The following is a 56563-nucleotide window of genomic DNA, read 5'->3' as shown; positions in this document are numbered from 1 at the left end:
GCCACGGCTTCGTATTCAAACCAAAACCGGAGCTTCTCCTGATGATCGCCCCACTCCGCACCCTTGCCCTGACGTGCGCAGTCGCCCTTGCGTTGACCGCCTGCAAAAAGGAAGAGCAGCAGGCCCCGCCGCCGCCGGAGGTGGGCGTGATCGAGGCCAAGCCGCAGACCCTGCCGCTGCAGCGTGAGCTGGTCGGCCGTCTGTCGCCGTTCCGCAGCGCCGATGTGCGTGCCCGCGTGCCGGGCGTGCTGCTCAAGCGCGTCTATCAGGAAGGCTCGGATGTGAAGGAAGGCCAGGTGCTGTTCCTGATCGACCCCGCACCGTTGCGCGCAGCACTCAATGCCTCCCAGGCCGAACTGGTCTCGGCCCAGGCCACCGCCGCGAACGCCAAGGCCGCCGCCAACCGCGCCCGCTCGCTGGCCCCGCAGGCTTACGTTTCCAAGTCCGATCTGGACGCGGCCGAAGCCACCGAGCGCACCGCCGCGGCGGCCGTGCAGCAGGCGCAGGCCTCGCTGGCCAGCGCGAAGATCAACCTTGGCTATGCCGAAGTGCGCTCGCCGATCAGCGGCCGCGCTGGCAAGCAGCAGGTCACTGAAGGTGCGCTGGTCGGCCAGGGGGATGTGACCCTGCTGACCACCGTGGACCAGCTCGACCCGCTGTACGTGAACTTCTCGATGAGCGTGGATGAGCTGACCCAGATGCGCGCGGCGCAGGCCAAGGGCGCACTGGCCCTGAGCGGTGACGGCAAGTCCACCGTGCAGGTGAAGCTGGCTGACGGCACGGTCTACGACCAGCCGGGCACCCTGGATTTCTCCTCGACCACGGTTGACCCGGCCACCGGCGCAGTCTCGCTGCGTGCGGTGCTGCCGAACCCACAGCAGATCCTGCTGCCGGGCGCCTTCGTCAGCTTCCAGGCGACGCTGGGTGAGCGCAACAACGCCTACCTGGTCCCGCTGCAGGCACTGCAGCGCGACACCACCGGCGGCTACGTCCTGGTGGTGGGCAAGGACGGCAAGGTCGCCCGCAAGAATGTGAAGAGCGAAGGCCAGCAGGGCAGCAACTGGCTGGTCAGCGGCGGTCTGGATGCCGGCGATCAGGTCATCGTGGCCGGCGTACAGAAGGTCAAGGAAGGCGAACCGGCCAAGGCCGCCCCGTGGAACCCGGCCGCCGGCAACGGCAACGGCCAGGCCCCGACGGGTGCTGCTCCGGCAGGGGCCGCTCCGGCGGCTGCCGCCAAGCCTGATGCCGCGGCCGCCCCGGCCGATGCCGCCGCCGCAACGTCCGACGCCGCTCCGGCTGCCGAACCGAACAAGCAATAACGGGAATCCTCCGTCATGCCTAAATTTTTCATTGAACACCCGGTATTCGCCTGGGTGGTCGCGATCCTGATCTCGCTTGCGGGCGTGATCTCGATCCTGGGTCTGGGCGTGGAGTCCTACCCGAGCATCGCGCCTCCCCAGGTGACGGTGAGCGCCACCTACCCCGGCGCCAGCGCCGACACCGCCGAAAAGTCGGTCACCCAGGTGATCGAGCAGCAGCTGACCGGTATCGATCACCTGCTGTACTTCAGCTCCTCCTCGGCCTCCAACGGGCGCGTCACCATCACCCTGACCTTCGAAACCGGCACCGATGCCGATATCGCCCAGGTCCAGGTGCAGAACAAGGTCTCGCTGGCGACGCCTCGCCTGCCGACCGAAGTGACCCAGCAGGGCGTGGTGGTGGCCAAGGCCAACGCCGGCTTCCTGATGGTGGTGGCCCTGCAGTCCGACAGCGCCTCGATCGACCGCGATGCGCTGAACGACATCGTCGGCTCGCGCGTGCTCGACCAGATCTCGCGTATTCCAGGCGTGGGCAGCACCCAGCAGTTCGGCTCCGAGTACGCCATGAACATCTGGCTCAACCCGGAAAAGATGCAGGGCTACGGCCTGTCCGCCACCCAGGTGCTGGCCGCGATCAAGGACCAGAACGTGCAGTTCGCCGCCGGTTCGCTGGGCTCGGATCCCTCGCCGGAAGGTCACTACTTCACCGCGACGGTCTCGGCCGAAGGCCGCTTCAGCTCGCCGGAGGAGTTCGAGAACATCATCCTGCGCGCCAATTCCGACGGTTCGCGCGTGCTGCTCAAGGACATCGCCCGGATTGCCTTCGGTGCGAACAACTACGGCTTTGATACCCAGTACAACGGCAAGCCGACCGGTGCCTTCGCGATCCAGCTGCTGCCCGGCGCGAACGCGCTGAACGTGGCCAATGCGGTCACCTCGAAGATGGACGAGCTCAAGCCGAGTTTCCCGGCCGGTGTCAGCTGGTTCTCGCCGTACGACAGCACCACCTTCGTGAAGATCTCGATCGAGGAAGTGGTCAAGACCCTGATCGAAGCGGTCGTGCTGGTCTTCCTGGTAATGCTGATCTTCCTGCAGAACTTCCGCGCCACGCTGATCCCGACCCTGGTCATCCCGGTCGCGTTGCTGGGTACGTTCCTGGGCATGAGCATCATCGGCTTCACCATCAACCAGCTGACGCTGTTTGCGATGGTGCTGGCGATCGGCATCGTGGTCGATGACGCCATCGTGGTCATCGAGAACGTCGAGCGCATCATGACCGAGGAGAAGCTGCCGCCCAAGGCTGCTACCCAGAAGGCCATGACCCAGATCACCGGTGCAGTGGTGGCGATCACCGTCGTACTGGCCGCGGTGTTCATTCCGTCGGCCCTGCAGGGCGGCGCCGCCGGTGAGATCTACAAGCAGTTCGCACTGACCATCGCCATCGCGATGGCCTTCTCGGCGTTCCTGGCGCTGGGCTTCACCCCGGCGCTGTGCGCGACCTTCCTCAAGCCGACGCACAACGACAAGCCGAACATCGTCTACCGCACCTTCAACAAGTACTACGACAAGGTCAGCAACACCTACGTGGGCCACATCACCTCGGCCGTGAAGCATGCCCCGCGCTGGATGATCCTGTTCGTGGTGCTGACCGTGCTGTGCGGCTTCCTGTTCACGCGCATGCCCGGCAGCTTCCTGCCGGAAGAAGACCAGGGCTACGCGCTGGCGATCGTGCAGCTGCCGCCGGGCTCCACCAAGTCGCAGACCAACCACGCCTTCGCCCAGATGCGCGGCATCCTGGAAAAGCAGGATGGCTTTGAAGGCATGCTGCAGGTGGCCGGTTTCAGCTTCGTCGGTTCCGGTGAAAACGTGGGCATGGGCTTCATCCGCCTCAAGCCCTGGGCGGACCGCGACATCACGGTGCCCGAGTTCATCAACAACATGAACGGCGCGTTCTACGGCATCAAGGAAGCGCAGATCTTCGTGGTCAACCTGCCGACCGTGCAGGGTCTGGGCCAGTTCGGCGGCTTCGACATGTGGCTGCAGGACCGTGGCGGCGTGGGCTATGAGCAGCTGACGCAGGCCCGCAACATCCTGCTCGGCAAGGCAGCGCAGGAAAGCGATCTGCTGACCGGCGTGCGCCCCAACGGCCTGGAAAACGCCCCGCAGCTGCAGTTGCACGTGGACCGTGTGCAGGCGCAGACCATGGGCCTGTCGGTGTCGGACGTGTACAGCACCATCCAGCTGATGCTGGCCCCGGTGTACGTCAACGACTTCTTCTATGAAGGCCGCATCAAGCGCGTGACCCTGCAGGCCGATGGCCCGTACCGCACCGGCGCGGAGTCGTTGAACAGCTTCTACACGCCCAGCACGCTGCAGACCAATCCCGACGGTACGCAGGCGATGATCCCGCTGAGCACCGTGGTGAAGTCCGAGTGGGTGTCCGCACCGCCGTCGCTGAGCCGCTACAACGGCTACTCGGCGGTCAACATCGTCGGTTCGCAGGCGCCCGGGCGCAGCTCGGGCGAGGCGATGCAGGCGATGGAACGGATCGTCAACGACGACCTGCCGGCCGGCTTCGGCTACGACTGGTCCGGCATGTCCTACCAGGAAATCCTGGCGGGCAACGCGGCGACCCTGCTGCTGGTGCTGTCCATCGTGGTCGTGTTCCTCTGCCTGGCCGCGCTGTATGAAAGCTGGTCGATCCCGGTGGCGGTGCTGCTGGTGGTGCCGCTGGGCGTCCTGGGCGCCTTGGCCTTCTCGCTGGCACGTGGCCTGCCGAACGATCTGTACTTCAAGATCGGCCTGATCACGGTGATCGGCCTTGCGGCGAAGAACGCGATCCTGATCGTGGAGTTCGCGGTGGAACAGCGGGCTGCGGGCAAGAACCTGCGCGAGGCGACCATCGAAGCCTCCCGCCTGCGTTTCCGCCCGATCCTGATGACCTCGTTCGCGTTCATCATGGGCGTGGTGCCGATGGCCATCTCCACCGGTGCCGGCGCCAACGCGCGTCACGCGATCGGTACCGGCGTGATCGGCGGCATGGTGTTCGCCACCTTCCTGGGTCTGCTGATGATCCCGGTGTTCTTCGTGGTGGTCCGCCGCATGCTGGGTGACAAGCTGGACGAGCCGTCCAAGGAGTTCCTGGAACGCCAGGGCGAAGCCAATACCGCCCACCGTCCGGATCGTTGAGGGACAGGGGCAGCTCCGGCTGCCCTACCGGCAGGTGGCCACCGTGGGTGGTCACACTGAAATGAAAAAGCCCCGGCGCGAGCCGGGGCTTTTGTGTGTGCGATGCATGACGGGTAGAGCCACACCCTGTGAGGCTGACCGGAAGCGATCCCGGTAGTGCCGGCCGCTGGCCGGCTCCTCCCGGTACCAGCCGAAAGGACCGCCTGGTTGCCGGCCAGCGGCCGGCACTACCAAACGGCCTCAGCGCAGCAGTGATACTGCCGCGCACACCATCACGATCGCCAACGAGGGCCACTGCATCGGCATATAGAAGAAGTGATGGCGGGCATGCTCACCCGTCGCGCGCGGGCCGCGATTGAGCACGATGCCGAGCACGACATTGATCGCTGCGCCGATGCCGAATCCGATCAACAGCTGCGCCAGCGAGGTATTGCCTTTGGCAACAGCAGGGTCCGGCCAGAGCCACATCAACAACAGCAGGGCGGCGATGGGGGTGAGCAGGGTCAGGAACCCTGCGCCTCGATAAATAACCATGGGGTAACCTGCAGAACGGGACCGCACATTCTGCACTACCCCGCGCGCCGACCAACCGTCGGCACCCACCATGATGCGACGCTGTAGCGTCCGCAACGCATCGAGGCCGCTCAAAGGCCCGGACGGAGCAGCGGCGCCAAACTGGCGCCGCTGTCCTGGCGATCAGCGTAGGCCGGTCTCGTTGCGCGCGATCACCAGACGCTGGATTTCCGAGGTGCCCTCGTAGATCTCGGTGATCTTGGCATCACGGAAGTAACGCTCCAGCGGCATTTCCTTGGAATACCCCATGCCCCCGTGGATCTGCACGGCCTGGTGGGTGATCCACATCGCCGCTTCGGAGGCGGTCAGCTTGGCGATCGCCGCTTCATTGCTGAAACGCTTGCCCTGGCCTTTCACCCATGCCGCGCGCAGCGTCAGCAGCATCGCTGCGTCCAGCTTGCACTTCATGTCGGCGATCTTGGCCTGGGTCATCTGGAAGGTGCCGATCGCTGCGCCAAAGGCCTTGCGGTCCTTCACGTACTCGATCGTCGCTTCGTACGCCGCACGGGCGATGCCGATCGCCTGCGAGGCGATGCCGATACGGCCGGCGTCGAGCACACCCATGGCGATCTTGAAGCCCTCGCCTTCCTTGCCCAGCACGTCGTCGGCATCCGCCACGTAGTCCTGGAACTCGATTTCGCAGGTGGCCGAGGCACGGATGCCCAGCTTCGGCTCGGTCTTGCCGCGGTGGAAGCCGGCCTTGTCGGTGTCGATCATGAAGGCGGTGATGCCACGCGCACCCTGTTCCGGATCGGTCATCGCAAACAGCACGATGTACTTGGCCACCGGGCCGGAGGTGATCCAGCTCTTCTTGCCATTGATCACGTAGGTGCCGTCGGCCTGCTTGACCGCGCGGCATCGCATGGCCGTCGCATCGGAACCGGACTGCGGCTCGGTCAGCGCGAACGCGCCGATGGCCTCGCCCTCGGCGATGGCGCGCACGTACTTCTGCTTCTGCGCTTCGCTGCCGTGGGTCAGGATGCCGTTGCAGAACAGCGAGTTGTTGACCGACATGATCGTCGAATGCGCAGCGTCTCCGGCGGCGACCTCCACCATCGCCAGGACGTAGGCGATCGGGTCCATGCCCGCACCGCCGTAGGCTTCGGGCACTTCAATGCCCATCAGACCGTTCTCGCCCAGCAGGCGGATGTTCTCCAGCGGGAACTCGCCGGTACGGTCGTGGTGTTCGGCGCTGGGCGCGATTTTCTCCTGCGCGATACGGCGGGCAACGTCCTGCAGCATCAACTGCTCTTCGGTAAAGCTGAAATCCACAACACCCTCCCGGGTACAGAGTGATAAGGGCCGCAGTGCGCGCGACCCGGTCGGGCGATTGTACCGGGGGGCGGGGAAAGGACGCCTGACTTGACCGCAGCGCCACCAAAGGACGAAAATATCTCTATATCGCGATAGGTAGATATTTATGGATCTCGAGGACTGGTCCGTCCGGCTGAAAGTGTTCGCCGACGCCACCCGGGTGCGCCTGCTGGCGCTGCTGGAACAGGAAGAACTCACCGTGGCCGAGCTGTCGGCCATCACCACGCTGGCGCAGCCGCGGGTGTCCACCCACCTGGCCCGACTCAAGGAGGCCGGCCTGGTCCGTGACCGCCGCTCCGGCGTCTCGGCGTATTACCGCTTCGATGACGCTGCGCTGGATCCGGCGCAGCGCGCATTGTGGCATGCCCTGAGCACCGGCAGCGACGACCCGCTGCTGCGCCAGGATGCTGAACGCGTGGCCGCCGTCATGGCCAGCCGTGCGGCGGACCAGAACTGGGCCGACAGCGTTGCTGGCGACATGGAACGCCATTATTCCCCGGGCCGCACCTGGGAGGCGCTGGCACGCACCGCGCTGCCGCTGCTGGAAACCGGTGACGTGCTCGATATCGCCTCCGGTGACGGCGTATTGGCCGAGCTGGTCGCCCCGCATGCCAAACGCTACGTCTGCATCGACACCAGCGCGCGCGTGGTCGCCGCCGCGAGCGAGCGCCTGCGCCGGCTGGCCAACGTGGAAGTGCGCGAGGGCGACATGCATGCCCTGCCCTTCCCTGATCAGAGCTTCGATCTGGTGGTGCTGATGCACGCACTGACCTATGCGGCCAAGCCGGCCCAGGCCGTCGCCGAGGGTGCGCGCGTGCTGCGCCCGGGCGGTCGACTGCTGCTGTGCAGCCTGGCCCGTCACGAACACCGTGCGGCCGTGGATGCCTATGGCCACGTCAACCTGGGTTTCAGCGACAAGGAACTGCGCAAGTTCGTGGAGAAGGCCGGCCTGGTCGTCTCCAGCCTGGAAACCGTGACCCGCGAGAAGCGCCCGCCGCATTTCGAAGTCATTTCGCTGATTGCCAGCAAGCCCTGAGGTCTGCCCATGCCATCCCTGCCCTGGCTCTACCCCGACCGCGTGCATGCGCTGGAAACGGCGCTGGCCCAGCGCATCCTGATTATCGACGGCGCCATGGGCACGATGATCCAGCGGCATGGGCTGGAAGAGGACGATTACCGCGGCGCGCGCTTCGCCGGCGGTTACGACCACCAGCACGGGCCCGGCTGCGACCATGCCGCGCCCGGTGAGACGCCGCAGGGGCATGACCTCAAGGGCAACAACGACCTGCTGTTGCTGACCCGCCCGGAGGTGATCGGCGGCATCCACACCGCGTACCTGGAGGCCGGTGCCGATCTGGTCGAGACCAATACCTTCAACGCGACCTCGGTCAGCCAGGCCGACTATCACCTTGAGCACCTGGTCTACGAGCTCAACAAAGCCGGTGCCGCAGTGGCGCGCGCCTGCTGCGATGCGGTCGCAGCGACCACGCCGGACAAGCCGCGCTTCGTGATCGGCGTGCTCGGCCCGACCAGCCGCACCGCGTCGATAAGCCCGGACGTGAACGATCCCGGCTTCCGCAATACCAGCTTCGATGCGCTGCGCGAGACCTACCGCGAAGCCATCGATGGCCTGATCGACGGTGGCGCCGACACCCTGATGGTGGAAACCATCTTCGACACGCTCAACGCCAAGGCCGCGCTGTTCGCCATCGAAGAGGTCTTCGATGCCCGCGGCGGGCGGCTGCCGGTGATGATCTCCGGCACGATCACCGATGCCTCCGGCCGCACCCTCTCCGGGCAGACGGCAGAGGCGTTCTACGCCTCGGTCGCGCACGGCCGGCCGCTGTCGATCGGGCTGAACTGCGCGCTCGGCGCCAGCGACATGCGCCCCCACGTGGAGACGCTGTCGACCGTGGCGGAGTGCCTGGTCAGCGCGCATCCCAATGCCGGCCTGCCCAATGCGTTCGGCGAGTACGACGAAACCCCGGAAGAAATGGCCACCACGCTGCGCGAATTCGCCAGCGCCGGCCTGCTCAACCTGGTGGGCGGCTGCTGCGGCACCACCCCGGCCCACATCCGTGCCATCGCCGACGCGGTGGCGGACCTGCCGCCGCGTCGCCTGCCCACACCGCCGCTGGAAGACGCGGCATGACCACGTCCGCCCCACGCTCCCGTTGTCGTTGTCGTTGACCCTCCTCCGCCAGCCCGTGCCAGCCTGCCCATGACGTCTTCCCGCCACACCCGCCTGTCCGGCCTCGAGCCGCTGGTGATCACCCCGGACCTGCTGTTCGTCAACATCGGGGAGCGCACCAACGTCACCGGCAGCGCGCAGTTTCGCAAGCTGGTGAAGGAAGAGCGCTACGAAGAAGCGGTGGAAGTGGCGCGCCAGCAGGTCGCCAACGGCGCGCAGATCCTCGACGTCAACATGGATGAGGGCCTGATCGATTCCGAAAAGGCGATGACGCGCTACCTCAACCTGATCATGTCCGAGCCGGACATCGCCCGCATTCCGGTGATGGTCGACTCCTCCAAGTGGAGCGTGATCGAGGCAGGGCTGAAGTGCCTGCAGGGCAAGAGCGTGGTCAACTCGATCTCGCTCAAGGAAGGCGAAGCGCAGTTCATCGAACAGGCGCGCAAGGTGCTGCGTTACGGCGCGGCGGCAGTGGTGATGGCCTTCGACGAAGATGGCCAGGCCGATACCTGCGCGCGCAAGGTCGAGATCTGTACCCGCGCCTACCGGATCCTGACCGAACAGGTCGGCTTCCCGCCGCAGGACATCATCTTCGACCCGAACATCTTCGCCGTCGCCACCGGCATCGAAGAGCACGACAACTACGCGGTCGACTTCATCGAAGCCACCCGCATCATCAAGCGGACGTTGCCGCACTGCCATGTCTCCGGCGGCGTCTCCAACGTGTCGTTCTCGTTCCGCGGCAATGAAACCGTGCGCCAGGCGATCCACTCGGTGTTCCTGTTCCATGCCATCGGCGCAGGCATGGACATGGGCATCGTCAACGCGGGCGCGATGCCGATCTACGATGATCTGGACGCCGAGCTGCGCGAGCGCGTGGAGGATGTGATCCTCAACCGCCGCAGCGATGGCACCGAGCGCCTGCTGGAGATCGCCGAGCGCTACAAGGGCAAGAAGGGCGAAGTGCGCGGCGAGGACCTGGCCTGGCGCGAGAAGCCGGTCAATGATCGCCTCGCGCATGCGCTGGTGCATGGCATGGATGCGTGGGTCGAGCAGGACACCGAAGAAGCGCGTGCGCGCTCCACCCGTCCGCTGGATGTGATCGAAGGGCCGCTGATGGATGGCATGAACATCGTGGGTGACCTGTTCGGCGCCGGCAAGATGTTCCTGCCGCAGGTGGTCAAATCCGCACGCGTGATGAAGAAGGCGGTGGCCTACCTGTTGCCCTACATCGAGGCGGAGAAGGCCCGCAGCGGTGACACCGCCAAGAGCAATGGCAAGATCATCATGGCCACGGTCAAGGGTGACGTGCACGACATCGGCAAGAACATCGTCGGTGTGGTCCTGGCCTGCAACAACTTCGACGTGGTCGATCTGGGCGTGATGGTGCCGGCGCAGAAGATCCTGGATGCCGCGCGCGCGGAGAACGCGGACATCATCGGCCTGTCCGGCCTGATCACACCCTCGCTGGAAGAAATGAGTCATGTCGCCCGCGAAATGGAGCGCCAGGGCTTCACGATGCCACTGATGATCGGCGGTGCGACGACCTCCCGCGCGCACACCGCGCTGAAGATCGATCCGCACTACAAGGCACCCACGGTGTGGGTGAAGGACGCCTCGCGCGCAGTCGGCGTGGCGCAGTCGTTGATCTCGCGAGAGCTGCGCGATGCCTTCGTGGCCGCCAACGAGGCCGACTACGCCGACATCCGCCAGCGACACCGCAACCGCGGCGATGCCAAGCGACTGGTCACGCTGGCCAAGGCGCGCTCCCAGCGCTTCACCGGTGATTGGGCGAACTACACCCCTCCTGCGCCGCGCAAGCCGGGCCTGCATGTGCTCAATGATTACCCGCTGGCCGATCTGGTCGAGGTGATCGACTGGACGCCGTTCTTCCAGGCTTGGGAACTGGCCGGCAAGTTCCCGGCGATCCTGACCGATGAGATCGTCGGGCCGCAGGCGACCGATCTGTACAAGGACGCCCGCGCGATGCTCACCCGCATCGTCGAGGAGAAGTGGCTGACCGCCAAGGCCGTGTTCGGCCTGTGGCCAGCCAACAGCATCGGTGATGACGTGCACCTGCGCACCGACGACGGCCCGGCCGTGCTGCACTTCCTGCGCCAGCAGGTGGACAAGCCGGTCGAACGCCCGGATTTCTGCCTGGCCGATTTCATCGCCCCGGCCGACAGCGGCAAGCAGGACTGGATCGGTGCATTCGCGGTGACCGCGGGCATCGGCATCGATCCGCACGTGGCCCGTTTCGAGGCCGACCACGACGATTACAACGCGATCCTGCTCAAGGCCCTGGCCGATCGTCTCGCCGAAGCCCTGGCCGAGCGCCTGCACCAGCATGTGCGCATGGATTACTGGGGGTACCAGCCCGATGAGCAGCTGGACAACGAATCGCTGATCGCCGAGAAGTACGCCGGCATCCGCCCTGCGCCCGGCTACCCGGCCTGCCCGGAGCACAGCGAGAAAGCCACGCTGTTCCGCCTGCTCGATGCCGAACGCAACGCGGACATGCAGCTGACCGAGAGCTTTGCGATGCTTCCCACTGCGGCGGTGTCGGGCTACTACTTCAGCCACCCGCAGAGCCAGTATTTCGTCGTCGGCCGTGTCACCCGCGAACAGGTGGTGGACTATGCCAAACGCAAAGGCGTGGACCGCGTGCAGGCCGAGCGCTGGCTTGCCTCGAACCTGGATTACGATCCGGAATGAACGCGTCACCCCGCATGACCGCCCTCCCCCGCGACGCCGTACCGGCCGTCCGCCTGTCGTCGTTCTACCTGTTCTATTACGCCGCTCTGGGCGCGTTCACGCCGTACTGGTCGTTGTTCCTGACCTCGCGTGGCATGAGCGTCACCGCGATCAGCGTGATGATGGGCATCTGGTATGCCACGCGTATCGTGGCCCCCACTACCTGGACCTCCCTCGCTGCCGCCTCGCCACGACCGATCTTCTGGCTGCGGCTGGGGTGCGTGCTCACTCTGCTCACCTTCTGCGCGTTCCTGCTGCCGTTGCCGCAGCCGTGGCTGTACCCGGCGATGATCGCGTTCTGCTTCTTCTACAACGCGGTGATGCCGCAGTTTGAATCCATCACGCTCACCCACCTGGGCAGCGACAGCCACCGCTACGGGCTGATCCGGGTCTGGGGCTCGCTGGGCTTCATCGCCGTGGTGATGCTGTTCGGCTGGATCATCGAAGGCAATGGCGGCGCCGGCAATGCGCATCTGCTGCCGTGGCTGATGCTGCCCCTGTTCGGCCTGCTCACCGCCTCGGGCTTTGCCAACCACTACGCACGCAACCTGCAGCGCAGCGACGGCGACGCCAGCGGGTTCTGGGCAATCGTGCGCAAGCCGCAGGTGCTGGCGTTCTTCCTGGCCGCCTTCATGGAGCAGCTGTCGTTCGGGCCCTACTACACGTTCTTCTCGGTCTACATGGATCACCACGGCTATGCGACCTCCACGCTGGGCGTGCTGTGGACGGTCGGGGTGGTGTTCGAAGTGGGTGTGTTCTTCACTATCGGGCGCTTCTTCCGCCGCTATGACGCCAGCTGGATGCTGCTGATCGCCCTGCTCAGTTCCACCGTGCGCTGGGCGGTCACCGCGTTGTTCCCGGAAAACCTGCCGGTGATGCTCCTCGCCCAGACCGCGCATGCGCTCGGTTTTGCCGCCTTCTTCGCCGCAGCGATGCAGATGTTGGCGACCTACTTCCCCGGTCGCCTCAACGGCCACGGCCAGGGCCTGCTGTACGGCTTCTCCTCAGGCGTCGGCGGCGTGCTCGGCGCGCTGATCGCGGGCCAGCTGTGGCCGATCGACCAGGGCCGTACCGCGTTTCTGGCAGGCAGCGGTTTCGCGTTGGTCGGCGCCCTGCTGTGCTTCTTTGCGATCAGTCTGCCGCTGCTGCGGGCGCGCACGCGCTGATCGTCTGCTCCCGGTAATGCCGGCCACTGGCCGGCAACCCGATCCCCCGGATGGGGTAGGCTCAAGGCTCCCCCTGACTGGAGCCGCTGATGCGACCGACCCGCCTGTGGGCGTTGCTGCTTGCCGCCACCACCGCCCTGCCCGCCGCGGCAGCGCCGATCCTGTTCGAAAATGCGCGCGTCTTCGATGGCACCCGCGACCTCGGCATCACCCCCGTGCTGATCGACGGCGCGCGGATCGTGCATGTCGGCACGCCGCTGCCGGCGGCCGCCACCGGTGCCCGCCGCATCGATTACACCGGCAAGACCCTGTTGCCCGGCCTGATCAGCGACCATGCCCATGTTGGCAATACGCAGGGACTGGAGCACGGCGACCGTTTCTACACCCATGACAACGTGGTGCGCGACCTGCGCCAGTTCCAGCGCTACGGCATCACCACGGTGACCGCGCTGGGCATGAACGGCGCGGACTTTTTCGCCATCCGCAAAGCGGTGAACGCTGATCCCGGCCTGGGCGCACAGCTTTATGGCGCCGGCGGGGGTATCGGCGCCCCGGATGGCGCGCCGCCGGCCGACACCATGGGCCTGAGCCACGATCCGGTGGCGCGCCCGCACAACGCCGAAGAAGCACGCGCGGCCGTGGCCATCCAGCACGCCGATGGCGTGGACCTGATCAAGTTGTGGGTCGATGACCTGGGCGGCAAGCGCCCGATGATGACCCCGGAGGTGTACCGCGCCGCCATCGCCGAAGCGCATGCGCGCGGGCTCAAGGTCGCCGCGCACATCCACGATCTGGAGCAGGCCCGCGATCTGGTCGATGCCAAGGTGGACATCCTCGCCCACGGCATCCGTGACCGGGCGGTGGACCCGATGCTGGCGCGGAAGATGCGCGACCAGGGCACCTGGTACATCCCCACCATCGCCATCGACGAGGCCAACTACGGGTATGCCGAGCATCCGCTGGCACTGCAGCAGCCCTTCCTGCGCCAGGCGCTGCACGCCGATGTGCTGGCGCGCTGGTCGCAGCCGGAGTGGCAACGTGCGCAACTGGCCGGCAGTGGGGTGCCCGCCGCACGCAAGGCGGTCGCGACCAATCTGGACAACGTGCGTCGCCTGCATGCGGCCGGGGTGAAGCTTGGCTTCGGCACCGATGCCGGCGCGATGCCGCAGCGGGTGATCGGCGTGGCCGAACATCGCGAACTGCAGCTGCTGGTGAAGGCCGGGCTGACGCCCTCCGACGCCTTGCAGGTCGCCACCACGCAAGCGGCGGCCTTGCTGGGGCTGACCGACCGCGGCCGCATTGCGGCCGGCAAGCGCGCCGACCTGCTGGTGCTCGATGCCGATCCGCTGGTGGATATCGCCAACACGCAGCGCATTGGTGCGGTCTGGCAGGCGGGCGAAGAGGTTGCCGGGCCGATCACGGAGTAACGCCATCCGGGGGCGCTGCGATGCCAGCGCAGCGTCTTGCCATCGGCGGTGCTGTCAGTGCGGCGTTGCCGCCAGCGTTGCCTGCAACGAGGGCAGCAGCAGCCGATTGCCGTATCCGCTCAGATGGTCGCCATCGAAAAACAGCGGGTGTCCGTCGCGCTGGGCACGGCAGGCGTCGGCGTCACACAGGATCGGTAACGGGTCCCAGATCACCGCGCCGGGCAAGCCGGAGGCCACCTGCTGCAGCGCGACCAGCGCCGGGGCGCGATAGTCTTCCATCCAGTCGCGTTGCACTTGCAGACCATTGCGGCACACCGTGTTGTCGGCGTTGAACCGATCCGAGCAGCGGTATGGCGGGGCGGGCAGTACCGGCTTGGGCGCTTCCAGCACCACGCGCACCCCGGCGTCGGCGAGCGGGCGCCAGTTCGCAATTGCACGCTCAGCCTCGGCCGCACGCCCCGCGTATCCCTGCTCGCTGTGTTCGCTGTCGCGCTGCTCGCGCGCGTCGAACAGAATGAACTGATCGGACAAACGCGGCACCCGCAGCGAGGCGAGCAGGACCACGTCGCCGGGCGTTGCGTGGCGTGCGATATCGGCGCGCACCGCCGTGTCATAGCCTTGGCAGTCGGGCGCAGCCCAACGCCATTCCTGCAGGCCGAGCTGCGGGCAGCCGCCGCGGCCGTATTGCCACACCGTTGCGCCCGTCTCCAGCGCCAGGCGGCGCAGCAGTTCGTTGTAGGCCATCGCGTGCGAATCGCCGGCCACGAACACGTTGCGCGGCATGCCCGGAGGCACCGGGCGATCACACTCGCCGCGTGAGAACGTGCGTGCACGGCCGCCCTCGAAACGCGCCTTGCCCACCTGCAACTCGCAGCCGGGGTAGTCCGCGGCGACGGATTTACCGTCCGGGTACCACGCCAGTGGATGGCGGCTGACCGTACTCAGTGACAGCCGGGCCGACTGGGAGTACAGCAACGCCTGCAGGCCGCCGCCAAGCAACAAGGCTGCCACGCCCACCAGAACCCATCTGCGGGTGGTGAGGCGTTGCGACAACGGCCCGCGGAACGGTTGCTCTACCCAACGCCAGGACGCCCAGGCCAGCAGCGCCACCAGCAGCGTGGCGAACACGCGCTGGCCGAGGGTTTCCAGCCCGACCGTCCAGCGCATCAACACGAACACCGGCCAGTGCCACAGATACAGCGAGTAGGACAACAGGCCGATCCGGCGCAGCGGTGCGCTGGACAGCAGTCGGCCGATCAGCGCTTGCGGGTGGAAATGCAAGGCCAACAGCAGCCCGGCGCTGCCCAGGACCGCCCAGAGTCCATCCGGCCAGGGTGAATGCCCCGGCCGCGCCGACCACAGGTTCCAGCCCAGCGCACCGAGTGCGACCAAGGCCAACAGCGACCATGCCAGGCGCGAACGGCCGGGCGCGCGCGCCGCCCCGGGATCGCGCTCGCGCAGATGCAGCAACTGGAACAACAGCACGCCTGCACCGAGCTGCCAGAACCGGGTGGTGGTGGCATAGAACGCTCGCACTGCGTGTTCCGGATGGCTGGCTGCATGCACGGCATGCGCGATGGACAGCACGCTGGCCAGCGCGAACAGGCCCACGCTGATCGTGCGCCCGCGCCCTCCCCGGCTCCAGAACAGGAACAACAGCGGGAACAGCAGGTAGAACTGCTCTTCCACGCCCAGCGACCACGTATGGGTAAAGGGGTTGAACTCCGCGCGCGGCGCGAAATAATCGGTGCCTACGCCCACCAGTACCCAGTTGCTGAGGCCCACGAAGGCCATCAGACCGGTCATGTCACTGGCTTCGCTCAACCACGACTCGGGGATGAGCAGGACACTGGCCACACCGGTCAGCAGCAGGCAGCTCAGCAGCGCCGGCGCGATACGACGCAACCGACGCGAGTAGAAGCGCAGCAGCGACTGCCCCAACGGCAACGGCGAGAGCCGGTGCACCGAGGCACTGACCACAAAGCCGGAGATCACGAAGAACACGTCCACGCCGGTAAACCCACCGGGCAACCAGGCTGGGTCCAGGTGAAAGACGATCACCGCCAGCACCGCGATGGCACGCAGCCCGTCGATGTGCGGCACATAGCCGCGACTTGGATCAGCCGTCATGCGCATCCCTGCAAACGAAGGGCCGCCGAGCTGCGACCCTGTTGGAATTACCAGACCAGGTCGTCGGGCACCTGATACTGCGGGTCGGCGTACGGATCTTCGCCCGCCGGCGCATCCGGGTCGACCTTCAGCGCCACCGACGGTGCGAACACCGCTTCGGCCTCGGCCAGCACCGCAGCGGTCACCAGCACGTAGCGCCCGTTCTGCTGCAGTACGCCGAGCTCACCGGCATTGAGCGCCTTGAGCTGATCGGCGGTGACGTAGATACGCTTGATCTTGCCGCCGTACGGGAAGTGGCGCGCAATGTCGGCTGCTTCAGCATTGAGGGACTTGCCTTCCAGCAGGACCTCCAGTTTCGCCTTGGCTTCGCGACGGATGCGCGCTTCTTCCTGCTTCAGGCGCTCGGCCTCGATGCGGTCGTCTTTTTCTTTCTGCGCGCGGATCGCATAGGCCTTGGCGAGATCGATGTCCTCGCGCGAGCGCGGCTTGCCGGGCGCGCCTTGCGGCGGCCGGGCACCAGCGGGCCGGCCCTTGCCCTGCGGGCGGCGGTCGCCGTCGCGGGCGGGGCGCTGCCCCTCACCGGGCTTGCCGGCTGGGCGCGCGCCCTGTGGCTTGCCGGCCGGGCGGCCATCGCGGCGCGCATCGGGTCTACGATCCGGCTTGCGGTCGTTGGTTCGTTCGGGTTTGGGCGCGGCTTTGAAGCCAAGGCCCAGCAGCTGGTCGCGGAGAGTATCGCTCATGACGTCAGATCAGTAATGCGGAGGCGGCGGCTCTTCGGCCGAATCGGAATACAACGCGGTGCGGACCTTGCCGAGGTCTTCAAGCAGGATGCGGGTGAGGTCGGCATTGCGATTGCCTTCCATACGCGCATCGGCAAGTGCCTCGCTCAGTTCGGCCAGCGCCTGCTCCTGGAAGGAGACGCGCATTTCCAGCTCGATCAGGCGTGCTTCCAGTGCCTGTTCGCGCTCGGAGGGTGTGGACTCATGCATTCAACGAACGTCCCCGGCCAATGCCGTAGTAAGCCAGGCCCGCAGCTTCGATGTCCTGCGGGTCGTACAGATTGCGGCCGTCGAAGACGACCGCATCGTTGAGCATTTCGCGCAGACGGATGAAATCCGGGCTGCGGAACTGCTTCCATTCGGTCACCACGACCAGCGCATCGGCACCCTCGAGGGCGTCATAGGCGTTGTCGCAGAACACCAGATCATCGCGCTCGCCGAAAATGCGGCGCGCTTCTCCGGTCGCTTCAGGATCATAGGCGCGCACCTGCGCACCGGCCTCCCACAACTGCGCCAGCAGGCGGCGGCTGGAGGCTTCCCGCATGTCATCGGTGTTGGGCTTGAACGCCAGGCCCCACACGGCGAACGTCTTGCCGCGCACGCCTTCATCCTCGCCACGATCGTAATGGCGCTGGATCAGGGCGTACAGATGGCCTTTCTGATGCTCGTTGACGGCTTCGACCGCATTCAACAGCTTCGGCTCATGCCCGTACTGTTGCGCGGTCCGGGCCAGCGCCTGCACATCCTTGGGAAAGCACGAGCCGCCGTAGCCGGCGCCGGGATAGATGAAGTGCCAGCCGATGCGTGGATCCGAGCCGATGCCCTGACGGACCTGCTCGATGTCGGCACCGACCTTCTCGGCGATGTTGGCGATTTCGTTCATGAACGAAATCTTCGTCGCCAGCATCGCATTGGCCGCGTACTTGGTCAGCTCGGCCGAACGCACATCCATCTCCACCACGCGGTCGTGGTTGCGGTTGAACGGCGCATACAGGCGGCGCATCAGTGCGACCGACTCGGGGTTGGACGCGCCCACCACGATGCGGTCCGGCCGCATGCAGTCGGCGACCGCGTCACCTTCCTTCAGGAATTCGGGGTTGGAGACCACGTCGAACGCGATCTCCACGCCGCGCTCGGCCAGCGCCTGCGCGATGGCCTCACGGACTTTGTCGGCCGTGCCTACCGGCACGGTCGATTTGTTTACCACCACCACCGGCACGGTGATGTGCCGGCCGATGGTGCGGGCCACGGCCAGCACGTACTGCAGGTCGGCACTGCCGTCCTCGTCCGGTGGCGTGCCCACGGCAATGAAGATCACCTGGCCATGCGCGACCGCCGCGGCGGCATCGGAGGTGAAGGTCAACCGCGACGCAGCGTGGTTTGCCTTGACCATCGGTTCCAGGCCGGGCTCATAGATCGGGATGATCCCGCGGTTGAGACCGTCGACCTTGGCCTGGTCGATATCGACACAGATCACCTGGTGGCCAACCTCGGCCAGGCAGGTACCCGTGACAAGACCGACGTAGCCGGTACCGAAAATCGCAACGCGCATGGGCGGTGGGGCTCCAGATCCGTTACGGCAGGACGTTCAGCAGCTCGACGTCGAACGTCAGCGTCGCGTTCGGACCGATCGGACCACCCGGGGTGCCCTGCTCGCCATAGGCCAGCTCGCCCGGAATCCAGAAGCGGTACTTGGAACCGGTCGGCATCAGCGAGACGCCTTCCGACCAGCCCTTGATCACCTGGTCCAGACCGAACTCGATCGGCTGGCCGCGCTGGTAGCTGCTGTCGAAGACGGTGCCGTCGAGCAGCTTGCCTTCGTAGTTCACGCGCACCTTGCTGGTCGGCATCGGGCGCTCGCCCGAACCCGGACGCAGCACCTGGTACTGCAGGCCCGAAGCGGTGGTCACCACGCCCGGCACGGTCTTGTTCTTGGCCAGGAAGTTGTTGCCTTCCACGCGGTTGGTGCCGGCCTGGGCGGACGCCTTGGCCTCCATCTCAGCCTGCTTGCCCTTCATGAAGCCTTCCAGCGTGGCCTTGGCCTGCTCGGCGGTCATCTTCGGGGTGCCATTGTTGAACGTGGTGCTGACCGCGTCGAACAGCGCGTCCAGATCCAGATCGTCCTTCAGCGGGGCCAGCGACGGGCCCACGGCGAAGCTGCCCAGCATCAGGCCGACCTTCTCGCGGTCCACCTTCGGCGGCGCGGTACCCGGCGCAACGCCCGGAACCGGCTGGCCGTTCTTGGCCATCACAGCCTGGCGCAGGGCAGCGTCGGTCTTCTGCGCTTCTTCCTGGCTGATCAGCGGCTGCTTGCCTTCAAAGGCGTTGGTCACACCGCGGCGCAGGGCGGCCAGGTCGATCTCGCTGGAAATCGGACCGAACGAATTGGCGACATCGATACCGATGGCATAGCCAAGCTTTTCGCGTTGGGTGTTCAAAGTGGAAGTCTCCTTGACAGCCGCGCGGGCGGCTGGTTGTTGCGACATCGCGGTACCGGTGGCACCCATCGCCAGAATCAGAACCGACGCCGCGGCGCCGCGCATTCCCATCTTCATTCGCTGCATTCCTGGAAGTGACTGGACGCCGACGTCGGCGCGAAAGCAACCATTGTCGCACGCGCGTCCGAGATGTCGATATCGTCAGCGCTTGTTGGCGGTGACAGAAAGTTCACGTTCGATCGCCGCGACCAGCTTCGGGTCGTCCGGCGTGACCTTGCTCGGGAACTGTGCCACCACCCGGCCATTGCGGCTGATCAGATACTTGTGGAAGTTCCAGCCCGGCGACACGCCCGTGGCGGTGGCGAGACTGCGGTAGAGCGGCGTCGCATCCGGCCCGGTCACCACCACCTTCTGGAACATCGGGAACTTCACGCCGTAGGTCAGCGTGCAGAACTCCTGGATCTGGGCCTCGTCACCCGGCTCCTGGCCCTTGAAGTCATTGGACGGGAAGCCCAGCACCGAGAAACCGCGTGCGCTGTACTTGCGCTGCAGGGCTTCCAGACCTTCGTACTGCGGGGTGAAACCGCACTTGCTGGCCGTGTTGACCACCAACAGCACCTTGCCACCGTACTGTTTGGCCAGATTGACCTCACCCTTGCCCGCCAGTGGGCGGTAGCTCACATCCAGCAGATCGGCCGCCTGGGCCGATGCGCCAACCAGCAGGCCAACGGCCAGCAGCAACAACGACCCGCGCCGGGCAAGGTCGCGACGGACGGGTGGCAACAAAGACACGTAATGCATCGCGACACTCCAAGGTGGAAAAACGAGGGCTCAACCGGCCTGGCAAGGGCTGCCAGGACTGCGGCGGCACTATATCACCGCTGTTTTTGCCGTCGGATGGCCGTGGGACGGCCCCCTGGAGGGCGCCGTGTTCAGGGGCCGCTTTGCCGTGTCTGGCCGTGTCAGCGCGATGACACGGATCCTGCGAGCATCGCCTGAATGCGCCCATGGCTTGCCATACCATTGACATCAATGAATGTGCGCTGGCGGGAAACGCCAGCCCACGCAGACACCTATCCATTTAAATTCAACACGTTACGATGAACACATGCCTGTCATACGCCCCCTGCCATCAGTTGGGTACGCCACCCTGTTGACCTTGGGCGTGCCGGTGTTATAGTTGCATACAACACCAGTCACCTAGACAGGGGAAGCCCATGAACCGCATGCGCCACCGCCACTCCGCCACTGCCATCACCGCCGCCTCGGCGCTGCTGCTGCTTGGCTGGTTCGGCATCCCCTCCGGTGACGCTGGCAGCCCTGCCAGCGCCGATGTGTTTGAAGGCCCGCAGGACGCAGGCGTCATCGAGGCAGGGAACGCCACTGGCGCCCCCACGTCCCCCCGCCGGCTGCACAGCTCCCTGTCCATGCCTTACTTCTCATTCGCGCAGTCGCTGAACCCACGGAGCTGACCATGAGCGATATTCAATGGAGCGATGGTGCTCCGATCTACCGCCAGCTGAAGGAGCGCGTGATCGCCATGATGCTTGACGGCATCATCAAGCCTGGCGACGCCCTGCCCTCGGTCCGGCAGGTTGCCGCCGAGTACCAGCTCAACCCCATCACCGTATCGCGCGCCTACCAGGAACTGGCTGATGAAGGCCTGGTCGAGAAGCGCCGCGGCCTGGGCATGTTCATGACCGATGAGGCGGCCACGCAGCTGCGCAGCAGCGAGCGCGACCGCTTCCTCAATGAAGAATGGCCGCTGGTCCTGGAGCGCATCCAGCGCCTGGGCCTGAACCTCGACGAATTGCTGCCCCAGGGGAAATCCTCATGAATGCCGTTGCAAGTGATGTCGTCATTTCCGCCCGAGGCCTGCGCAAGGCCTATAAACAGACCGTGGCGCTGGACAACACCAGCTTCACGATCGCGCCCGGCCGCATCACCGGCCTGATCGGCCCCAACGGCGCCGGCAAGACCACCCTGCTCAAGGCGCTGCTCGGCCTGACCTCGGTGGAAGGCGAGCTGCGCGTGCTCGGGTTGGACCCGAGCGAGCAGCGCAACGCCCTGATGAACGATGTCTGCTTCATCGCCGACGTGGCCGTGCTGCCGCGCTGGATGAAGGTGCGCGAGGCAATCGACTTCGTCGCCGGCACCCATCCGCGTTTCGACCGGGCGCGCTGCGAGCGCTTCCTGGCCTCCACCAAGCTGCACCCCAAGCAGCGCGTACGTGAACTGTCCAAGGGCATGATCGTGCAGCTGCACCTGGCGCTGGTGATGGCCATCGATGCCAAGGTGCTGGTGCTGGACGAACCTACCCTGGGCCTGGACATCCTGTATCGCAAGGAGTTCTACCAGCGCCTGCTGGAGGATTACTTCGATGAGCAGAAGACCATCATCGTCACCACCCACCAGGTGGAGGAGATCGAGCACATCCTCACCGATGTGATGTTCATCCGCGACGGCCGCATCGTGCTCACCACCGATATGGAAGACATCGGCGAGCGCTATACCGAAGTACTGGTCTCGGCAGATACCGTGGAGGCCGCACGCGCGCTCAAGCCGATCGACGATCGCGCCCTGCCCTTCGGCAAGACCGTGCTGCTGTTCGACGGGGTGCCACGCGCCCAGCTCACGCCCCTGGGCGAAATCCGCAGCCCCGGGCTGGCGGATCTGTTCGTGGCCATCATGAAGGGAACCTACGCATGAACACCGTCAACCACCCCATCAGCAAGGCCAGCGCGTTCAAGTGGCTGCTCAAGCGCGAGTACTGGGAAAACCGCGGCGGATTCCTGTATGCGCCGGTGATCGCCGGTGGCATCTCGCTGGTGATGAGCCTGCTCGGCATCGTGTTCGGCCTGGTCGCCATGCACCGTGCGGTCAAAAGTGGCGGCCTCCACCTCAACGACGAGAACGTCAGCATCAACGGGCTGGACCTGGGCCTGCTGACCAACAAACTCGATGCCAGGAATCTGCATGACCTGGCCAACGGCCTGGACGTGACCCTGATCCTGAGCTCGGGCTGGCCGCTGATCGTGCTCGCCTTCGTGGTGTTCTTCTACTGCCTGGGTGCCCTGTACGACGACCGCCGCGACCGCAGCATCCTGTTCTGGAAGTCGCTGCCGCTGTCGGATACCTCCACCGTTCTGTCCAAGGCGTTGAGTGCGTTGCTGATCGCACCGATCATCGCGGTGATCGCCTCGGCCCTGACCATGTTCGGCTTCCTGGTGATGATCTCCATCGTGGTGATCGCGCACGGCGGCGATGCCATGCTGCTGATCTGGGGCCCTGCCAGCCCGCTGACCATCATCGCCGGCCACCTGTCCTGGATTCCGGTCTATCTGCTCTGGGCGTTGCCGACCGTGGGCTGGCTGCTGCTGTGCTCGGCCTGGGCCAAGACCAAACCGTTCCTGTGGGCCGTGATGCTGCCGCTGTTCGCCGGCATCATCGTCAGCACCACCAAGGTGATGACCCTGTTCGATCTGACCGGCGGCTGGTTCTGGAAGCACATCGTCGGCCGCCTGCTGCTCAGCGCGGTCCCGGCCACCGACCAGTTCTACCGCGGCGAATCGATCTTCAGCGGTGCTGGCAACATGGAGAACGTGGCCAACGAACTGGGCCCGACCCACCAGCTGGCCGCCTTCGCGATGCCGGAACTGTGGATCGGTGCCGCCGTCGGCGTGGTGTTCCTGTTCCTGGCCATCCGACTGCGCCGCCGCGCCGGCGAAATCTGATCCCTGACCCTCCTCGAGGAATCACCCATGATCCGCACGCTCGCTGTTGCTTCCCTGCTGTTGCTGCCGCTGACCGCGCTCGCCAATGAGCCGCAATGCACGTTCAACGAAGCTCGTGACCTCAAGCTCGACCTGGCCGGTGCCAAGGCGGTGGTGTTCGAGGTCAACCAGCACGATCTGGTACTGCAGGCCGGCCCGGGCGCGGCCCAGCTCGGGGGGCGCGCCTGTGCCTCCAAAGCGGACTGGCTGCGCGAACTGACCGTGACCCAGCAGAAGGTCGGCGACAAGCTGGTCGTCCGCCTGCAGCGCGAAAGCCGCAACACGCTCACCATCAGCGGCAGCAGCTATGCCTACCTGGACATGCGCGGCACCGTGCCGGACACCATCCTGGTGCAGCTCAAAGTCGGCTCGGGCGATGCCAGCGTCACCGGTGCGCACTCGCTGAGCGCCGACGTCGGCTCGGGTGACATCAAGCTTCAGGAGATCAAAGGCCTGGTGACCGCCGCGGTCGGCTCGGGCGATGTCATCCTTGATGGCGCCGGTGCACTGAACCTGCTCTCGGTCGGCTCCGGCGATTTCAAGGCCCGCAACGTGCGCGGCGATGCGAAGGTCGGCACCATCGGCTCGGGTGATTTCGAGCTGGATACGGTCGGTGGCAACGTCGAGATCGGCGTAGTCGGCTCCGGTGATACCGACGTACGCAAAGCCAAGGGCAATGTACGCGTCGGCACCGTCGGCTCCGGCGACACCGACCTGCGCGATATCGGCGGCAGCGTCACCGTGGACCGCCATGGTTCGGGCGATGTCACCGTCCGCGATGTCGGCGGCGACCTGCGCGTGGCCAACAGCGGCAGCGGTGATATCCGCCACAGCAACGTGCGCGGCCGGGTTGAACTGCCGCGCGGCAAGTAAGCCCTCCTTCTCTGACGGATACGCATCATGACGACTCGACTGCTGCTGCCTGCCCTGCTGTTGTGCCTGCCGATCGCAGCCTGTACGGCCCCCGACAGTGGCAAGGGCAAAGCCCCCGCCGACCAGGGCGCCGCCGCGCCGGCCACCAGCGCGCTGGATACCGATGGCATCGGCAAGACCGTGCAGGAGGCCACCGACAAGGCCCGCCGGGAAATCAGCCAGGGCAACATTTCCATCGCCAACGGAAAGACGCCGAAGGCGGAGATCAGCCCGCAGGGTGACCTGCTCATCGATGGCAAGGCGGTCACGGTGGATGCCCACCAGCGTGCGCTGCTGCTGGACTACCGCAAGCAGGTCGAATCGCTGGCCGGCGCCGGCATGGAGATCGGCGTGGCCGGCGCCAATCTGGGCGTTAAAGCTGCCGGTGAGGCGATCCGGGGCATGTTCTCCGGTGACACCCAGGGCATCGAAGCGCGGGTGAATGAAGAGGCCAAGAAGATCGAGGACCAGGCCAAGAAGCTGTGTGGGCTGCTGCCGGCCATGATGGCGAAACAGCAGGCGTTGGCGGCCGCGCTGCCGGCCTTCCAGCCCTACGCGACGATGGACCAGAGCGACATCGACGACTGCGGCAAGTAACCCGGCGCTGCCTGCGACGATGCGTCGCAGGCAGGCCCTTCCCGGGGCGGGAGGACTACAATCTAATCTCCCCTCCCGCCGCATGCGTTGCCTGCTCATGAAGAAGCTGAGTCTGTTGCTGTTCGCCCTGTTCTGCCTGGTCGCCACCGGTTGCGATCAGGAGTATCGCAATCACCGCGCCGAGCGCAGCAAGCCCAAGATCACCGTCAGCGACGGCATGGTCACCGTGCGCCGCGCGCCTGCGCCGAACATCATCATCCTGCCCAACGGGCACATGAAGATCGATGAGATCGAGATCCCGCTCAACGAGGAGCAGCACGCGATGCTGCAGGGCATGTTCGGCCAGCTGCAGGTGCTGCGCCAGAACACGCTGACCGACGCCCCGCCGGACCCGGCCAAGCGCTCGGTGAAGATCCAGGTGCCGGAGGGCATGCAGCCGATCCCGCCGGATCTGATCACGAAGATCCCCGAGTTCAAGGATTACACCGAGACCTTCGGCAATCTGCAGGCCGATCGCCACTGAGTGTGTGCGCGAGCCCCGCAGCGACCGTCGGGCCTCTGGGCAAATGTCCCCCGTCCGCCGCCTGGCGGCGACGGCCTCCTCCTTGATTTTGCCCTGAGACCCGACGGCCGCTACGGGGCTCACGCACAAAAAACGGGCCATTCGGCCCGTTTTTCGTTTCAGGGAGTGCGAGCGCTCAACCGCCCCCGCCCCCGCCGGCATGGATGCCACCGGCGGTCAGCGCCGCCGGATCCAGCAGCCTGCGCAGTTCGGCTTCGGACAGGCCACTGTCTTCCATTGCCACGTCCAGCACCGGGCGCTGCTCCTTGTAGGCGCGCTTGGCGATGGCGGCCGCCTTTTCGTAGCCGATGATCGGGTTCAAGGCCGTCACCAGGATCGGGTTGCGATCCAGTGCCTCGCGGACGCGATCCTCGCGCACCTTCAGTCCGGCGATCGCGGTATCGGCCAGCAGACGGGTGATGTTGGCCAGCAGAGTGATGCCATCGAGCAGGTTCGCCGCGATCAACGGCAGCGTCACGTTCAACTGGAAGTTGCCGGTCTGGCCGGCCACGGTGATCGCAGTGTGGTGGCCGATCACCTGGGCACACACCATCACGGTGGCTTCGGGAATCACCGGATTGACCTTGCCCGGCATGATCGAGCTGCCCGGCTGCAGCGCCGGCAGTTCGATCTCGCCCAGCCCGGCCAGCGGCCCGGCATTCATCCAGCGCAGGTCGTTGGCAATCTTGATCAGCGCCACGGCCAACGCGTTGAGCTGGCCGGACAGCTCAACCGCATCGTCCTGCGCGGCGAGGCCTTCGAACTTGTTCTCGGCACTGTCGAACTTGATGCCGGTCTGCTGCTTGAGCTGCTTGGCCACCTGCGCGCCGAAACGCGGATCGGCATTGATGCCGGTGCCGATCGCAGTGCCACCCAGCGGCAGCCGGCGCAGACGCTTGAGGCTGTCTTCGATGCGGTCCTGCGCGGAGGACAACTGCGCCGACCACGCACCGAATTCCTGCTCGAAGGTCAGCGGCATCGCATCCATCAGATGGGTGCGCCCGGTCTTGACCACCTTGCGCAGCGCGCGGCCGCGCTTGTCGATGGTCTTGCGCAGGTGCACCAGCGAGGGCAGCAGCTGCTCATGCACACCCAGCAGTGCGGAGACCCGCAACGCGGTGGGGATCACATCGTTGGAGCTCTGCCCCTGGTTGACGTGATCGTTGGGATGCACCGCGGTCTTGCCGGCCTTTCCGGCGCGGTTGGCCAACGTGGCGATGACCTCGTTGGCATTCATGTTCGAGGACGTGCCCGAACCGGTCTGGTACACGTCGATCGGGAAATGCGCGTCATGGCGCCCATCGGCAACTTCCGCGGCCGCCGCTTCGATGGCCTTGCCGATGTTGCGCGGCAGATGGCCGAGCTCGACGTTGACGTTCGCGGCAGCCCCCTTGACCAGGCCGAGGGCGCGGATGAAGCCGCGCGGCATGCGCTGGCCCGACACCGGAAAATTATCGACGGCGCGCTGGGTCTGCGCGCCCCACAACGCATCGGCGGGCACCTGCAGCTCGCCCATGCTGTCGTGTTCAATCCTGAAACCCTTGCTCATTGCGTCAACTCCGCACGTCTTTCGTGGATGAAAGGGAACCTGCGGCTGGCAACGGGCCTGATTCCCTGGCTGGCGGCTCACATCACGATACTCCCCGCACCCCTGAAACCCAACAATGCGATTGATCGGCTAGACTCGGGATTCGTTTCCATTCAGACAGCCTGCCGCCCCATGGGTGACGATCCCGACAGTAGTACCGGGCGTGCCGCCGCGCACGCACCGATGACCGCCTTCGCCGCCCCGGCGACCGCGGGTGCCGTTCCGCCCTTGGCAGCATCGCTGCGGGGCCGCGGATGATCGGCAACCTCCTGCTTCTTGTGCTGGCCCTGCTGCTGGTGGTGCTCAACGGCTTCTTCGTGGCCGCCGAGTTCGCGCTGGTCAAGCTGCGCCACACCCAGGCCGTCGGCCTGGCCGAAAACAACGGCTGGCGCGGCCGCCTGCTGCTCAACGTGCATTCGCACCTGGACGCGTACCTGTCCGCCTGCCAGTTGGGCATCACGCTGTCCTCGCTGGGCTTGGGCTGGGTGGGCGAACCAGCGTTCGCGCATCTGTTACAGCCGTTGTTCGATACGCTCGGATTGACCCCGGAAGCCTCGCGCCTGACCGCTTTCATCATCGCCTTCAGCATCATCTCGTTCCTGCACATCGTGCTCGGCGAGCTGGCACCGAAATCGATGGCGATCCGCCGTCCCGAAGCGATGTCGCTGTGGACGGCCGCACCGCTGTACCTGTTCTACTGGGCGATGTACCCGGCCATCTGGCTGCTCAACAACAGCGCCAACGCGCTGCTGAGAGCGGCCGGCTGGGGCGATGTGGAGCACACCTCGCACCGCTACTCCCGTGAGGAACTCAAGCTCATCGTGGGCCGTCAGCAGCCCACGGGCACCGCGCCGGACCAGGACCTCACGCTGATGAGCCACGCACTGGAACTGCCCGAGCTGGTAGCCGGCGATCTGATGCGCTCGCGCGACCATATGCGCTCGTTCCGCGACGGGATGAGCCTGGCCGACGTCATGGCCGAGTTCGCCGAGAGCCGCTACAGCCGTTACCCCTGGTTCGACCGCGATGGCGAGGAAGTGCTCGGCATCCTGCACATGAAGGACCTGCTGGTGGAGATCGCCCGCGGCAACCCGACCGACGATCTGCGCCCGCTGCTGCGCCCGGCCAACCTGATCGCGCTGGAGACCCCGGTACCGCTGGTGCTGGAGCGCTTCCGCACCGGCACCACCCACCTGGCGCTGTGCGTGGAAGAGCACGGCCGCATCCTGGGCTACTTCACCCTGGAGGACCTGCTGGAAGTGGTGGTCGGCGATATCGAGGACGAGCACCCGCATATCGTCAAGGACGCCCCGACCCGCGGCGCGGATGGCACGCTGCTGGTGGCCGGCTCGACCTCCATCTTCCGGCTGGAGCGCCTGCTGGGTCATGACCTGAGCGCACCGGACCATCTGAATTCGGTCGGCGGGCTGATCGTTCACCAGCTCCAGCGCCTGCCCGAGGAAGGCGAGCAGCTGGAGATCGATGGGCACCCGTTCACGATCAAGCGCATGGCCGGGCACCGGATCCAGGCGGTGACGGTGCGCATGGCACAGGCCGAGGACGCCGGGGCAGCGTAGAATGACGGCCCCCGCTGCCACCGACCTGCGCCCTGCCATGTCCGAATTCGCCCTGCTCGCCCTGTCCCCGCTCGATGGCCGCTACGCCGGCAAGGTCGACGCCCTGCGCCCGATCTTCTCCGAATACGGCCTGATCAAGGCCCGCGTGAAGGTGGAAGTGGAATGGCTGCTGGCACTGGCCAATGAGCCGGGCATCGTCGAACTGGCCCCGTTCTCGGCTGCCGCCACCGCACGCCTGCGTGCCCTGGCCGACGATTTCGCCCCGGCCCACGCCGCGCGGGTGAAGGAGATCGAGCGCACCACCAACCACGACGTCAAGGCCGTGGAGTACTTCATCAAGGAACAGCTCACCGCCGATGCGGAGCTGGGCCCGGCACTGGAGTTCGTGCATTTCGCCTGCACCAGCGAGGACATCAACAACCTCAGCTATGGCCTGATGCTCGAGCAGGCCCGCCGCGAAGTGCTGCTGCCCTCGCTGGACAACATCGCCGGCGTACTGCGCGCCCTCGCCCACGCCCAGGCTGCCCAGCCGATGCTGTCGCGCACCCACGGCCAGACCGCCTCGCCGACCACGCTGGGCAAGGAAGTGGCCAACGTCGTGGCCCGCTTGGAGCGTCAGCGCCGCCAGATCGCCGCGGTGGAGCTGACCGGCAAGATCAACGGCGCGGTGGGCAACTACAACGCCCACGTCATCGCCTACCCGGACGTGGACTGGCCGGCCTTCGCCCAGCGCTTCGTGGAAAGCCTCGGCCTGGTGTTCAACCCGTACACCACCCAGATCGAACCGCACGACAACGTCGCCGAAATCGGCGATGCCGCGCGCCGCGCCAATATCATCCTGATCGACCTCGCCCGCGACGTCTGGGGCTACATCTCGCTGGGCTACTTCAAGCAGAAGCTCAAGGAAGGCGAAGTCGGCTCCTCGACCATGCCGCACAAGGTCAACCCGATCGACTTCGAGAACGCCGAAGGCAACTTCGGCATCGCCAACGCCCTGTTCGAGCATTTCAGCGCCAAGCTGCCGATCAGCCGCTGGCAGCGTGACCTGACCGACTCCACCGTGCTGCGCGCGGTCGGCACCGCCTTCGGCCACACCCAGGTCGCCCTGGATTCCTTGGCCAAGGGCCTGGGCAAGCTGACCGTGAACCCGGAGCGCCTGGATGCCGATCTGGACGCCGCGTGGGAAGTGCTGGCCGAAGCCGTGCAGACCGTCATGCGCCGCCACGGCCTGCCCAACCCCTACGAACAGCTCAAGGCCCTCACCCGTGGCCAGGGCATCACCACCGAGTCGATGCAGGCCTTCGTCGAATCCCTGGACCTGCCGGCCGACGCCAAGCAGAGCCTGCGCGCGCTGACGCCGGGCGGCTACATCGGCCTGGCGGCGGACCTGGCCAAGGCGATCTGAAGGCACGGGCGAGGCACGGCCGCGCCCCCGAATACCCGTCTATACGCTGCAAGGATCTCCCCCATGGCCGCACGCAAGATCAAAACTCCCGCCATCGAAGTCCAGGCCCGCCCCGGCCTGCCGCTGGGCATGCCCGCCGCCGCCTTCCTGCGCGACTACTGGCAGAAGCGCCCGCTGCTCATCCGCGGCGCCTTCCCCGATTTCGAAACGCCGGTCCAGCCTGAAGACCTCGCTGGCTTGGCCTGCGAAGAAGGCGCCCTGTCGCGCCTGATCACCCACGACCGCGCCATCGATGGCTGGAGCGTGCGTACCGGCCCGTTCCAGGAGGAAGAGTTCCCGGGCATGCCCGATCACGACTGGACCCTGCTGGTTCAGGACGTGGACAAGTGGGACGCCGACGTGCGCGCCCTGATCAGCCACTTCAACTTCCTGCCGCGCTGGCGCATGGATGACGTGATGATCAGCTTCGCCGCCACCGGCGGCTCGGTCGGCGCCCACGTCGACCAGTACGACGTCTTCCTGCTGCAGGCTTACGGCCACCGCCGCTGGCAGATCGACGCCAGCGAATCGATCAAGGGCAAGCGCCCGCCGCTGGACTTCCGCGATGACGTCGAACTCAAGCTGCTGCGCCGCTTCAAGCCGACCCACGATTGGGTGCTGGCCCCGGGCGACATGCTGTATCTGCCGCCGAACGTGCCGCACAACGGCGTCGCCGAGGACCCCTGCCTGACCTTCTCCTTCGGCATGCGCGCCCCGGCCTCGGCCGAGCTGATCAGCGATTACCTCGATACCCTCATCGACGGTGCCGACGAGTCCATCCGCTACCAGGATCCGGACCTGAAGGTGCCTGAGGACCCGAACGAAATCGACGTGGTCTCGATGAACCGCGTGGTCGAGGCGCTCAATGCGATCCGCATGAACGACCCGGACAAGCTCGGCGACTGGTTCGGCCGCTTCATCACCACTTACCGCGCCGCCGGGGAAGTGATGGCGCAGGGCGAACCGCTGCCGCGCGAAGAGATCGAAGCCGCCCTGGGTGCCGGCGTGGAACTGCATCGCCACCCGTGGGCGCGCCTGGCCTGGCGCCGTGCCAAGCGTGGCGCCAGCCTCTACTGCAGCGGCCTGGACTTCGCGCTGCCGGTCAAGGATGCCCAGGTACTGGCCGGCACCGAACAGATCGGCGCGGCGCTCTACCAGAAACTGTCGGCCAAGGGCCGTGATGCCGTGCAGGCGCTGGTTGCCGGCGGCTTCTACCAGCTGGTGGAAGACACCGGGTTCGAGGACGAAGACGACTACGTCGCCGAGTACGACATCGTCGACGGCACCGACGCGGTCGAGGTCATCGACGACAAGGCCACCGAGGCCGACGTGCACGAGGTCACCATCCATGACGACGGCATCGAAGTGATCGTCGATTTCGACGACAGCGACGAGACCGACGGCAAGGACGAGCCCCCGCGCGGCTGATCCGCCCACCCGCCATGGCCGCCCTTGGTTTCCAGGTTGACGTGGTCGATTACCCGGCGCAGCACGCCGCGCTGCACCGGGTGCGCGTCACCGTGTTCGTCGACGAACAGCAGGTACCGGCCGAACTGGAGATCGACGCGCTCGATCCCCTGAGCGTGCACGTGCTGGCCCGGGACGTCGACGGCACGCCGATCGGCGCCGGCCGGCTCACCCCCGATGGCCGGATCGGCCGCATGGCGGTGCTTGCGGCCTGGCGTGGCAGAGGCGTCGGCGACGCACTGCTGCAGGCCCTGATCGATCAGGCCCGGGCCCGTGGCTGGCGCGAGGTCGGGCTGCATGCGCAGTTGCCGGCCCGCGTGTTCTACACCCGGCAGGGCTTCCTGCCGGAGGGCGAGGTCTTCCAGGAGGCGGGCATCGCCCACCAGCACATGCGGCTGGCGCTGACCGGCGCGGTCGCGATCGATCGTGCCGACGAGGCGGTGGCGATCACTACTGCCCTGGTCCACCGTGCCCGCCGCCAGCTCTGGATCCACAGCCGCCACCTCGATCCGGGCCTGCTCGATGCAGCACCGGTCCTGGAGGCCCTGCGCCGCTTCGCCACGGCCCGCCACGACAAACTGGCGTGGCTGATCGTCCACGACAGCGCCGCCATCCGTCAGGCCGGCTCTCCGGTACTGAGCCTGCTGCAACGCCTGCCGAGCGTCTTCCGGGTGCGCGAGGTGAGCGATCCCATCGACCGTGCCGTCGCTTCTGCCTGCGTACTCAATGACGCGGGCGACTACTACTTTCGTAGTAGCGGGCATCGCCTCGATGGAGAGGCGGGGTTGGCCCAACCGGCACGTTCGCGACCGTTGCAGGACGGTTTGCAGCGCGTATGGGAACGTTCGCGTGATTGCAGCGAGCTGCGCGCGCTCGGGCTGTAGCTCACACCCCGGTCCCGAACCTGTCTGGGAATGACACCGCGGGCCCTGCACTGGACCGTACGGTGCCCCTTCCTGTCTCGATGGGGGTACAATTTGGGGTGTTAGATACCGCCCGCGCAGGGCTATTCACTTTTCCCTGCCGGATCATCGAAGCCTTACCCCACAAGCGAATCCGACTCTCCATCGTGGACAATCAACTGAAGCAGTTTGCGCAATCTTCGCAGCTCGCCGGCGGCAACGCCTCCTATATCGAGGATCTGTACGAGCAGTACCTCGTTTCTCCGGACAGTGTCGATCCCAAATGGAAGACCTACTTCGACGGCTTCCAGGGCCGCGAAGCCGGTGATATTCCGCATTCGGCCGTCATCGCCCACATTGCCGACGCCGCCAAAAATGCCGTCAAGAGCGGCACGGCCGCCGGTGCCGGCGACGAGCGCGAGCGCAATGTCGGTCGCCTGATCACCGCCTACCGGTCGCGTGGCCACATGGCCGCCCGCCTGGATCCGCTGAGCCTGACCGCGCCGACCAATCCGCCGGATCTGGGCCTGCCGTTCCACAGCCTGTCGGAAAGCGACCTGGGCAGTGAGTTCAGCACCGGCGGCGTCGCCGGCCAGCCGCGCATGAAACTGCGCGATCTGCTGGAGCGCCTGAAGAAGACCTACACCGGCTCGATCGGTGCGGAGTTCATGCACATCTCCGAGGTCGAGCAGCGCCAGTGGCTGTACCAGCGCCTGGAACTGGCCGGTGGCAGCTACAACCTGGACGCCGATACCCAGCGCCGCACCCTGGAGCGCCTGACGGCTGCCGAGGGTCTGGAGCGCTACCTGCACACCAAGTACGTTGGCCAGAAGCGCTTCTCGCTGGAAGGCGGCGACTCGCTGATCCCGATGATGGACACCATCATCCGTGACGCCGGCAAGGATGGCGTCAAGGACGTGGTGATCGGCATGGCCCACCGCGGCCGCCTGAACGTGCTGGTCAACACGCTCGGCAAGAGCCCGCGCAAGCTGTTCGACGAATTCGAAGGCAAGTTCGAGCACGACGACCACGCCTCCGCCGGCGACGTGAAGTACCACATGGGCTTCTCGGCCGACGTCTCCACCCCGGGCGGCGCCGTCCACCTGGCGCTGGCGTTCAACCCGTCGCACCTGGAAATCGCCGACCCGGTCGTGGCCGGCAGCGTGCGCTCGCGCCAGGAACGTCGTGGCGATACCGCCCGCAAGCAGGTGATGCCGATCCTGATCCACGGCGACGCGGCCTTCTCCGGCCAGGGCGTGGTGATGGAGCTGTTCCAGATGTCCCAGGCCCGCGGCTTCGCCGTCGGTGGCACGGTGCACATCGTGGTCAACAACCAGGTCGGTTTCACCACCTCCAACCCGCTGGATACGCGCTCCACGCGCTACGCCACCGATGTGGCCAAGATGATCGCCGCGCCGGTGCTGCACGTGAACGGCGACGATCCGGAGGCCGTGGTGTTTGCTGCCCAGCTGGCGTTCGAGTTCCGCCAGAAGTTCGCCAAGGATGTGGTCATCGATCTGATGTGCTACCGCCGTTGGGGCCATAACGAGGCCGACGAACCGGCGATCACCCAGCCGCTGATGTACCAGGTCATCCGCAAGCACCAGACCACCCGCGAGCTGTACGCCGCGGCGCTGGAAGCGGCCGGCGTGATCGAAGCCGGTGGCGGCAAGGCGCTGGTCGATGCCTACCGCAACAAGCTCGATGCCGGTGAAGTCACCACCGAGCTGGCCCAGGTCGAAAAGACCCCGGCCACCAGCAAGATGTACGTGGATTGGCCCAAGCTGCTCAACGGCAAGCTCTCCGACGCGGTCTCCACCGCCGTCGGCATGGAGAAGGTCAAGCAGCTGGCGCAGATGATCAACACCGTGCCCGAAGGCGTGGAACTGCACTCGCGCGTGGCCAAGGTCTACGACGACCGTCGCAAGATGGCCGCCGGCGAGATCCCGGGCGACTGGGGCTTTGCCGAGAACCTGGCCTACGCCACGATCCTCGACGAAGGCAACAACCTGCGCCTGGTCGGCCAGGACGTGGGCCGCGGCACGTTCACCCACCGCCACGCGATCCTGCACGACCAGAAGACCGACAACTATTACCTGCCGCTGCGCCAGCTGGTGGAGTCGCCGGAACAGGCCACCATCATCGATTCGCTGCTCAGCGAAGAAGCGGTGATGGCCTACGAGTACGGCTTCTCCACCACCGATCCGAACACCCTGTGCATCTGGGAAGGCCAGTTCGGCGATTTCGCCAACGGTGCCCAGGTCGTGATCGATCAGTTCATCGCTGCCGGCGAAGCCAAGTGGGGCCGCATCACCGGCCTGACCCTGCTGCTGCCGCACGGTTACGAAGGCCAGGGCCCGGAGCACAGCTCCGCGCGTCTGGAGCGTTTCCTGCAGCTGTGCGCGCTGGAGAACATGCTGGTCTGCGTGCCGTCGACCCCGGCGCAGGCGTACCACATGCTGCGTCGCCAGATGCGCATGACCACCCGCAAGCCGCTGATCGTGATGTCGCCCAAGTCGCTGCTGCGCCACAAGCTGGCCGTGTCGACCCTGGACGAACTGGCCAACGGCGAGTTCCAGCACCTGATCGGCGATGCCAACGCAGATGCCAAGAAGGTCAAGCGCGTGGTGCTGTGCTCGGGCAAGGTCTACTACGACCTGCTGGAAGACCAGACCAAGCGTGGCCAGGACGATGTCGCCATCATCCGCGTCGAACAGCTGTATCCGTTCCCGCGCGTGGCACTGGCAGCAGAGCTGAAGAAGTACGGCAAGGCGGCCGATGTGGTGTGGTGTCAGGAAGAACCGCAGAACCAGGGTGCCTGGTACCAGATCCGTCACCACCTGCAGGCGTGCCTGGCCGATGGCCAGAGCATCCATTACGCAGGTCGCGCCCGTTCGGCATCGCCGGCCGCTGGACACATGGCTGACCACATCATCGAACAGCAGAAGCTGATCGCCGATGCCCTGGTCAACACGTTCAACGACTCGGTCGCTGAATAACTCTCCCCCTCATTCTAGAAAAGACAAACCAGGAAGCTCCCGCATGGCCACCGAAGTCAAAGCCCCGGTACTGCCCGAATCCGTCGCCGACGGCACCATCGCCACCTGGCACAAGAAGGTCGGCGATGCCGTCAAGCGCGATGAAAACCTGCTTGATCTGGAAACCGACAAGGTCGTCCTGGAAGTGCCGTCGCCGGTCGACGGCGTGCTGAAGGAGATCAAGTTCGAGGTGGGTGCCACCGTGACCTCCAGCCAGGTCGTGGCGATCATCGAAGAAGGCGCTGTGGCCGATGCTCCGGCGCCGGCCGCTGAAGAGAAGAAGGCCGAGGCCGCGCCGGCCAAGGCTGCCGCTCCGGCTGCTGCCGCCGCGCCGGCACCGGCGGCCAAGTCCGCTGCCGATTCGCTGCCCCCGGGCGCCCGCTTCACCGCCATCACTGAAGGCGTGAACCCGGCCGACGTGGACGGCACCGGCCGCCGCGGCGCGGTGACCAAGGAAGACATCGTCAACTTCGCCCGCAACGGTGGCGCCGGCAAGTCCGGCGGCGCACGTCCGGAAGAGCGCGTGCCGATGACCCGCATCCGCAAGCGCATCGCCGAGCGCCTGATGCAGTCCAAGAACGGCACCGCGATGCTGACCACCTTCAACGAGGTCGACCTGTCCAAGGTCTCGGCCGCGCGCAAGGATCTGCAGGACGAGTTCGTCAAGGCCCACGGCATCAAGCTGGGATTCATGAGCTTCTTCGTGAAGGCTGCCGCCAACGCGCTGCAGCGCTTCCCGCTGGTCAATGCCTCGATCGATGGTGATGACATCATCTATCACGGCTACTCGGACATCTCGATCGCCGTGTCGACCGAGAAGGGTCTGGTGACCCCGGTGCTGCGCAACGTCGAGCGCATGTCCTTTGCCGACATCGAAAAGACCATCGCCGACTACGCCAAGAAGGCCCGTGACGGCAAGCTGAGCCTGGAAGAACTGCAGGGCGGCACCTTCACCGTGACCAACGGCGGCACCTTCGGCTCGCTGCTGTCGACCCCGATCATCAACCCGCCGCAGAGCGCCATCCTGGGCATGCATGCCATCAAGGAGCGTCCGATCGCCCAGAACGGCCAGGTCGTGATCGCGCCGATGATGTACCTGGCGCTGTCCTACGATCACCGCATCATCGATGGCAAGGACTCGGTCCAGTTCCTGGTGGACATCAAGAACCAGCTGGAAAACCCGGGCCGCATGCTGTTCGGCCTGTAAGACCTCCCACCCCTCCGCGCCTGCGCGGAGGGGTTCTGGTAAAGAAACAAGGAATATCTCAATGGCTGAACAATTCGACGTCGTCGTCATCGGTGCCGGTCCGGCCGGTTACCACGCCGCCATCCGCGCCGCGCAGCTGGGTCTGAAGACCGCCTGCATCGACGCTGCGCTGGGCAAGGACGGCAAACCGGCCCTCGGTGGCACCTGCCTGCGCGTGGGCTGCATTCCGTCCAAGGCGCTGCTGGATTCCTCGCGCCAGTTCTGGAACATGGGCCACATCTTTGGCGACCACGGCATCAGCTTCAAGGACGCCAAGATGGACGTCGAGGCCATGGTTGGCCGCAAGGACAAGATCGTCAAGCAGTTCACCGGCGGCATCGCCATGCTGTTCAAGGCGAACAAGGTCACCGCGTACTACGGTTTCGGTGAACTGCAGCCGGGCAACATCGTCAAGGTGAAGCAGCACGACGGTTCGGAAGTCGAGCTCAAGGGCACCAACGTCATCATCGCCGCCGGTTCGGATTCGATCGAACTGCCGTTCGCCAAGTTCGACGGCGAGACCATCGTCGACAACGTCGGCGGCCTGGACTTCACCGAAGTCCCCGCCCGCCTGGCCGTGATCGGCGCCGGCGTGATCGGCCTGGAACTGGGCAGCGTCTGGAAGCGCCTGGGCTCGGAAGTGACCATCCTGGAAGCGCTGCCGGACTTCCTGGCCGCGGCCGATGCCGAAGTGGCCAAGACCGCCTTGAAGGAATTCAAGAAGCAGGGTCTGGACATCCGCCTGGGTGCCAAGGTCTCCAAGGCCGAGGTGACCGGCAAGGGCAAGAAGAAGGAAGTCGCGCTGACCTACACCGATGGTGAAGGCGAGAAGAACCTGATCGTGGACAAGCTGCTGGTGGCCGTTGGCCGTCGCGCCGCCACCAAGGGTCTGCTGGCCGAAGGCACCGGCGTCAAGATCAACGAGCGTGGCCAGATCGAAGTGGACGCGCACTGCCACACCGGCGTCGCTGGCGTCTGGGCGGTCGGTGACTGCGTGCGCGGCCCGATGCTGGCGCACAAGGGCTTCGAAGAAGGCATCGCCGTGGCCGAGCTGATCGCAGGCCTGCCCGGCCACGTCAACTTCGACACCATCCCGTGGGTCATCTACACCGAGCCGGAGCTGGCCTGGGTCGGCAAGACCGAGCAGCAGCTCAAGGATGAAGGCATCCCGTACAAGGCGGGCAGCTTCCCGTTCGCCGCCAACGGTCGTGCCGTGGCGATGATCGAGCCGACCGGCTTCGTGAAGGTCCTGGCGCATGCCGAGACCGACCGCATCCTGGGCATGCACCTGGTCGGTGCGAACGTCTCCGAGCTGGTGCACGAAGGCGTGCTGACCATGGAGTTCAGCGGTTCGGCCGACGACCTGGCGCGCATCTGCCACGCCCACCCGTCGCTGTCCGAAGTGGTGCATGACGCCGCGATGGCTGTCAGCAAGCGCGCGATCCACAAGGCCAATTGAGCCCTGCTGGTGGCGTAACGAAAAACCCCGCCTCGGCGGGGTTTTTTGTGAGCGATCGATCGTGGGGGCCGCTGGCCCTGCCCGATCCGGGTTTCCCTCAGGCAGTCGCCGTGCGCCCGCCGCCCAGGACCCGCGCCGGCAGCATGAACAGTGCGCCCAGGAAGGCGAACAGCGCCGAGAACGTGATGCCGACCAGCCGGAACGGCAGACTCAACAGCCACACGAACGGCCACGCCACCAGGGCCAGGATCGCCAGCGGCCAGCACAGCACGAACAGCAGGCACCACACGCCCAGCGCGAACAGGGTCTTCATCGTCAGTCTCCATTGGCGGCACCCCGCCGCCCCGAGACCACCATCGCGCCCTGCACGGGTGCGCTGCAACGGGTTTGCGACGAAACCGGGAATATGCCGATGAAACGCCTTATTCGAACGAACCCACCGAGTCGTGCGACAGGTTGTCGAACCGGGTGTACTCACCGAAGAATTTGAGCTTGCACGAGCCGGTCGGGCCGCCTCGGTGCTTGCCGATGATGATCTCGGCCAGGCCCTTGTCCGGCGAGGTTTCCTTGTTGTAATAGTCGTCGCGGTAGATGAAGACGATCATGTCCGCATCCTGCTCGATAGCGCCGGATTCACGAAGATCGGCCATCACCGGGCGCTTGTCGGTACGCGTTTCCAGCGAGCGGTTGAGCTGGGACAGCGCGATGACCGGCACGTTGAGTTCCTTGGCCAGGCCTTTCAACGAACGCGAGATTTCCGAGATTTCGGTCGCGCGGTTTTCGCTGTTGCCCGGCACGCTCATCAACTGCAGGTAGTCGATCACGATCAGGCCCAGGTCGTGCTCGCGCTTGAGGCGGCGGCACTTGGAGCGCAGGATCTCCGGCGACACGCCGGGCGTATCGTCGATGAAGATCTTGGTTTCCTTCAGCATCCGGATCGCACCGGTCACCCGGCTCCAATCCTCATCTTCCAGCTGGCCGGTACGCAGGCGCTGGGCATTGATGCGGCCGTTGGAGGAAATCAGACGCATCGCCAGCTGCGAGGCCGACATTTCCATCGAGAACACCGCCACGCCCTTCTTGGACTTGATGGCGGCGTACTCGGCGATGTTCAGCGCCAGCGTGGTTTTACCCATGGCCGGGCGCGCGGCCAGGATGATCAGATCGGTCGGCTGCAGGCCGGCGGTCATCGCATCGAAATCGGTGTAGCCGGTCGGCAGACCAGTGATGTTGCCGCCGTTCTCGAAGCGGTTGCGCAGCTCTTCGAAGGCGTCTTTCAGCGCGCCGGGCATCGCCACGAAATCCGTACGGCCGCGTGCGCCCTGCTCGGCGATCGCGAACACGGATTTTTCCGCTGCCGAGAGCAGTTCGCTGCTCTCGCGGCCTTCGGGCTGGAAGCCGTCGTTGACGATGTCCGTGCCGACCTGGATCAGCTGGCGCAGCACCGCTTTGTCACGCACGATCTCCGCGTAGGCACTGATGTTGGCGGCCGACGGCGTGGTGCTGGCCAGCTCGATCAGGTACGCGCCGTCGCCGACCAGCTCCATCTTGCCCTGCGATTCGAACCACTCGCCCAACGTCACCGCATCGAACGGGCGGTCACGCTCGGACAGCTCGCGGATCGCGCGGTAGATCATCTGGTGATCGCGGCGGTAGAAGTCGGTTTCGGTCAGCTGGTCGTTGACCCGGTCATAGCTCTCCGGGGCCAGCATCAGCCCGCCCAACACCGCCTGTTCGGCCTCGATCGAATGCGGCGGCACGCGCAGGGCGTCGATGCGCATCTCATCGCGATCAAAGCGGTCACCGCGGTCTTTGCGGTCGGAACGGAAGCCAGAACGGGCGGACATGGGGGGCGTACTTCCTGCAGTGTGAGGCGTGGGACATGGTAGGCACGCGGGGAGCCCCGCAGCCATGCACAAACCTGTGGATAAACAGTGGATGAGCTGGGGATACCGGCGCCTGCCGGTACGATCGGCCGGGGCCGTCGCATCGCGTGCGACGGACGCCCTTGCGACGTCCGTCCACGCCATTATCGCAGATGCATGACCCGCTCGCGGTGGATCAGTGCGTGCCGCCGTGGGTGCCGACCCAGGCAATGAAGGTGTCCACGAAGCCCTGCAGGAAGTCCTTGGTGCCCTCGTTGCTGATCGTGCCGTGGGCGTCGATCAGCCCTTCCTTGAAGTGCAGGAAGGCCTCGGGCTGGCCGAGTACCGGCATGTCCAGATAGGCCAGGATATTGCGCAGGTGCTGCTGGGCCAGCGCGGTGCCGATCACGCCGACCGAGGCACCGATCACCGCCGCCGGCTTGCCGGCAAAAGCGCTGTCACCATACGGGCGCGAGCCGAGATCGATGGCGTTCTTGAGCACGCCCGGGACGGAGCGGTTGTATTCAGGGGTGACGAACAGCACCGCATCGGCATCACGGATCTGCTGCTTCAGCCGGACGCCCTGGCTGGGGTAGTCCTTGTCGAAATCCTGGTTGTACAGCGGCAGGTCACCGATCTCCACATAGGAGAACACCGCCTTGCCGGCGGCGAGTTTCTCCAGCGCGTGGGCCAACGCCTGATTGTGCGAGCCCTTGCGCAGGCTGCCGACCAGTACGGCGATCTTGTATTCGGCCATCACGTTCGCTCCGTTGGGGGAAAGGCCCAGCCTAGGCGGGCTTACCTTCGGCAACGGTGAAGGCGACGTCAGCCACGCATGGGTGGCTGTCTTTCGTCCAGACGACCCCGAACGCGTGGCGCTATGCGCGCGTCACTTCGGCGCGTGCGTTGCGCCAATGCGCCTGCCAGGCCTGGAACATCAGCACGTTCCACAGATGCGTGTGCCATTTGCGCTCGCCCTGTTTGAACTGCTGCCACAGGGGGGCGACCGCCTCGACGTTGAACACGCCCTCCTCGGCCAGCCGCGCCGGATCCAGCAGTTCATCGGCCCAGCCACGCAGGTCGCCCTTCAACCACGCGCTCACCGGGGCACCGAAGCCACGCTTGGGTCGGTGCACCATGTCCTGCGGCACGTAGCGGCCGAGTACACGCTTGAGCAGGTACTTGCTGACTCCGTCGCGCTGCTTCATCGCCATCGGCAGGGACCAGGCGAACTCGGCCACCCGCCAGTCCAGCAGCGGGGCACGCGCCTCCAGGCTGACCGCCATGCTGGTGCGGTCCACCTTGCACAGCAGGTCATCGGGAAGATAGGTGCTGAAATCGGCCAGCATCATCGCGTCCGCCGGCGAGCCGGCACCGTGCAGCGGATCGGCCAGGTCGTAGAAGCTGCCGGCGGCCTGCGCGCCACGCACGGCCGCCACCGGGTCGCGCCAGCGCGAAATGCGGTTGCGGTAGACATCGCCAATCCCGCGCGCGCCCGACTCGGCCAGCAGCGCGGCCAGTCCACCGGTGCGCGAGGCCTCACCCTGGGTGTGTGAATGGCTGGCCATCCAGCGCCGCAGCGGCGCCGGCACCTTGCCCAGCAGGCGCCAGTTGCGCATCGCCCGCTGGTAACGGGTGTAGCCGAAGAACAATTCATCGCCACCGTCACCGGACAGCGCCACGGTCACGCCCTGCCGCGCCAGCTTGGCGACCAGCGCGGTGGGTACCTGCGAGGCATCGGCGAAGGGTTCGTCGAACATCGCCGGCAGACTGGGCACCACGGCCAACGCATCGGCGCCGCTGACATACAGCTCGGTGTGATCGCAGCCCAGGTGCTGGGCGAGCGACTTGGCCAGCGGGGCCTCGTCATGATCCGAGCCGGTGAAGCCGATGCTGAAACTGTGCACCGGCTGGCTCGACTGTGCCTGCATCAACGCGGCCACCACCGAGGAATCGGTGCCGCCGGAGAGGAACACGCCGACCGGTACATCAGCCACCATGCGCAGCGCCACCGCGTCGCGCAGCACCGCATCCAACCGTTCTTCGGCCTCGGCATCGTTACCGGTGAACGGCGCGGCCAGGGCCTGCTGCATGCGCTCGCGCGCGTTCCAGAACGGCTGCTGCAACTGGTCCGGGCGATGTGCGGCAGCACCGGCGGCTACCGCCTCGGCATCCAGCCGCAGCACGCGGCCGGGCATCAGCTTGAAACAGCGCTCATGGATGCAGTGCGGCGCGGGAATGTAATCCAGCCGCAGCAGCAGGGTCAGCGCATCGCGGTCGACCTCGTTGTCGAAGGCCGGGTGCTGCCACAGGGCCTTGAGCTCGGAGCCGAACACCAGCGTGTCGCCGGCCCAGCCGTAGTACAGGGGTTTCTTCCCGACGCGGTCGCGGGCCAGCCACAGGCAGCGCTCGGCGCGGTCCCACAAGGCGATGGCGAACATCCCGTTGCTGCGCTGCAGGGTCTCGTCAAAGCCCCACTCGGTGATCGCAGCCAGCAGCACTTCAGTATCCGAATGGCCGCGGAAGCCGTGGCCCAGCGCTTCCAGCTCGGCGCGCAGCTCGGCGAAGTTGTAGACCTCGCCGTTGTAGGCCAGCACATAACGGCCATCCACCGACGTCATCGGCTGATGGCCCAGCGGCGACAGGTCCAGGATGCTCAGCCGGCGGTGCGCCAGCGCGATGCCGGCCGAGGCATCGGCCCACACCCCGCTGTCATCCGGGCCACGGTGCACCAATGCGTCGCCCATGCGCCGCGCCTGTTCTTCCAGTGCTGCCTGCTCCCTTGCCGGAGCGGGCAGCAACATGCCTGCCAATCCACACATGTATCAATGGTCCTGCGCCAGCGCGAGGGCGGCGTTCAATACCGCATTGTCGCTTGGAAGCACGCACAATGCTGCCCCCGCCAGCGGCGTATAGGTATCGGCCCCGCACACCCGCCGGATCGGCAGGTGCCCCAGCCCGGCCTCGACCAGCGCGGTGAACACGCCCTCACCCACCCCGGCGCTGTGCCGCCCCTCATCGACCACCAGCACGCGCTGCGCATCGGCGGCCTGGCCAGCGATGAACCCGGCGTTGAGCGGCACCAGCCAGCGCAGATCGACCACCCGCACCTGCCAGCCCAGCTGCTGCTCGATCGCACGCGCCGCCCGCAGGCTCATCGGCACGCCGTTGCCGTAGGTGAAGATGACCAGGTCACTGGCCTCCGGCGCGTAGACCCGGCCCTCGCCGAGCACCAGTGCCTGGTCCGGTGCGGGATACGGGAACAACCATTGGCCATCGCCCGGCGCGTGCAGGTCCTTGGTCATGTAGAGCGCGATCGGTTCCAGGAAGACGGCGACGCGGCCATCGACGGTTGCCAGCGCCGCCAACGTGCGCAGCATCATCGCCGCATCGTCGCCGCGCGAAGGACAGCCGACCACCAGGCCGGGGATGTCGCGCAGCGCGGCGATGGAATTGTCGTTGTGGAAATGCCCGCCGAAGCCTTTCTGGTAGCCCAGCCCGGCAATGCGTACCAGCATCGGGTTGCGGTACTGATCGTTGGAGAAGAACTGCAGCGAGCACGCCTCGCCACGCAGCTGGTCGGCCGCGTTGTGCAGGTAGGCCAGGTACTGGATCTCCGGGATCGGCAGCATCCCCAGGTTGGCCAGCCCCTGCGCCATGCCCAGGATCATGGTTTCGTCCAGCAGGGTGTTGAACACGCGGCGCGGGCCGAACGCCTTCAGCAGGCCCTTGCTGACCGTATACACCCCGCCCTTCTGCGCGACGTCTTCACCAAACAGCAGCGTGGCCGGGTACTTGGCCATCAGATCGTGCAGGGCCTGGTTGATCTGGATCGCCAGATGGCGCGGCGGCTGCATTTCCGGCAGCTGCGCCGCACCCCCGAACGCGGCAGCACGCCCGACATCAGCGGCCACGCGCGTGGCTTCGGCATGGACGGCCACCGGCGAGTACGGCGCCAGCGGGGCGATGACCTCGGCCAGAGCGGTCAGTTTCGGGCGTCGATCCGCCTCGGTGGCCGCAGCGAAACAGCGCGCGCGCACGCGCTCGTACAGATCCAGCACCTGCCCTGCGGTCATCCATCCGGACTGCATCGCGATCGCCGCCGAGCGCAGCAGCGGATCGCTGGCCTCGGCCGCGCACAGCTCCGGCAACGGCCGCCATTCGATCTCGAAATCGGTGCCGGCATGGCCCATCAACCGCGTGGTGCGCAGGTGCAGGAAGGTCGGGCGGCGGGTCTGCCGGCAATGCGCCAGCGCGCGCTCGACCTGCGCATGCCCCTCCACCAGATCCAGCCCATCAGCGAAGAAGTAATCCAGGCCCGGGCGATGCGCGAAACTCTGCGCGATCCAGCCCTCCGGCGTCTTCACCGAGATGCCGATACCGTTGTCCTCGCAGACGAACAGGATCGGCGCGGGCAGCCGCTGGTACGCCGCCCACGCCGCCGTGTTGAACGCGGTCTGCGCGGTGGCGTGGTTGGCCGAGGCATCGCCGAAGGAGCAGATCACCACGCTGTCCTCGGGAATCGGCAGCGTGTGGCCGATGCGTCGCCCGCTTTCGATGGCCAGCGCGGTGCCAAGGGCCTTGGGCAGGTGAGAGGCGATCGTCGAGGTCTGCGGCAGTACCCACAGCGGTTTGCTGCCCCACACCTTGTGGCGCCCGCCGCTGGCCGGATCGTCCCGACTGGCCGCGAACGAAAGCGCCGCATCCATCACCGGATCCATGCCGGGCAGCTTGCGGAATCGCTCGGCCATGAAGCCGCCGGAGCGGTAATGCAGGAACGCCGGATCTGTTTGCCGGGCCAGGCGTGCCACCAGTGCATTGCCCTCATGGCCGGACGAACCGATGGTGTAGAAGACCTTGTTCTGCACGCGCAGCACGCGCGCCATCAAGTCCAGGTGGCGGCTGATCAACTGGGATTCGAACAACTCGGCAAAGCCCTGCGCGTCCAGCGTGCTGCCGGGCAGAATCGGCATCTCCGGGGCGGGTGCCGGGGCGGGATCGCCGCGCCACTGCTGCACGAAATCGATGAAGTTGGCGTCGCAGATCTCGGCCCGGTTGAGGCCCTTCATGCGCGCGGGAATCGGATCGGGAACCACGGCAAACATGCATCACCCTCCGTGACGTGTTGCGTAGGCGGATAACCGGATCAACTCTTGCTCATGCACCGCGGGCGGCTTGCCCGCGGTGCCGAGTCTGGCCTCACCGCATCGGGTTTGCCAAGCGCGGGTGCAGCATCACCGTTGGCCGGCGCGACGCTGCTGCCACTGCTGCCGCGACTGGCCCCAGATCTCGATCGGCTTGCCGGCGTGTGGCGGCGGCAGCTCGCCGATGCGCAGCAGCGAACTGCCCAGCTTGCGCGCGACCACCTTGGAATTCTCGTTGGCGGCATCGATGGTGTGGATGATCTCTTCCCAGCCCAGCGTGTCGAACGCCCAGTCCATGCTGGCCGCTGCTGCCTCGGGCGCATAGCCCTTGCCCCAGCTCTCGCGGCGGATGCTCCAGCCGACCTCCGTGCCCGGCCAGTCCAGCGGCTGCCACGGGCCCATCCGGCCGACCCAGTCACCGCTGCTTTTTTCGATCACCGAGAACATCGAAAACCCGTACAGATGCCAGCTGCCAGCCAGACAGCTGAAGCTGCGCCAGGCCTGGGAAGGCGCCTGCACGCCACCGAGGTGCTGCATCACCTCCGGGTCCGAGCAGAAGCGCAGAAAGGCATCGAAATCCTCGGCGCGCGGTGGGCGCAGGATCAGACGGTCGGTCTCCAGCTGGAGGTCGAAAATACTCATGGGGTCCTCGTGTGTTGCATGCGTGCCGGGATGATCGCAGATGCACCGATCGGCGTGCCGTGCGGCTCGCCCCAAAACGCAGCACGCCGGCAGAGGCCGGCGTGCTGGTAGTGCTTTCGAGCTGCAGCAACTTACTGCTTGTTCGAATCCAGTGCAGCGGTCTGGGTGACCAGCTGACCGTCGATCACCGGCAGGCGATCGCTGCTCGGCTTGTTGTCCATCTTCACGGTCTTCTCGGCGCCGTCATAACGGTAGGTCACGTTGTAGCCGGTGACCGCGTTGGTGGTGCCCATCGGGATGCGGTTGCCCGGCTTGCTGGCCATGCGCATGGTGCCGGTGGTGCCGTCTTCATTGCGGTAGGTCACGTTGTAGCCGGTGACGCGGGTCGACTCGGAGGTCGCCGTTTCGGTATGGCACTGGCGCTCGGTACGGTTGACCACGCGGCCACCCACATGGCGCTTGTCCACCTGGTTGCCGATCATGCCGCCAGCGACAGCACCAGCGGCCGTGGCGGCCTTGCGGCCATTGCCACCGCCGACCTGGTTGCCCAGCAGGCCGCCGATCACGGCACCGGCGACGGTACCGCCCACATTGCCGTCGCGCTCGGGCAGGCGTTCCTGCACCACCACGTCCTGACAGACTTCATGCGGCGTCTGGGTGCTGGACGTCTCGCGCACCGGCTCGGTGCCGATCACGGTGGCGTACGCCTTTTCTTTCTTGGTCAACGGATCGACCTTGACGATGTCGGCGTATTCCAGCTTGCCGGCCTTGTCTTCAATGGCCAGCTGATCGGTGCGCGCGCCATCGTCGGCCAGCGGCGTGGTGTCCAGGGTGGGCCGGGTCTGTGCAGCGGTCACCGCCTCGGGCGAGGAACCGCCCTTCATGAAGGCAGCGGTGGCGATACCGCCAACCAGCAGCGCACCAGCAGCGACCAAAGCAGTAGTAGTTGTACTTTTCATAACCGGCTCCTTGCGGACGATCCGCAACGTTCTTGAGTGAATTCCAGCACGGCCACCCTGAACGGAATCTCCACGGATCGTGAACATCCGGGCGCCCATTCAGGTTCGGTGAGCCTCAGGCTCGTGATAGCGTCTACAGCATCTGCCCAGGAGTGCGTCATGTCCAATCCCATACTGTTGCCGGTGCTGGAATGGGCGCGTCGGCTGCGCTACCCCACCCTGTTCAAGCTCACGGCGGCGCTGTTTGCGGTGACGCTGGTGATTCCCGACCCGCTGCCGTTCGTCGATGAAATCCTGTTCGGCCTGGGCACGCTGTTGCTGGCCAACTGGAAACGGCGCGGCAACACGACGCCCCCGCCGTTGCCGAGCAAGCGCCGCGCGTGAGGTTGATCGACAGTCATTGCCATCTGGATGCGGGCGAGTTCGATGCTGATCGCCCTGAGGTGATCGCGCGTGCCCGCGCGGCGGGCGTGTTCGCACAGGTGGTGCCTGCGGTGACTGCGGCGAGCTGGCCGGGCCTGCGCGACGCCTGCCGGCTGGCCGACGGACTGCACCCCGCGTACGGCTTGCACCCGATGTTTCTGGACCAGCACCGCCCCCGACATCTCGACGACCTGCGGGAGTGGCTCGAGCGCGAGCGCCCCTGCGCGGTCGGCGAGTGCGGGCTGGATTTCTTCGTCGAAGGGCTGGACCCGGACGCGCAGCAGCACTACTTCGTCGGGCAGCTGCGTCTGGCCCGCGAGTTCGATCTGCCGGTGATCGTGCACGCGCGCCGCGCGGTGGATGCGGTGATCGCCGCGATCAAGCAGATCGGCGGCCTGCGCGGCGTGGTGCACAGCTTCCCGGGCAGTCCGGAGCAGGCGGCGCAGCTGCACAAGCTGGGCTTCCTGATCGGGCTCGGCGGCCCGTTGACCTATGAGCGCGCGCAGCGCCTGCAGCGGCTGGTGGCACAGATGCCGCTGGAGCAGCTGCTGCTGGAGACCGACGCCCCGGATCAGCCGGATGCGGGCATTCGCGGAGAGCGCAATGAGCCGGCGCGCTTGCCGGTGATCCTGGAAACGGTGGCACGACTGCGCGGGCAGCCGGCAGAGGCCATCGCCGCGCAGACCACCGCCAACGCGGAAGCGTTGTTCCGCCTCTGAGCGGACAATCCGCCGGGATCAGGCCTCGGCGGGCGCGACACCCTTCTTTGGCTTCATCAGCATCTCCAGCGCCTTGCCCACTGCCGCGAATGCGAACGCACCGGTGATATGCGTGGCCGCGCCCAGCCCGGCGCCGCAGTCCAGCTTCAGCGCTGCATCCGCGCCAAGGTTGGGGCGGATGCCGCACACGCTGCCGTCGGCCTGCGGGTACTTCACGTTTTCCAGCGAGTAGACCGCCGGCACGCCGAAGTAACGCGAGGCGTTCTTGGGGAAGTTGAAATCGCTGCGCAGCTTCTTGCGGATCAGCGCCATCATCGCGTCGTGTTCGGTGCGCGAGACATCACGGATCCGCACCAGGGTGGGATCGGTACGACCGCCGGCCGCGCCCACGGTCAGGATCGGCAGCTTGCGGCGGCGGCACCAGGCGATGGTCTCCACCTTGACCCGGAAGCTGTCGCAGGCGTCGATGACCAGATCGAAATCACGGTCCAGCAGCTCGACCATGTTGGACACGGTCAGGAACGAGGCGACCGCATCGACGCTGATGTCCGGATTGATCGCCCGGCAGCGCTCGGCCATCGCCTCGGCCTTGTTGCGGCCGTACTGACCGGCCAGCGCCGGCAGCTGGCGGTTGGTGTTGGACACGCAGATATCGTCGGCATCGATCAGGGTCAGATGGCCGACGGCCGTGCGCGCCAGCGCTTCGACCACCCACGAGCCGACCCCGCCCATGCCCACCACCGCCACCCGGCGGCTGGCAAGCAGATCCACGGTGCCTACCCCATACAACCGGTCGATGCCGGCAAATCGTTCGCGCAGTACGTCGTTCTTCATGCCCCTATTTTAATGCGCACAGCGCAGTCCGGGACGCGCCGTGGACAGGACGCGTCGTACCATCGCCGCAGCCACCCTCAAGGACGCCCTTCACCATGAACGACCCCGTGACCCCGTCGCGCCGCCCGTCCGCCGCCTATCGCTACCTGTTCGTCGGTCTGCTCGGGCTGGTCATCGGCCTGATCGCCACGGTGATGGTCTCGCGCGCCATCCAGGCGCGTCAGGATCCGTTCCCGGATTCGCTGATGCACGTGATGAACCGCCAGGTGGAGCTGCTGCAGGCCGCCCAGGCCCAGAACCGCTGCAGCCTGGCCGACACCGTGCCCCGGCTGCAGACCCTGCGCTCGCTCTCCAACGATCTGGACCTGGCATTTCCCGGCCTGAAGGACAGCCAAGGCTTCCAGCAGCACGCCAGCGCCCTGCGCGCCACGCTCAACGAGGCGATTGCGGCACCGCCGGCCGACTGCCCCGGCATGGCGACGCTGGTCGAGAAGATCCAGGCGGACTGCAAGGCCTGTCACCAGGATTTCCGCTGATTCATCTTCCAGCCACCCTGGTGGCCCGGGATTGGCACGCTGTTCACGCAGCACAGGACACGATCTGCTCCATGCGCACCAGACGCATTCGACCACCCCTCTGGCCAGGAGATACACCATGAAGATTCAACTGATTGCCGCCGCTGCCGTTGCCACCGTCGCCCTGGCTGGCTGTGCCACCACCTCGCCGGGTTACGGCAGCAGTGGTTACAACAACGGTTACGGCAATTCCGGCGGCAACTACAACACCAACCGCTGTGCCGACTGCGGCATCGTGACCCGCATCAACCAGGTCGCGTCGGGCCGCAGCGCACCGAGCGCCACCGGTGCCGTGCTGGGCGGCATCGTCGGCGCGGTCGCCGGCCATGAGATCTCCGACCACACCGGTGGTAGCCGTGGCAACAAGAACATCGCCGCCGCCGCAGGCGCGGTGGGTGGCGCGCTCGCCGGCAACCAGATCCAGAAGAACGTCACCAGTGATACGTTCGACATCACCGTGCGCATGGATGACGGCCGCACCGTCGTCGTGAACCAGCGCGATCTGGGCGGCATCCGCGAGAACACCTACGTGCGCGTGGTCAACGGCAAGGTGATCCTGCGCTGATTGGCGCAACCGCCCTGCACGCGACAAAAAAGGGCCCGCGCAAGCGGGCCCTTTTGCTTTTGGTGTTTCAACCAGGCAGGACCCGGTCTGCGCTCAGAGCGGCTTGACCTTGTCGGCCTGCAGGCCCTTCTGCCCGGTCACCACTTCGAACTCGACCGCTTGACCTTCCTTCAGGCTCTTGAAGCCTTGGGATTCGATCGCGCGGAAGTGCACGAACACATCTTCGCCGCTCTCACGGCTGATGAATCCGAAACCCTTCGCGTCGTTGAACCACTTGACGGTGCCCTTCTCAGCCATCTCAGCTACTCCCTAACTGTCTTGTTGTTGGATACACCCGTACAGGCGGCTGACAGCAAGGGGGAAGCGGGGTGCAACGATGCAGCGGATCTGGAAGATCTACCATCATCAGGCCACGATCCACGGTGACCTTGCCAAGCTCAGCGCCTGCAACTTAACCCGAGCAAAACGAAAAAGCAACTGGCCAAAACTTTCAGATGTCAACCCCATTTCAGGAACCATACTCGACAGCATGGACCATTCATTCATCTTGTATCTACTGGCCGTCGTTCTGGTGCTCGTCGGCATCGCCGGCGTGATTCTCCCCGCCCTGCCCGGCATCCCGCTGGTGTTCGCCGGGCTGGTGCTGGCGGCATGGGCCGACGATTTCGTCCATGTGGGCTGGCTGCCTCTGACGGTGCTGGGCCTGCTGACCGTACTGTCCTTCGCCGTGGACATCCTGGCCACGGTGGTCGGCGCGCAGCGGGTAGGTGCGAGCCGCAAGGCGCTGTGGGGCACCTTTGTGGGCAGCATCGTCGGGGTGTTCTTCATGCCGATCGGCCTGTTCGTAGGCCCGCTGGCCGGTGCGCTGCTCGGCGAGTACTGGCACACCCGCGAGCTGGGCCGCTCCACCAAGGTGGGCCTGGCGACCTGGCTCGGCATCCTGCTGGGGTTCGCGCTCAAACTGGCGCTGGTGATCGCCATGCTGGGGCTGTTCGCGTTTGCCTGGTTCTTCTGAGCCGCACCCCGGAACCGGGCTTCACGCCCCGAGCACACCATCCACCGGCATAAACCGGATCAGATCGATGGATGTCGTGCGCTGGCGGGAAATCCGGGCAGCGGCCACACTGTGCGGTTAGACCCACTCATTCTTGTCACGCGGCCCTGCTCCCATGACCCTGCCCTATTCCCGCTCCGCCCTGTTCACCGCCCTTGCCCTGGCCGGCACCGTCCTGCCCGCTGCAGCGCAGGAGGCGGCACCGAAGCCGGCGTCACCGGAGGCCTGCGCTCTGGTGGACACTGACGCAGCGCGCCTGGCCTGCTACGACACGCTGTTCGGGCGTACGCCCGAGGTCACCCTGGCCGCCGATGCCGCTGCCACCGCCGCCAAGCAGGAGCGCCGGGAAGAACGTCAGGCCTCCCGCAGTGCCGACGCGCCCGCGACGCAACGGGTCAAGCAGCGCCTCGGCGAAGTGTTCAAGAACGACGGCCACGAAGACGCGCTGGCCAATGCCGGCAAGGGTTCGCTGCTGGACAGCCGCTGGGAACTGGCGCAGGACTCCAAGCTGGGCGCCTTCCAACTGCGCGCCTACAAGCCCGTCTACCTGCTGCCCGCGTTCTGGACCAGCGACAAGAACCAGATGCCGCAGTCGCCCAATCCGGTCAACACGGTTACCACCTCGCAGCAGCTGGACAGCGCGGAACTGAAGTTCCAGCTCAGCTTCAAGACCAAGGTCGTGGAGAACCTGTTCGGCGACAACGGCGACATCTGGGCCGGCTACACGCAGAGCTCGCGCTGGCAGGCCTACAACGCCGACAACTCGCGTCCGTTCCGTGAGACCAATTACGAGCCGGAAGTGATGATGATGTTCCGCAACGGCTACTCGATCGGCGGCTGGCGCGGGCGCATGAGCGGGATCAGCGTCAACCACATGTCCAACGGCCGCGCCGATCCCCTGTCGCGCAGCTGGAACCGGGTGATCGCCACCGTCGGCCTGGACCGCGAAAACTGGGCGCTGGTACTGCGCCCGTGGTATCGCATCCCGGAAGACCGCAAGGACGACAACAACCCGGACATCTCCGATTACATGGGCCGCGGCGACGCCACCCTGACCTGGAACAAGAACGGTCATGAGGTCTCGCTGATGGCGCGTCACTCGCTGCGCGGCGGCGACCGCTCGCACGGTGCGCTGCAGCTCGATTACGGCTTCCCGATCAGCAATCTGCTGCGCGGCCACGTGCAGATCTTCGATGGCTACGGTGAGAGCATGATCGACTACAACCACAAGGCCACGTATGTCGGCCTGGGTGTGTCGCTGCTGGAGTGGTATTGATGGCGGTGACGATCTGGCATAACCCGCGCTGCAGCAACTCGCGCGGGGCGCTGGAGATCCTGCGTGAGCACGGCATTGAACCGGTGGTGATCGAGTATCTGAAAACGCCGCCGGACCGCCCGACGCTGGCTGCGTTGATCACGCGCATGGGTATCGCTCCGCGTGAGTTGCTGCGCAGCAAGGAGCCGGCCTATGGTTCGCTGGGGCTGGACGACGCTGCCCTGTCCGATGCCGCCCTGATCGAGGCGATGGTCGCCCACCCGGAACTGATCAACCGCCCGATCGTGGAAACCCCGCGTGGGGCACGCTTGTGCCGGCCGCCGGAGACGGTGCTGGAGATCCTGTCGGCATAACCTCCTGAGCTCAGCTGCCTCCGCAGCGGCTGGTACACCGGCTGATATCCTCGCCGCAGGTCAGCGCGGGCAGCCGGTTGCGGCAGTAGTCGTTGCTGGCCTGGCATGATTTACGCAGGTCCGGGTTGTCGATCTTGTCGCACTTCGCGTCGCGCTGGATCGCCACCCCGGCGCCACAGCTGTCGCCGCTGCCAAATCCCGTGCGGGTGGCCATGCAACTGTCGTGCTGTCGCTGGCACTGCTGCATGCATTGGTTGGCAGCGGTGACCTCGCGCAGGCTGGGCGGGGTGGCGTGGAAATCGCCATCACTGCTGCAGGCGCTGACCAGCAGGATCAACAGCAGGACAAAAAGCATCCGTGGCATCGTCGTGCTCCGTGTAGAAAGCCTCCGGCCAGCGCCGGCAGGTGTGCATGCCCGGAATGTAGCACTGCTTGTTCTCCGAATTAAGACCGGGACTCCCGGCGCAGCTCGCCAATGCCTCTCCTGTTACGTCTGCCACGCCGCGTGCACCGGCTTCGACGAATTCGTCGACTGACGCGAGTCAGCGCCAGTCGGTGATCCCCTCGCGCCGGTAGACCTCGGCAAACGCCGGCCGGGCTTTCATGCGATCCGCGTAGGCCTTCAATGCCGGCCAGGTATCGCTCGGGGTGGGCATGTTGCGCGACCAGCGCATCAACATCACCAGCATGAAATCGACCACACTCAACGCATCGCCCAACACATAGGGGCCGCGCGTGGACAGATGCTCGGCCAGATGCTGCCAGGCGCCTTCCAGCCGCTCACGTGCTTGTTGCCGGGTCGCGTCCACGTGCTCGGGGCCGGCCATTTCCTGCGGGTAGAACCACGCCCGGTACGCCGGCTGTACGGTGTTGGCGCACCAGAACATCCAGCGGTAAGCCTCGGCGCGACCGGAAGTGCCAGGCGCCGGCAGCAGGCCCGCCTCGGGATGGCGGTCGGCCAGGTGCAGCGCGATCGCTGCCGCTTCGGTCAGAACCAGCCCGTCGATGCTCAACGTCGGCACCAGACCAGCAGGATTCAGGGCGAGATACGCCGCGTCCTTGTGCTCGCGCTTGTCGAAATCCAGCAGCACCAGCTCGTGCTCGATCTGCAGTTCCAGCAACAGCCAGTGCACGACCAGGGCGGCGGTACTCGGCGATCCATACAAGGTGGTGCGCATGCGTCAGGCCACCACAACCGGAATCTTGCCGATGCGGGCCTGCCATTCGCGCGGGCCGGTCTGGTGCACGGACTCGCCGGTGGAATCCACCGCCACGGTGACCGGCATGTCCTGCACGGTGAACTCGTAGATCGCTTCCATGCCCAGGTCGGCGAAGCCGACCACCTTGGCCGCCTTGATCGCTTTGGAGACCAGGTAGGCCGAGCCGCCCACCGCCATCAGGTAGGCCGACTTGTTGTCACGGATCGCTTCGATCGCCGCCGGGCCGCGCTCGGCTTTGCCGACCATGCCCAGCAAGCCAGTCTGTTCCAGCACCTGGCGGGTGAACTTGTCCATGCGGGTCGCGGTGGTCGGGCCGGCCGGGCCCACCACTTCGTCGCGCACCGGATCGACCGGGCCAACGTAGTAGATGAAGCGGCCCTTGAGGTCGACCGGCAGCGGCTCGCCCTTGTCCAGCATTTCCACCATGCGCTTGTGCGCGGCGTCGCGGCCGGTCAGCAGCTTGCCGTTGAGCAGCAGGGTCTGGCCGGGCTTCCAGCTGGCGACGTCTTCCGGGGTGATCGTGTCCAGATCGACACGGGTGCCCTTGGAGGCGTCATAGGTGATCTGCGGCCAGTCTTCCAGCGACGGCGGATCGAGCATCACCGGGCCACTGCCATCCAGGGTGAAATGCGCATGACGGGTGGCCGCGCAGTTCGGGATCATCGCCACCGGCAGGTTGGCCGCGTGGGTCGGGAAGTCCTTGACCTTGATGTCCAGCACGGTGGTCAGGCCGCCCAGGCCCTGCGCGCCGATGCCCAGCGCGTTGACCTTGTCGAACAGCTCCAGGCGCAGTTCTTCGGCGCGGTTGGAGGCGCCACGGGCCTTCAGTTCGTTGATGTCGATCGGCTCCATCAGCGATTCCTTGGCCAGCAGCATCGCCTTCTCGGCGGTGCCGCCGATGCCGATGCCGAGCATGCCCGGCGGGCACCAGCCGGCACCCATGGTCGGCACGGTCTTGAGCACCCAGTCCACGATCGAGTCGGACGGGTTGAGCATGGCGAACTTGGACTTGGCTTCCGAACCGCCGCCCTTGGCAGCGACGATCACCTCGACGGTGTCACCCGGCACCACCTTGACGTTGACCACGCCCGGGGTGTTGTCCTTGGTGTTGATGCGCTTGCCGGCCGGATCGGCCAGCACCGAGGCACGCAGCTTGTTGTCCGGGTAATTGTAGGCACGGCGCACGCCTTCGTTGGCCATGTCCTCCACGCCCATCGTGGCGTCGTCCCAGCGCACGTTCATGCCGATTTCCAGGAACACGGTGACGATGCCGGTGTCCTGGCAGATCGGCCGGTGGCCTTCGGCGCACATGCGCGAGTTGATCAGGATCTGGGCCATTGCCTCCTTCGCGGCCGGCGACTCTTCGCGCTCGTAGGCAGCGTTGAGGCTCTTGATGTAATCGACCGGGTGGTAGTACGAGATGTACTGCAGCGCGTCGGCGATGGACTGGATGAGGTCTTCCTGCTTGATCGATGTCACGACTTGCTCGCTTGCTGGAGGCTGGCGGGGGTTGAACCGCCGATTTTAACAAGGACGGCCCGGCTGCGTTGAGAATCGCTCGCGGTGGCGGGGTTTGGTGCACAGTGGGCGCCCTGCTTTGTCACAGCGGCCTGCCCGGCCGCGTCCTCCCGGCATGACCCCGACCGATACCTTCCAGACCCACCGCCCCCGCCTGTTCGCCCTGGCCTACCGGCTGCTGGGCAGCCGCAGCGATGCTGAGGACGTTGTCCAGGATGCCTGGCTGCGCTGGCAGGGCACCGACCCTGGGGCGATCCGTGACCCGGAGGGCTGGCTGATCACGGCGACCACCCGGCTGGGGCTGGACCGCCTGCGCGCGCGGCGCGGTGCGCGCGTGGAGTACGTCGGGCCCTGGCTGCCCGAGCCGCTGGAGATCGCCCTGGATCCGGACCCGCTGCAGGACCCGGCCCAGCGTCACGCCTTGACCGATGAGGTCTCGGTGGCCTTCCTGGCACTGCTGGAGCAGCTCACGCCGGACGAGCGCGCGGCCTTCCTGCTCAAGGACGTCTTCGACTACGACTACCCGGACATCGCCCCGCTGCTGGAGCATTCGCCCGCCAACTGCCGGCAACTGGTGCATCGCGCGCGGCAACGGCTGCAGACCGGGGCACCCCGCTTCGTCGCTACGCCGGCGCAGCATCGCGACCTGCTGGCACGCTTCATGGACGCCTCCCAGCAGGGCGATCTGGCGGCCATCCGTGCCCTTCTAGACGCCAATGCCGAGATGATCTCCGATGGCGGCGGCCGCGTGACCGCAGCGATCCGCCCGCTACTGGGCGCCGAGCGCATCGCGCAGCTGTACTGGGCGATCGCGCGCCGCAAGGGCCAGCATCCCGCCCGGCTCGGCAAGGTCAATGGCGAGCCGGCGATCCTTCGCTTTGCCGGCGACCAACTGCACTCGATCACGATGATCACGGTCGATGCGGGGCGCATCGTGTGCGTGCTCAGCGTGCTCAATCCGGAAAAACTCACTGCGCGTGTCACAGCGCGCGATGCTGGCGCGTCCTCCTGATGAAGACGGCCGCTGCGGCCGTCATGGAGTCCGTCATGTCTGCTTCTCCCCGCGTTCCGTATATCCGCCTCGCCGCCGAGGCCTTAAAGGGCCTGCTGGCCACCAGCAAGGCCGTGCACGACAGCTCGATCGATCCGGTGCTGATGGAACTGGTGTTCCTGCGTGTCTCGCAGATCAATGGCTGCGGCTACTGCATGGACATGCACGGCACCACGCTGCGCAAGGGAGGGATCGAGCCACGCAAGCTGGATACGCTGCCAGCGTGGCACGAGAGCCGCTTCTTCGATGCACGCGAACGTGCCGCCCTGGGCTGGGCTGAAGCACTGACCCGGCTGAGCAGCGCGGCGCCGTCCAATGCCGCGTACGAGGCACTGGTCCCGCACTTCGATGAAAAGGGCATCAGCGACCTGAGCATGGGTATCGCCGTGATCAACGCCTGGAACCGCCTCGGCGCTGGCTTGCTGCCGCCCTTGCCGTAAGCGCACGGTAGTGGCGGGGGGGGGGCCGCGGACCCGCGCAACGGGAACCCAGACGAAAGCGCACCCCCCCCCCCCGCCCC

52 protein-coding genes (1 of these 52 cut by a window edge) are annotated in these 56563 nt (G+C 66.2%); 31 read left to right on the top strand and 21 right to left on the bottom strand.

Annotated features, from left to right (window positions below):
- The 3 genes in view from ABE464_RS03380 to ABE464_RS03370 are tightly spaced (at most 15 nt apart) and all read left to right on the top strand, a layout consistent with a single transcriptional unit that may run on beyond the window.
- Positions 1-42, top strand: partial view of a TetR/AcrR family transcriptional regulator gene (locus ABE464_RS03380; protein ID WP_346470741.1) — the final stretch only. It extends 618 nt beyond the left edge of the window; the window shows 42 of its 660 coding nt (coding positions 619-660); its start codon lies off the left edge, out of view; it ends in the stop codon at positions 40-42.
- A complete protein-coding gene (locus ABE464_RS03375) occupies positions 42-1319 on the top strand; it encodes an efflux RND transporter periplasmic adaptor subunit (RefSeq protein ID WP_346470740.1) in 1278 nt (425 codons plus the stop codon). The genes ABE464_RS03380 and ABE464_RS03375 overlap by 1 nt, the downstream gene beginning before the upstream one ends.
- Positions 1320-1334: 15 nt before the next feature.
- Positions 1335-4508, top strand: coding sequence for a multidrug efflux RND transporter permease subunit (locus ABE464_RS03370; protein ID WP_346470739.1), 3174 nt, complete (start codon positions 1335-1337; stop codon positions 4506-4508).
- A 240-nt stretch (positions 4509-4748) separates the two neighbouring features.
- Here ABE464_RS03370 and ABE464_RS03365 read toward each other — a convergent pair whose 3' ends face one another.
- Both ABE464_RS03365 and ABE464_RS03360 read right to left on the bottom strand, forming a co-directional pair.
- The gene (locus ABE464_RS03365) at positions 4749-5042 is read right to left on the bottom strand and encodes a hypothetical protein (protein ID WP_346470738.1); all 294 of its coding nucleotides are present in this window, start codon (positions 5040-5042) and stop codon (positions 4749-4751) included.
- Between the two features lie 162 nt (positions 5043-5204).
- A complete protein-coding gene (locus tag ABE464_RS03360; protein WP_259261589.1) occupies positions 5205-6353 on the bottom strand; it encodes an acyl-CoA dehydrogenase family protein in 1149 nt (382 codons plus the stop codon).
- 148 nt (positions 6354-6501) lie between these two features.
- On the opposite strand from ABE464_RS03360, the gene ABE464_RS03355 reads away from it, so the two are divergent.
- The 5 genes from ABE464_RS03355 (at position 6502) to ABE464_RS03335 (ending at position 13933) form a co-directional block, all read left to right on the top strand.
- Positions 6502-7431, top strand: a complete 930-nt coding sequence (locus tag ABE464_RS03355; protein ID WP_046274305.1) for a metalloregulator ArsR/SmtB family transcription factor — start codon at positions 6502-6504, stop codon at positions 7429-7431.
- Positions 7432-7440: 9 nt separating this feature from the next.
- On the top strand, positions 7441-8547 hold the full coding sequence (locus tag ABE464_RS03350; protein ID WP_346470737.1) for a homocysteine S-methyltransferase family protein: 1107 nt from the start codon (positions 7441-7443) through the stop codon (positions 8545-8547).
- A 69-nt stretch (positions 8548-8616) separates the two neighbouring features.
- Positions 8617-11301 (top strand): methionine synthase, encoded by a 2685-nt coding sequence (gene metH, locus ABE464_RS03345; protein ID WP_346470736.1) that lies wholly within the window; start codon positions 8617-8619, stop codon positions 11299-11301.
- Positions 11302-11315: 14 nt separating this feature from the next.
- Positions 11316-12506: an MFS transporter gene (locus ABE464_RS03340; protein ID WP_346470735.1), complete on the top strand. Its 1191-nt coding sequence runs from the start codon at positions 11316-11318 to the stop codon at positions 12504-12506.
- Positions 12507-12595: 89 nt separating this feature from the next.
- Positions 12596-13933 carry an amidohydrolase family protein gene (locus ABE464_RS03335; RefSeq protein WP_346470734.1) on the top strand — a complete coding sequence of 446 codons (1338 nt, stop codon included), beginning with the start codon at positions 12596-12598 and terminating at the stop codon, positions 13931-13933.
- Between the two features lie 54 nt (positions 13934-13987).
- Here ABE464_RS03335 and ABE464_RS03330 read toward each other — a convergent pair whose 3' ends face one another.
- The 6 genes from ABE464_RS03330 to ABE464_RS03305 all read right to left on the bottom strand — a co-directional run bounded on the left by ABE464_RS03330 (position 13988) and on the right by ABE464_RS03305 (position 20081).
- Positions 13988-16063 (bottom strand): acyltransferase family protein, encoded by a 2076-nt coding sequence (locus ABE464_RS03330; protein WP_346470733.1) that lies wholly within the window; start codon positions 16061-16063, stop codon positions 13988-13990.
- Between the two features lie 47 nt (positions 16064-16110).
- The gene (locus ABE464_RS03325) at positions 16111-16803 is read right to left on the bottom strand and encodes a DUF2058 family protein (RefSeq protein ID WP_346470732.1); all 693 of its coding nucleotides are present in this window, start codon (positions 16801-16803) and stop codon (positions 16111-16113) included.
- Positions 16804-16812: 9 nt separating this feature from the next.
- A complete protein-coding gene (locus ABE464_RS03320; protein WP_019185948.1) occupies positions 16813-17052 on the bottom strand; it encodes a SlyX family protein in 240 nt (79 codons plus the stop codon).
- Positions 17045-18394 carry a UDP-glucose/GDP-mannose dehydrogenase family protein gene (locus ABE464_RS03315; protein ID WP_346470731.1) on the bottom strand — a complete coding sequence of 450 codons (1350 nt, stop codon included), beginning with the start codon at positions 18392-18394 and terminating at the stop codon, positions 17045-17047. The genes ABE464_RS03320 and ABE464_RS03315 overlap by 8 nt, the downstream gene beginning before the upstream one ends.
- 22 nt (positions 18395-18416) lie before the next feature.
- Complete coding sequence (locus ABE464_RS03310; protein WP_259261583.1) at positions 18417-19397, bottom strand: FKBP-type peptidyl-prolyl cis-trans isomerase; 981 nt, start codon at positions 19395-19397, stop codon at positions 18417-18419.
- Between the two features lie 84 nt (positions 19398-19481).
- Entirely contained in the window at positions 19482-20081 is a 600-nt protein-coding gene (locus ABE464_RS03305; protein WP_346470730.1) for a glutathione peroxidase, read from the bottom strand.
- Between the two features lie 416 nt (positions 20082-20497).
- Here ABE464_RS03305 and ABE464_RS03300 point away from each other — a divergent pair, with 416 nt between their 5' ends.
- The 7 genes from ABE464_RS03300 (at position 20498) to ABE464_RS03270 (ending at position 25085) form a co-directional block, all read left to right on the top strand.
- Positions 20498-20752 (top strand): hypothetical protein, encoded by a 255-nt coding sequence (locus tag ABE464_RS03300; RefSeq protein ID WP_346470729.1) that lies wholly within the window; start codon positions 20498-20500, stop codon positions 20750-20752.
- Between the two features lie 2 nt (positions 20753-20754).
- A complete protein-coding gene (locus tag ABE464_RS03295; protein ID WP_346470728.1) occupies positions 20755-21117 on the top strand; it encodes a GntR family transcriptional regulator in 363 nt (120 codons plus the stop codon).
- On the top strand, positions 21114-21989 hold the full coding sequence (locus ABE464_RS03290; protein WP_346470727.1) for an ABC transporter ATP-binding protein: 876 nt from the start codon (positions 21114-21116) through the stop codon (positions 21987-21989). The genes ABE464_RS03295 and ABE464_RS03290 overlap by 4 nt, the downstream gene beginning before the upstream one ends.
- The gene (locus ABE464_RS03285) at positions 21986-23014 is read left to right on the top strand and encodes a hypothetical protein (RefSeq protein ID WP_346470726.1); all 1029 of its coding nucleotides are present in this window, start codon (positions 21986-21988) and stop codon (positions 23012-23014) included. Before ABE464_RS03290 ends, ABE464_RS03285 begins: the two co-directional genes overlap by 4 nt.
- Before the next feature lie 27 nt (positions 23015-23041).
- The gene (locus ABE464_RS03280) at positions 23042-23926 is read left to right on the top strand and encodes a DUF4097 family beta strand repeat-containing protein (protein WP_346470725.1); all 885 of its coding nucleotides are present in this window, start codon (positions 23042-23044) and stop codon (positions 23924-23926) included.
- Positions 23927-23953: 27 nt separating this feature from the next.
- On the top strand, positions 23954-24562 hold the full coding sequence (locus tag ABE464_RS03275; protein WP_346470724.1) for a DUF2884 family protein: 609 nt from the start codon (positions 23954-23956) through the stop codon (positions 24560-24562).
- 97 nt (positions 24563-24659) lie between these two features.
- Positions 24660-25085: a hypothetical protein gene (locus ABE464_RS03270; protein WP_346470723.1), complete on the top strand. Its 426-nt coding sequence runs from the start codon at positions 24660-24662 to the stop codon at positions 25083-25085.
- Between the two features lie 175 nt (positions 25086-25260).
- On the opposite strand, the gene ABE464_RS03265 is transcribed toward ABE464_RS03270, so the two are convergent.
- Complete coding sequence (locus ABE464_RS03265; RefSeq protein WP_346470722.1) at positions 25261-26673, bottom strand: class II fumarate hydratase; 1413 nt, start codon at positions 26671-26673, stop codon at positions 25261-25263.
- Positions 26674-26966: 293 nt separating this feature from the next.
- On the opposite strand from ABE464_RS03265, the gene ABE464_RS03260 reads away from it, so the two are divergent.
- The 7 genes from ABE464_RS03260 to lpdA all read left to right on the top strand — a co-directional run bounded on the left by ABE464_RS03260 (position 26967) and on the right by lpdA (position 37845).
- Entirely contained in the window at positions 26967-28289 is a 1323-nt protein-coding gene (locus ABE464_RS03260) for a hemolysin family protein (protein WP_346470721.1), read from the top strand.
- Between the two features lie 37 nt (positions 28290-28326).
- Complete coding sequence (gene purB / locus ABE464_RS03255) at positions 28327-29694, top strand: adenylosuccinate lyase (RefSeq protein ID WP_026070207.1); 1368 nt, start codon at positions 28327-28329, stop codon at positions 29692-29694.
- Positions 29695-29757: 63 nt separating this feature from the next.
- Entirely contained in the window at positions 29758-31161 is a 1404-nt protein-coding gene (locus tag ABE464_RS03250; protein WP_346470720.1) for a cupin domain-containing protein, read from the top strand.
- 14 nt (positions 31162-31175) lie between these two features.
- A complete protein-coding gene (locus tag ABE464_RS03245; protein ID WP_346470719.1) occupies positions 31176-32084 on the top strand; it encodes a GNAT family N-acetyltransferase in 909 nt (302 codons plus the stop codon).
- A gap of 185 nt (positions 32085-32269) precedes the next feature.
- The gene (locus tag ABE464_RS03240) at positions 32270-35101 is read left to right on the top strand and encodes a 2-oxoglutarate dehydrogenase E1 component (RefSeq protein ID WP_346470718.1); all 2832 of its coding nucleotides are present in this window, start codon (positions 32270-32272) and stop codon (positions 35099-35101) included.
- A 43-nt stretch (positions 35102-35144) separates the two neighbouring features.
- Entirely contained in the window at positions 35145-36347 is a 1203-nt protein-coding gene (gene sucB, locus ABE464_RS03235; RefSeq protein ID WP_121037965.1) for a dihydrolipoyllysine-residue succinyltransferase, read from the top strand.
- Positions 36348-36408: 61 nt separating this feature from the next.
- A complete protein-coding gene (gene lpdA / locus ABE464_RS03230; protein WP_346470717.1) occupies positions 36409-37845 on the top strand; it encodes a dihydrolipoyl dehydrogenase in 1437 nt (478 codons plus the stop codon).
- A gap of 97 nt (positions 37846-37942) precedes the next feature.
- On the opposite strand, the gene ABE464_RS03225 is transcribed toward lpdA, so the two are convergent.
- From ABE464_RS03225 to ABE464_RS03195, 7 genes are all read right to left on the bottom strand, one after another.
- Positions 37943-38158, bottom strand: a complete 216-nt coding sequence (locus ABE464_RS03225) for a hypothetical protein (protein WP_346470716.1) — start codon at positions 38156-38158, stop codon at positions 37943-37945.
- A 109-nt stretch (positions 38159-38267) separates the two neighbouring features.
- Positions 38268-39692: a replicative DNA helicase gene (locus tag ABE464_RS03220; protein ID WP_121037974.1), complete on the bottom strand. Its 1425-nt coding sequence runs from the start codon at positions 39690-39692 to the stop codon at positions 38268-38270.
- A gap of 214 nt (positions 39693-39906) precedes the next feature.
- The gene (locus ABE464_RS03215) at positions 39907-40467 is read right to left on the bottom strand and encodes an NADPH-dependent FMN reductase (RefSeq protein ID WP_346470715.1); all 561 of its coding nucleotides are present in this window, start codon (positions 40465-40467) and stop codon (positions 39907-39909) included.
- Positions 40468-40588: 121 nt separating this feature from the next.
- The gene (gene asnB, locus ABE464_RS03210) at positions 40589-42532 is read right to left on the bottom strand and encodes an asparagine synthase (glutamine-hydrolyzing) (protein ID WP_346470714.1); all 1944 of its coding nucleotides are present in this window, start codon (positions 42530-42532) and stop codon (positions 40589-40591) included.
- A 3-nt stretch (positions 42533-42535) separates the two neighbouring features.
- On the bottom strand, positions 42536-44815 hold the full coding sequence (locus tag ABE464_RS03205; protein WP_346470713.1) for a thiamine pyrophosphate-dependent enzyme: 2280 nt from the start codon (positions 44813-44815) through the stop codon (positions 42536-42538).
- Between the two features lie 129 nt (positions 44816-44944).
- The gene (locus tag ABE464_RS03200; RefSeq protein WP_346470712.1) at positions 44945-45496 is read right to left on the bottom strand and encodes a GNAT family N-acetyltransferase; all 552 of its coding nucleotides are present in this window, start codon (positions 45494-45496) and stop codon (positions 44945-44947) included.
- A gap of 131 nt (positions 45497-45627) precedes the next feature.
- The gene (locus ABE464_RS03195; RefSeq protein WP_346470711.1) at positions 45628-46455 is read right to left on the bottom strand and encodes a glycine zipper 2TM domain-containing protein; all 828 of its coding nucleotides are present in this window, start codon (positions 46453-46455) and stop codon (positions 45628-45630) included.
- 159 nt (positions 46456-46614) lie between these two features.
- Here ABE464_RS03195 and ABE464_RS03190 point away from each other — a divergent pair, with 159 nt between their 5' ends.
- Entirely contained in the window at positions 46615-46839 is a 225-nt protein-coding gene (locus ABE464_RS03190; protein WP_346470710.1) for a DUF6116 family protein, read from the top strand.
- Positions 46836-47597, top strand: a complete 762-nt coding sequence (locus ABE464_RS03185) for a TatD family hydrolase (protein WP_346470709.1) — start codon at positions 46836-46838, stop codon at positions 47595-47597. The genes ABE464_RS03190 and ABE464_RS03185 overlap by 4 nt, the downstream gene beginning before the upstream one ends.
- Before the next feature lie 18 nt (positions 47598-47615).
- Here the strand turns inward: ABE464_RS03185 and ABE464_RS03180 are convergent, their stop codons facing one another.
- A complete protein-coding gene (locus tag ABE464_RS03180) occupies positions 47616-48431 on the bottom strand; it encodes a tRNA threonylcarbamoyladenosine dehydratase (protein ID WP_346470708.1) in 816 nt (271 codons plus the stop codon).
- Positions 48432-48526: 95 nt separating this feature from the next.
- Between ABE464_RS03180 and ABE464_RS03175 the strand changes: the two genes are divergently transcribed.
- A complete protein-coding gene (locus ABE464_RS03175) occupies positions 48527-48967 on the top strand; it encodes a hypothetical protein (RefSeq protein WP_346470707.1) in 441 nt (146 codons plus the stop codon).
- Positions 48968-49085: 118 nt separating this feature from the next.
- On the top strand, positions 49086-49571 hold the full coding sequence (locus tag ABE464_RS03170) for a glycine zipper 2TM domain-containing protein (RefSeq protein WP_019185918.1): 486 nt from the start codon (positions 49086-49088) through the stop codon (positions 49569-49571).
- Positions 49572-49664: 93 nt separating this feature from the next.
- Here ABE464_RS03170 and ABE464_RS03165 read toward each other — a convergent pair whose 3' ends face one another.
- Entirely contained in the window at positions 49665-49868 is a 204-nt protein-coding gene (locus ABE464_RS03165; RefSeq protein WP_019185917.1) for a cold-shock protein, read from the bottom strand.
- 232 nt (positions 49869-50100) lie between these two features.
- On the opposite strand from ABE464_RS03165, the gene ABE464_RS03160 reads away from it, so the two are divergent.
- The 3 genes from ABE464_RS03160 to arsC all read left to right on the top strand — a co-directional run bounded on the left by ABE464_RS03160 (position 50101) and on the right by arsC (position 52254).
- A complete protein-coding gene (locus ABE464_RS03160) occupies positions 50101-50586 on the top strand; it encodes a DUF456 domain-containing protein (protein WP_346471117.1) in 486 nt (161 codons plus the stop codon).
- A 154-nt stretch (positions 50587-50740) separates the two neighbouring features.
- Complete coding sequence (locus ABE464_RS03155) at positions 50741-51901, top strand: phospholipase A (protein ID WP_346470706.1); 1161 nt, start codon at positions 50741-50743, stop codon at positions 51899-51901.
- Entirely contained in the window at positions 51901-52254 is a 354-nt protein-coding gene (arsC, locus tag ABE464_RS03150; RefSeq protein ID WP_346470705.1) for an arsenate reductase (glutaredoxin), read from the top strand. Before ABE464_RS03155 ends, arsC begins: the two co-directional genes overlap by 1 nt.
- Before the next feature lie 10 nt (positions 52255-52264).
- Here arsC and ABE464_RS03145 read toward each other — a convergent pair whose 3' ends face one another.
- The 3 genes from ABE464_RS03145 to ABE464_RS03135 all read right to left on the bottom strand — a co-directional run bounded on the left by ABE464_RS03145 (position 52265) and on the right by ABE464_RS03135 (position 54953).
- The gene (locus ABE464_RS03145) at positions 52265-52618 is read right to left on the bottom strand and encodes a hypothetical protein (RefSeq protein ID WP_346470704.1); all 354 of its coding nucleotides are present in this window, start codon (positions 52616-52618) and stop codon (positions 52265-52267) included.
- A 178-nt stretch (positions 52619-52796) separates the two neighbouring features.
- Entirely contained in the window at positions 52797-53432 is a 636-nt protein-coding gene (locus ABE464_RS03140; RefSeq protein ID WP_346470703.1) for a glutathione S-transferase family protein, read from the bottom strand.
- A gap of 3 nt (positions 53433-53435) precedes the next feature.
- The gene (locus ABE464_RS03135) at positions 53436-54953 is read right to left on the bottom strand and encodes a fumarate hydratase (RefSeq protein ID WP_019185911.1); all 1518 of its coding nucleotides are present in this window, start codon (positions 54951-54953) and stop codon (positions 53436-53438) included.
- A 154-nt stretch (positions 54954-55107) separates the two neighbouring features.
- On the opposite strand from ABE464_RS03135, the gene sigJ reads away from it, so the two are divergent.
- On the top strand, positions 55108-56004 hold the full coding sequence (sigJ, locus tag ABE464_RS03130; RefSeq protein ID WP_346470702.1) for an RNA polymerase sigma factor SigJ: 897 nt from the start codon (positions 55108-55110) through the stop codon (positions 56002-56004).
- A 35-nt stretch (positions 56005-56039) separates the two neighbouring features.
- Positions 56040-56483 (top strand): carboxymuconolactone decarboxylase family protein, encoded by a 444-nt coding sequence (locus ABE464_RS03125; protein ID WP_346470701.1) that lies wholly within the window; start codon positions 56040-56042, stop codon positions 56481-56483.
- The last annotated feature ends 80 nt before the right edge of the window (positions 56484-56563 follow it).

It is taken from the genome of Stenotrophomonas sp. TWI587 (assembly GCF_039674145.1).
In the GTDB taxonomy this organism is placed as follows: Bacteria; Pseudomonadota; Gammaproteobacteria; order Xanthomonadales; family Xanthomonadaceae; genus Stenotrophomonas; species Stenotrophomonas maltophilia_AY.
Note: the sequence above shows the minus strand (reverse complement) of the source record. Positions and strands in the feature narration are given on the sequence as shown.

What these genes read in the sequence shown, in the direction of transcription:
- ABE464_RS03375 (WP_346470740.1), top strand. Translation starts at nt 42, where the DNA reads ATGATCGCCCCACTCCGCACCCTTGCCCTGACGTGCGCAGTCGCCCTT.
- ABE464_RS03370 (WP_346470739.1), top strand. Translation starts at nt 1,335, where the DNA reads ATGCCTAAATTTTTCATTGAACACCCGGTATTCGCCTGGGTGGTCGCG.
- ABE464_RS03365 (WP_346470738.1), bottom strand. Translation starts at nt 5,042, where the DNA reads ATGGTTATTTATCGAGGCGCAGGGTTCCTGACCCTGCTCACCCCCATC.
- ABE464_RS03355 (WP_046274305.1), top strand. Translation starts at nt 6,502, where the DNA reads ATGGATCTCGAGGACTGGTCCGTCCGGCTGAAAGTGTTCGCCGACGCC.
- ABE464_RS03350 (WP_346470737.1), top strand. Translation starts at nt 7,441, where the DNA reads ATGCCATCCCTGCCCTGGCTCTACCCCGACCGCGTGCATGCGCTGGAA.
- metH (WP_346470736.1), top strand. Translation starts at nt 8,617, where the DNA reads ATGACGTCTTCCCGCCACACCCGCCTGTCCGGCCTCGAGCCGCTGGTG.
- ABE464_RS03340 (WP_346470735.1), top strand. Translation starts at nt 11,316, where the DNA reads ATGACCGCCCTCCCCCGCGACGCCGTACCGGCCGTCCGCCTGTCGTCG.
- ABE464_RS03335 (WP_346470734.1), top strand. Translation starts at nt 12,596, where the DNA reads ATGCGACCGACCCGCCTGTGGGCGTTGCTGCTTGCCGCCACCACCGCC.
- ABE464_RS03330 (WP_346470733.1), bottom strand. Translation starts at nt 16,063, where the DNA reads ATGACGGCTGATCCAAGTCGCGGCTATGTGCCGCACATCGACGGGCTG.
- ABE464_RS03325 (WP_346470732.1), bottom strand. Translation starts at nt 16,803, where the DNA reads ATGAGCGATACTCTCCGCGACCAGCTGCTGGGCCTTGGCTTCAAAGCC.
- ABE464_RS03320 (WP_019185948.1), bottom strand. Translation starts at nt 17,052, where the DNA reads ATGCATGAGTCCACACCCTCCGAGCGCGAACAGGCACTGGAAGCACGC.
- ABE464_RS03315 (WP_346470731.1), bottom strand. Translation starts at nt 18,394, where the DNA reads ATGCGCGTTGCGATTTTCGGTACCGGCTACGTCGGTCTTGTCACGGGT.
- ABE464_RS03310 (WP_259261583.1), bottom strand. Translation starts at nt 19,397, where the DNA reads ATGAAGATGGGAATGCGCGGCGCCGCGGCGTCGGTTCTGATTCTGGCG.
- ABE464_RS03305 (WP_346470730.1), bottom strand. Translation starts at nt 20,081, where the DNA reads ATGCATTACGTGTCTTTGTTGCCACCCGTCCGTCGCGACCTTGCCCGG.
- ABE464_RS03300 (WP_346470729.1), top strand. Translation starts at nt 20,498, where the DNA reads ATGAACCGCATGCGCCACCGCCACTCCGCCACTGCCATCACCGCCGCC.
- ABE464_RS03295 (WP_346470728.1), top strand. Translation starts at nt 20,755, where the DNA reads ATGAGCGATATTCAATGGAGCGATGGTGCTCCGATCTACCGCCAGCTG.
- ABE464_RS03290 (WP_346470727.1), top strand. Translation starts at nt 21,114, where the DNA reads ATGAATGCCGTTGCAAGTGATGTCGTCATTTCCGCCCGAGGCCTGCGC.
- ABE464_RS03285 (WP_346470726.1), top strand. Translation starts at nt 21,986, where the DNA reads ATGAACACCGTCAACCACCCCATCAGCAAGGCCAGCGCGTTCAAGTGG.
- ABE464_RS03280 (WP_346470725.1), top strand. Translation starts at nt 23,042, where the DNA reads ATGATCCGCACGCTCGCTGTTGCTTCCCTGCTGTTGCTGCCGCTGACC.
- ABE464_RS03275 (WP_346470724.1), top strand. Translation starts at nt 23,954, where the DNA reads ATGACGACTCGACTGCTGCTGCCTGCCCTGCTGTTGTGCCTGCCGATC.
- ABE464_RS03270 (WP_346470723.1), top strand. Translation starts at nt 24,660, where the DNA reads ATGAAGAAGCTGAGTCTGTTGCTGTTCGCCCTGTTCTGCCTGGTCGCC.
- ABE464_RS03265 (WP_346470722.1), bottom strand. Translation starts at nt 26,673, where the DNA reads ATGAGCAAGGGTTTCAGGATTGAACACGACAGCATGGGCGAGCTGCAG.
- ABE464_RS03260 (WP_346470721.1), top strand. Translation starts at nt 26,967, where the DNA reads ATGATCGGCAACCTCCTGCTTCTTGTGCTGGCCCTGCTGCTGGTGGTG.
- purB (WP_026070207.1), top strand. Translation starts at nt 28,327, where the DNA reads ATGTCCGAATTCGCCCTGCTCGCCCTGTCCCCGCTCGATGGCCGCTAC.
- ABE464_RS03250 (WP_346470720.1), top strand. Translation starts at nt 29,758, where the DNA reads ATGGCCGCACGCAAGATCAAAACTCCCGCCATCGAAGTCCAGGCCCGC.
- ABE464_RS03245 (WP_346470719.1), top strand. Translation starts at nt 31,176, where the DNA reads ATGGCCGCCCTTGGTTTCCAGGTTGACGTGGTCGATTACCCGGCGCAG.
- sucB (WP_121037965.1), top strand. Translation starts at nt 35,145, where the DNA reads ATGGCCACCGAAGTCAAAGCCCCGGTACTGCCCGAATCCGTCGCCGAC.
- lpdA (WP_346470717.1), top strand. Translation starts at nt 36,409, where the DNA reads ATGGCTGAACAATTCGACGTCGTCGTCATCGGTGCCGGTCCGGCCGGT.
- ABE464_RS03225 (WP_346470716.1), bottom strand. Translation starts at nt 38,158, where the DNA reads ATGAAGACCCTGTTCGCGCTGGGCGTGTGGTGCCTGCTGTTCGTGCTG.
- ABE464_RS03220 (WP_121037974.1), bottom strand. Translation starts at nt 39,692, where the DNA reads ATGTCCGCCCGTTCTGGCTTCCGTTCCGACCGCAAAGACCGCGGTGAC.
- ABE464_RS03215 (WP_346470715.1), bottom strand. Translation starts at nt 40,467, where the DNA reads ATGGCCGAATACAAGATCGCCGTACTGGTCGGCAGCCTGCGCAAGGGC.
- asnB (WP_346470714.1), bottom strand. Translation starts at nt 42,532, where the DNA reads ATGTGTGGATTGGCAGGCATGTTGCTGCCCGCTCCGGCAAGGGAGCAG.
- ABE464_RS03205 (WP_346470713.1), bottom strand. Translation starts at nt 44,815, where the DNA reads ATGTTTGCCGTGGTTCCCGATCCGATTCCCGCGCGCATGAAGGGCCTC.
- ABE464_RS03200 (WP_346470712.1), bottom strand. Translation starts at nt 45,496, where the DNA reads ATGAGTATTTTCGACCTCCAGCTGGAGACCGACCGTCTGATCCTGCGC.
- ABE464_RS03195 (WP_346470711.1), bottom strand. Translation starts at nt 46,455, where the DNA reads ATGAAAAGTACAACTACTACTGCTTTGGTCGCTGCTGGTGCGCTGCTG.
- ABE464_RS03190 (WP_346470710.1), top strand. Translation starts at nt 46,615, where the DNA reads ATGTCCAATCCCATACTGTTGCCGGTGCTGGAATGGGCGCGTCGGCTG.
- ABE464_RS03180 (WP_346470708.1), bottom strand. Translation starts at nt 48,431, where the DNA reads ATGAAGAACGACGTACTGCGCGAACGATTTGCCGGCATCGACCGGTTG.
- ABE464_RS03175 (WP_346470707.1), top strand. Translation starts at nt 48,527, where the DNA reads ATGAACGACCCCGTGACCCCGTCGCGCCGCCCGTCCGCCGCCTATCGC.
- ABE464_RS03170 (WP_019185918.1), top strand. Translation starts at nt 49,086, where the DNA reads ATGAAGATTCAACTGATTGCCGCCGCTGCCGTTGCCACCGTCGCCCTG.
- ABE464_RS03165 (WP_019185917.1), bottom strand. Translation starts at nt 49,868, where the DNA reads ATGGCTGAGAAGGGCACCGTCAAGTGGTTCAACGACGCGAAGGGTTTC.
- ABE464_RS03160 (WP_346471117.1), top strand. Translation starts at nt 50,101, where the DNA reads ATGGACCATTCATTCATCTTGTATCTACTGGCCGTCGTTCTGGTGCTC.
- ABE464_RS03155 (WP_346470706.1), top strand. Translation starts at nt 50,741, where the DNA reads ATGACCCTGCCCTATTCCCGCTCCGCCCTGTTCACCGCCCTTGCCCTG.
- arsC (WP_346470705.1), top strand. Translation starts at nt 51,901, where the DNA reads ATGGCGGTGACGATCTGGCATAACCCGCGCTGCAGCAACTCGCGCGGG.
- ABE464_RS03145 (WP_346470704.1), bottom strand. Translation starts at nt 52,618, where the DNA reads ATGCCACGGATGCTTTTTGTCCTGCTGTTGATCCTGCTGGTCAGCGCC.
- ABE464_RS03140 (WP_346470703.1), bottom strand. Translation starts at nt 53,432, where the DNA reads ATGCGCACCACCTTGTATGGATCGCCGAGTACCGCCGCCCTGGTCGTG.
- sigJ (WP_346470702.1), top strand. Translation starts at nt 55,108, where the DNA reads ATGACCCCGACCGATACCTTCCAGACCCACCGCCCCCGCCTGTTCGCC.
- ABE464_RS03125 (WP_346470701.1), top strand. Translation starts at nt 56,040, where the DNA reads ATGTCTGCTTCTCCCCGCGTTCCGTATATCCGCCTCGCCGCCGAGGCC.